The organism is Flavobacterium magnesitis (assembly GCF_041729735.1).
Lineage (GTDB): Bacteria > Bacteroidota > Bacteroidia > Flavobacteriales > Flavobacteriaceae > Flavobacterium > Flavobacterium magnesitis.
The window spans coordinates 1-57,671 of record NZ_JBCFQK010000011.1; the positions used below are offsets into that span (position 1 = coordinate 1).

At 31.0% G+C, this 57,671-nt stretch carries 49 protein-coding genes (1 of these 49 running past the window's edge); 19 read left to right on the plus strand and 30 right to left on the minus strand.

The features are described from left to right. Nucleotides 1-183: 183 nt before the first annotated feature. Nucleotides 184-579, minus strand: coding sequence for a response regulator (locus tag AAGV33_RS08765; protein WP_373391596.1), 396 nt, complete (start codon nt 577-579; stop codon nt 184-186). Between the two features lies 1 nt (nt 580). Then, complete coding sequence (locus AAGV33_RS08770) at nt 581-2,293, minus strand: PAS domain-containing protein (protein ID WP_373391597.1); 1,713 nt, start codon at nt 2,291-2,293, stop codon at nt 581-583. 166 nt (nt 2,294-2,459) lie between these two features. On the opposite strand from AAGV33_RS08770, the gene typA reads away from it, so the two are divergent. After that, nucleotides 2,460-4,256: a translational GTPase TypA gene (typA, locus tag AAGV33_RS08775; protein WP_373391598.1), complete on the plus strand. Its 1,797-nt coding sequence runs from the start codon at nt 2,460-2,462 to the stop codon at nt 4,254-4,256. A gap of 116 nt (nt 4,257-4,372) precedes the next feature. On the opposite strand, the gene AAGV33_RS08780 is transcribed toward typA, so the two are convergent. The 4 genes from AAGV33_RS08780 to AAGV33_RS08795 all read right to left on the minus strand — a co-directional run bounded on the left by AAGV33_RS08780 (nt 4,373) and on the right by AAGV33_RS08795 (nt 12,924). Further along, complete coding sequence (locus AAGV33_RS08780; protein ID WP_373391599.1) at nt 4,373-8,779, minus strand: T9SS type B sorting domain-containing protein; 4,407 nt, start codon at nt 8,777-8,779, stop codon at nt 4,373-4,375. Nucleotides 8,780-8,809: 30 nt separating this feature from the next. Next, nucleotides 8,810-10,660, minus strand: coding sequence for a T9SS type B sorting domain-containing protein (locus AAGV33_RS08785; protein ID WP_373391600.1), 1,851 nt, complete (start codon nt 10,658-10,660; stop codon nt 8,810-8,812). A gap of 64 nt (nt 10,661-10,724) precedes the next feature. After that, the gene (locus AAGV33_RS08790) at nt 10,725-11,129 is read right to left on the minus strand and encodes a response regulator (RefSeq protein ID WP_373391601.1); all 405 of its coding nucleotides are present in this window, start codon (nt 11,127-11,129) and stop codon (nt 10,725-10,727) included. Continuing rightward, entirely contained in the window at nt 11,119-12,924 is a 1,806-nt protein-coding gene (locus AAGV33_RS08795; RefSeq protein WP_373391602.1) for a PAS domain S-box protein, read from the minus strand. The genes AAGV33_RS08790 and AAGV33_RS08795 overlap by 11 nt, the downstream gene beginning before the upstream one ends. Nucleotides 12,925-13,273: 349 nt before the next feature. Between AAGV33_RS08795 and AAGV33_RS08800 the strand changes: the two genes are divergently transcribed. Both AAGV33_RS08800 and AAGV33_RS08805 read left to right on the plus strand, forming a co-directional pair. Further along, nucleotides 13,274-14,338: a hypothetical protein gene (locus AAGV33_RS08800; protein WP_373391603.1), complete on the plus strand. Its 1,065-nt coding sequence runs from the start codon at nt 13,274-13,276 to the stop codon at nt 14,336-14,338. Nucleotides 14,339-14,348: 10 nt separating this feature from the next. Further along, entirely contained in the window at nt 14,349-15,221 is an 873-nt protein-coding gene (locus tag AAGV33_RS08805) for a hypothetical protein (protein WP_373391604.1), read from the plus strand. On the opposite strand, the gene AAGV33_RS08810 is transcribed toward AAGV33_RS08805, so the two are convergent. After that, nucleotides 15,218-18,943, minus strand: a complete 3,726-nt coding sequence (locus AAGV33_RS08810; RefSeq protein ID WP_373391605.1) for a metallophosphoesterase — start codon at nt 18,941-18,943, stop codon at nt 15,218-15,220. The genes AAGV33_RS08805 and AAGV33_RS08810 overlap by 4 nt on opposite strands. A 25-nt stretch (nt 18,944-18,968) precedes the next feature. Here AAGV33_RS08810 and AAGV33_RS08815 point away from each other — a divergent pair, with 25 nt between their 5' ends. Further along, nucleotides 18,969-20,159 (plus strand): Pycsar system effector family protein, encoded by a 1,191-nt coding sequence (locus AAGV33_RS08815; RefSeq protein ID WP_373391606.1) that lies wholly within the window; start codon nt 18,969-18,971, stop codon nt 20,157-20,159. On the opposite strand, the gene AAGV33_RS08820 is transcribed toward AAGV33_RS08815, so the two are convergent. The 7 genes from AAGV33_RS08820 to AAGV33_RS08850 all read right to left on the minus strand — a co-directional run bounded on the left by AAGV33_RS08820 (nt 20,156) and on the right by AAGV33_RS08850 (nt 27,509). Continuing rightward, nucleotides 20,156-22,516, minus strand: coding sequence for a GAF domain-containing protein (locus tag AAGV33_RS08820; RefSeq protein ID WP_373391607.1), 2,361 nt, complete (start codon nt 22,514-22,516; stop codon nt 20,156-20,158). The two genes, AAGV33_RS08815 and AAGV33_RS08820, sit on opposite strands and share 4 nt — an antisense overlap. Nucleotides 22,517-22,656: 140 nt before the next feature. After that, entirely contained in the window at nt 22,657-23,715 is a 1,059-nt protein-coding gene (locus AAGV33_RS08825) for a nucleoid-associated protein (RefSeq protein WP_373391608.1), read from the minus strand. 93 nt (nt 23,716-23,808) lie between these two features. Then, entirely contained in the window at nt 23,809-24,348 is a 540-nt protein-coding gene (locus tag AAGV33_RS08830; RefSeq protein ID WP_373391609.1) for an IS1096 element passenger TnpR family protein, read from the minus strand. 103 nt (nt 24,349-24,451) lie between these two features. Further along, nucleotides 24,452-25,054: an HPP family protein gene (locus AAGV33_RS08835; RefSeq protein WP_373391610.1), complete on the minus strand. Its 603-nt coding sequence runs from the start codon at nt 25,052-25,054 to the stop codon at nt 24,452-24,454. A gap of 10 nt (nt 25,055-25,064) precedes the next feature. After that, a complete protein-coding gene (locus AAGV33_RS08840) occupies nt 25,065-26,342 on the minus strand; it encodes a chloride channel protein (protein ID WP_373391611.1) in 1,278 nt (425 codons plus the stop codon). A 199-nt stretch (nt 26,343-26,541) separates the two neighbouring features. Further along, nucleotides 26,542-26,931 (minus strand): SMU1112c/YaeR family gloxylase I-like metalloprotein, encoded by a 390-nt coding sequence (gene gloA2, locus AAGV33_RS08845; protein WP_373391612.1) that lies wholly within the window; start codon nt 26,929-26,931, stop codon nt 26,542-26,544. A gap of 17 nt (nt 26,932-26,948) precedes the next feature. Beyond that, the gene (locus AAGV33_RS08850) at nt 26,949-27,509 is read right to left on the minus strand and encodes a sugar O-acetyltransferase (RefSeq protein WP_373391613.1); all 561 of its coding nucleotides are present in this window, start codon (nt 27,507-27,509) and stop codon (nt 26,949-26,951) included. Nucleotides 27,510-28,669: 1,160 nt separating this feature from the next. Here AAGV33_RS08850 and AAGV33_RS08855 point away from each other — a divergent pair. Together AAGV33_RS08855 and AAGV33_RS08860 are read left to right on the plus strand one after the other, a co-directional pair. Then, the gene (locus AAGV33_RS08855) at nt 28,670-29,146 is read left to right on the plus strand and encodes a redoxin domain-containing protein (RefSeq protein WP_373391614.1); all 477 of its coding nucleotides are present in this window, start codon (nt 28,670-28,672) and stop codon (nt 29,144-29,146) included. Nucleotides 29,147-29,158: 12 nt separating this feature from the next. Further along, a complete protein-coding gene (locus AAGV33_RS08860; RefSeq protein WP_373391615.1) occupies nt 29,159-29,764 on the plus strand; it encodes a thioredoxin family protein in 606 nt (201 codons plus the stop codon). A 53-nt stretch (nt 29,765-29,817) separates the two neighbouring features. Here AAGV33_RS08860 and AAGV33_RS08865 read toward each other — a convergent pair whose 3' ends face one another. The 6 genes from AAGV33_RS08865 to AAGV33_RS08890 form a co-directional block, all read right to left on the minus strand. After that, on the minus strand, nt 29,818-30,588 hold the full coding sequence (locus AAGV33_RS08865) for a CDP-alcohol phosphatidyltransferase family protein (RefSeq protein ID WP_373391616.1): 771 nt from the start codon (nt 30,586-30,588) through the stop codon (nt 29,818-29,820). Between the two features lie 55 nt (nt 30,589-30,643). Continuing rightward, a complete protein-coding gene (locus AAGV33_RS08870) occupies nt 30,644-31,663 on the minus strand; it encodes a COX15/CtaA family protein (RefSeq protein ID WP_373391617.1) in 1,020 nt (339 codons plus the stop codon). An 8-nt stretch (nt 31,664-31,671) separates the two neighbouring features. Next, complete coding sequence (locus tag AAGV33_RS08875; RefSeq protein ID WP_373391618.1) at nt 31,672-31,866, minus strand: hypothetical protein; 195 nt, start codon at nt 31,864-31,866, stop codon at nt 31,672-31,674. 74 nt (nt 31,867-31,940) lie between these two features. After that, nucleotides 31,941-32,246 carry a hypothetical protein gene (locus AAGV33_RS08880; RefSeq protein ID WP_373391619.1) on the minus strand — a complete coding sequence of 102 codons (306 nt, stop codon included), beginning with the start codon at nt 32,244-32,246 and terminating at the stop codon, nt 31,941-31,943. A 42-nt stretch (nt 32,247-32,288) separates the two neighbouring features. Next, entirely contained in the window at nt 32,289-33,704 is a 1,416-nt protein-coding gene (locus tag AAGV33_RS08885; RefSeq protein ID WP_373391620.1) for a CCA tRNA nucleotidyltransferase, read from the minus strand. 69 nt (nt 33,705-33,773) lie between these two features. Next, nucleotides 33,774-34,343 carry an L-threonylcarbamoyladenylate synthase gene (locus AAGV33_RS08890; protein WP_373391621.1) on the minus strand — a complete coding sequence of 190 codons (570 nt, stop codon included), beginning with the start codon at nt 34,341-34,343 and terminating at the stop codon, nt 33,774-33,776. Between the two features lie 321 nt (nt 34,344-34,664). On the opposite strand from AAGV33_RS08890, the gene AAGV33_RS08895 reads away from it, so the two are divergent. Further along, nucleotides 34,665-36,497 (plus strand): ABC transporter ATP-binding protein, encoded by a 1,833-nt coding sequence (locus AAGV33_RS08895; RefSeq protein WP_373391622.1) that lies wholly within the window; start codon nt 34,665-34,667, stop codon nt 36,495-36,497. Nucleotides 36,498-36,520: 23 nt separating this feature from the next. Continuing rightward, nucleotides 36,521-37,771, plus strand: a complete 1,251-nt coding sequence (locus AAGV33_RS08900) for a glycosyltransferase (RefSeq protein ID WP_373391623.1) — start codon at nt 36,521-36,523, stop codon at nt 37,769-37,771. A gap of 20 nt (nt 37,772-37,791) precedes the next feature. Here AAGV33_RS08900 and AAGV33_RS08905 read toward each other — a convergent pair whose 3' ends face one another. After that, complete coding sequence (locus AAGV33_RS08905) at nt 37,792-39,024, minus strand: glycosyltransferase (protein ID WP_373391624.1); 1,233 nt, start codon at nt 39,022-39,024, stop codon at nt 37,792-37,794. Between the two features lie 4 nt (nt 39,025-39,028). Next, nucleotides 39,029-40,216: a glycosyltransferase gene (locus tag AAGV33_RS08910; RefSeq protein ID WP_373391625.1), complete on the minus strand. Its 1,188-nt coding sequence runs from the start codon at nt 40,214-40,216 to the stop codon at nt 39,029-39,031. A 451-nt stretch (nt 40,217-40,667) separates the two neighbouring features. Between AAGV33_RS08910 and AAGV33_RS08915 the strand changes: the two genes are divergently transcribed. Next, complete coding sequence (locus tag AAGV33_RS08915) at nt 40,668-41,453, plus strand: DUF5672 family protein (protein WP_373391626.1); 786 nt, start codon at nt 40,668-40,670, stop codon at nt 41,451-41,453. Between the two features lie 21 nt (nt 41,454-41,474). Beyond that, nucleotides 41,475-42,245, plus strand: coding sequence for a lipopolysaccharide kinase InaA family protein (locus AAGV33_RS08920; RefSeq protein ID WP_373391627.1), 771 nt, complete (start codon nt 41,475-41,477; stop codon nt 42,243-42,245). A gap of 3 nt (nt 42,246-42,248) precedes the next feature. Here the strand turns inward: AAGV33_RS08920 and AAGV33_RS08925 are convergent, their stop codons facing one another. The 3 genes from AAGV33_RS08925 to AAGV33_RS08935 all read right to left on the minus strand — a co-directional run bounded on the left by AAGV33_RS08925 (nt 42,249) and on the right by AAGV33_RS08935 (nt 45,307). After that, nucleotides 42,249-43,286 (minus strand): UDP-N-acetylglucosamine 2-epimerase, encoded by a 1,038-nt coding sequence (locus AAGV33_RS08925; protein WP_373391628.1) that lies wholly within the window; start codon nt 43,284-43,286, stop codon nt 42,249-42,251. 3 nt (nt 43,287-43,289) lie between these two features. Beyond that, nucleotides 43,290-44,354, minus strand: coding sequence for a glycosyltransferase family 9 protein (locus tag AAGV33_RS08930; protein ID WP_373391629.1), 1,065 nt, complete (start codon nt 44,352-44,354; stop codon nt 43,290-43,292). A gap of 137 nt (nt 44,355-44,491) precedes the next feature. After that, nucleotides 44,492-45,307 (minus strand): 2,3,4,5-tetrahydropyridine-2,6-dicarboxylate N-succinyltransferase, encoded by an 816-nt coding sequence (locus AAGV33_RS08935; RefSeq protein ID WP_373391630.1) that lies wholly within the window; start codon nt 45,305-45,307, stop codon nt 44,492-44,494. Nucleotides 45,308-45,451: 144 nt separating this feature from the next. On the opposite strand from AAGV33_RS08935, the gene AAGV33_RS08940 reads away from it, so the two are divergent. From AAGV33_RS08940 to AAGV33_RS08960, 5 genes are all read left to right on the plus strand, one after another. Beyond that, nucleotides 45,452-46,186: a class I SAM-dependent methyltransferase gene (locus AAGV33_RS08940; RefSeq protein WP_373391631.1), complete on the plus strand. Its 735-nt coding sequence runs from the start codon at nt 45,452-45,454 to the stop codon at nt 46,184-46,186. Between the two features lie 73 nt (nt 46,187-46,259). Further along, the gene (locus AAGV33_RS08945; RefSeq protein WP_373391632.1) at nt 46,260-46,493 is read left to right on the plus strand and encodes a hypothetical protein; all 234 of its coding nucleotides are present in this window, start codon (nt 46,260-46,262) and stop codon (nt 46,491-46,493) included. Continuing rightward, nucleotides 46,483-46,764, plus strand: coding sequence for a type II toxin-antitoxin system RelE/ParE family toxin (locus AAGV33_RS08950; protein ID WP_373391633.1), 282 nt, complete (start codon nt 46,483-46,485; stop codon nt 46,762-46,764). Before AAGV33_RS08945 ends, AAGV33_RS08950 begins: the two co-directional genes overlap by 11 nt. Then, on the plus strand, nt 46,765-47,181 hold the full coding sequence (gene ruvX, locus AAGV33_RS08955) for a Holliday junction resolvase RuvX (RefSeq protein ID WP_373391634.1): 417 nt from the start codon (nt 46,765-46,767) through the stop codon (nt 47,179-47,181). A gap of 113 nt (nt 47,182-47,294) precedes the next feature. Continuing rightward, nucleotides 47,295-48,788, plus strand: coding sequence for a malate:quinone oxidoreductase (locus AAGV33_RS08960; RefSeq protein ID WP_373391635.1), 1,494 nt, complete (start codon nt 47,295-47,297; stop codon nt 48,786-48,788). A 31-nt stretch (nt 48,789-48,819) separates the two neighbouring features. Here AAGV33_RS08960 and AAGV33_RS08965 read toward each other — a convergent pair whose 3' ends face one another. Next, nucleotides 48,820-51,051 carry an FUSC family protein gene (locus tag AAGV33_RS08965; RefSeq protein WP_373391636.1) on the minus strand — a complete coding sequence of 744 codons (2,232 nt, stop codon included), beginning with the start codon at nt 51,049-51,051 and terminating at the stop codon, nt 48,820-48,822. A gap of 197 nt (nt 51,052-51,248) precedes the next feature. Between AAGV33_RS08965 and def the strand changes: the two genes are divergently transcribed. From def to AAGV33_RS08985, 4 genes are all read left to right on the plus strand, one after another. Continuing rightward, nucleotides 51,249-51,836 (plus strand): peptide deformylase, encoded by a 588-nt coding sequence (gene def, locus AAGV33_RS08970; RefSeq protein ID WP_373391637.1) that lies wholly within the window; start codon nt 51,249-51,251, stop codon nt 51,834-51,836. A gap of 87 nt (nt 51,837-51,923) precedes the next feature. After that, the gene (locus tag AAGV33_RS08975) at nt 51,924-52,397 is read left to right on the plus strand and encodes a DUF5606 family protein (RefSeq protein ID WP_373391638.1); all 474 of its coding nucleotides are present in this window, start codon (nt 51,924-51,926) and stop codon (nt 52,395-52,397) included. A gap of 84 nt (nt 52,398-52,481) precedes the next feature. Beyond that, nucleotides 52,482-53,255, plus strand: a complete 774-nt coding sequence (gene mazG, locus AAGV33_RS08980) for a nucleoside triphosphate pyrophosphohydrolase (protein WP_373391639.1) — start codon at nt 52,482-52,484, stop codon at nt 53,253-53,255. Between the two features lie 573 nt (nt 53,256-53,828). Then, entirely contained in the window at nt 53,829-55,016 is a 1,188-nt protein-coding gene (locus tag AAGV33_RS08985) for a transglutaminase-like domain-containing protein (protein ID WP_373391640.1), read from the plus strand. Between the two features lie 130 nt (nt 55,017-55,146). Here the strand turns inward: AAGV33_RS08985 and AAGV33_RS08990 are convergent, their stop codons facing one another. The 4 genes from AAGV33_RS08990 to AAGV33_RS09005 all read right to left on the minus strand — a co-directional run. Then, on the minus strand, nt 55,147-55,464 hold the full coding sequence (locus tag AAGV33_RS08990; protein ID WP_373391641.1) for a hypothetical protein: 318 nt from the start codon (nt 55,462-55,464) through the stop codon (nt 55,147-55,149). Nucleotides 55,465-55,735: 271 nt separating this feature from the next. Continuing rightward, nucleotides 55,736-56,053: a hypothetical protein gene (locus tag AAGV33_RS08995; RefSeq protein WP_373391642.1), complete on the minus strand. Its 318-nt coding sequence runs from the start codon at nt 56,051-56,053 to the stop codon at nt 55,736-55,738. 113 nt (nt 56,054-56,166) lie between these two features. Continuing rightward, on the minus strand, nt 56,167-56,799 hold the full coding sequence (locus AAGV33_RS09000; RefSeq protein WP_373391643.1) for a response regulator: 633 nt from the start codon (nt 56,797-56,799) through the stop codon (nt 56,167-56,169). Beyond that, a protein-coding gene (locus AAGV33_RS09005) for a sensor histidine kinase (RefSeq protein ID WP_373391644.1) crosses the window boundary here: on the minus strand, nt 56,796-57,671 show its 3' portion. The gene runs 780 nt beyond the window's last position; only the last 876 of its 1,656 coding nucleotides appear in the window; its start codon lies off the right edge, out of view; the stop codon is at nt 56,796-56,798. The genes AAGV33_RS09000 and AAGV33_RS09005 overlap by 4 nt, the downstream gene beginning before the upstream one ends.

Here is a 57,671-nt window from a genome sequence, read left to right on the forward strand (position 1 = left end):
TCGTCTTGGGATTAAGGGGGAGCATGTACAAAATTAGTTAAGGATCAATCCGAAAACCTGTGGAGCTAGAAAAATTACGCAAAATATTGGTTAGCCTAAAAAGAAAAAATTCTACATTTCTTACCCCTCAGTATTCGATTTATAAATGATTAAGTATCCTGAATTTAATAGTTGTGGTAATGGTTAAATTTTAGATTCTAAGTAGTTTAACATGTTTGTTGTAATTGGTTTTGATAAAAAATCAATTACCATTGGGTATTTTTTTGATTTTTGTAAGTCTTCAGGGTCTATTGTTGAGGAGAGGACGACAATTTTAGTTGTGTTGATTTCTGAATATTTACTAGAATTAAAGTTGTCAAGAAATTCCCAGCCATCCATTACTGGCATATTTAAATCCAGAAAAATTAAATTCGGGAGTTTGTTTTCCTCTTTGTTTATAATTGAATTGAAGTATTGTAATGCTTCTTCTCCGTTTTTAGCTGTGATTATAGTTTTTGAAAAAGAGGCCTTTGTGATTACCTTTTTACATAACATAAGTGTTATTGGATCATCATCGACACATAGAATTAAATCTAACATGTTATTTGTTTTTAAATGTTAATGTAATTGTGGTTCCTTTGTTTACTTGGCTTTCAATACTAATGTTTCCTTTCATAGCTTCAACTTGCGATTTTACTAAATATAAACCTAGTCCTTTGCTGTCAGGATAATCATGAAATCTTTGGTAAAGACCAAAAACTTTATCTTTATTTTTGTCGAGATCGATGCCTATACCGTTATCTTTAAAACTAAGTTTTACTGTATTTCCAATTTGATGAGCTGTTATTGTTATTCTTAGTATACGATCATTAGATTTGTATTTTAAAGAATTAGTGAGTAAATTCAATAAAATGCTTTCCATGTAAGCTTTATTAGTGTTTAGCAGACTTACATTTTCAAGATCTAATCTTAAAATGGGTTGATGTGTTTCTATTTGATTCGTTAACTGACTAAATACGTTTTCAAAAATTTCTTTTAATGATATATCTTCTTTTTGTATTGAATTATTATCTTTTATGATCATGATTTTTGTTAAGTCTTCTATGGTTTCGTTTAATAAATGTGTTGATTTACTAAAACCATTTATTATTTCGCTTAACTCAGAATCTTCGATTGTAATGTCTTCAATCAGGTTTAATAGTCCAATTAAATTAGACATTGGAGCTCTTAAATTATGGGAGGTAATATAGGAGAATTGTTTTAAGTCTTTGTTGTTTTGTGTTAGTTCTTTAATAAGCTGTTCTTTTTCTTTTTCTTGATTTTTTTCTTCTGTTACGTCTCTTTGTATAGATACCCAGTTAGAAACTTCATTTTCAGAATTATAAATAGGAATCATCGTAAAGCGCAACCAAAACTCTGTTTTATCTTTTTTGTAGCATTTAATTTCGATTAAACCTTCTTCTTTGTTTTTTATAATTTCAAAGATTCTTTTTAAAATACTTATTTCAGTATTTCGACCTCTTAATACTCCAAGTGAATTATTTATTATTTCTTCAGGTTTATATCCTGTCATGTTAGTAAAAGCAGGATTTACATAAATGATTTTTGGTAACAGATTTTTGTTGAAATTTGCTTCTGTAATAACTACCGATTCTTTGGTTTGTAAGATTACCGTTTCTAGTAGTTTTAATCGTAATTCTTCCTCTTTTTGTTTTGTAATGTCTTGAAGTGCACCAATCATTCTTATGGCTTTTCCATTTTCATCTTTTAGTAGAAAACCTCTGTCGAGAACATATTTATAAGTATTGTCGGCACATTTAAAGCGGTATTCATCTTGCCATTTTTCGGTTTTTTGTTCAAGAAAAGAGTATAGTTTTATTGACATTTTGATGCTGTCTTCAGGATGGATATTACCAAACCACCAACTAGAATTATCTCCAACTTGATCTTCTTCATATCCAAAAACTGCTTTGATTCCTTTGCTCCAATTGAGCTTGTCTTCTTGAATTTTCCAGTCCCAAATGGTGTCGCTGGTTGCTTTGGCTACTATATCATATTTTTGATTGGACTCTTTAATTTCACTATTTGTATTTTCTAACCTTTCAAAAATAGTTTTATTTTTAGTTTTATTTTTTAATAAAACGTATCTAAAAGTTATTGCACTTAAAAGGATAAAAATAAAATCTTTTAATAAATGGAAAAGGAGATAGTTTTCAGGTTTTAAATACAGCGAGGTAATTTTGTAAAGAAAAGTCGCCAAAACACAGGCAATAAGTAGGTATATTATTGTTATTTGGTTGGTTTTGCTTTTCATTAATCAAATATAATTAATAATTTTTAATAGCAAAATATCTATTTAAACTTATTTTTTTATGAATAATAACTAGTATGTATGTTAAACGTTTATTAATTGTAAAGTATTTGAGAAATATTTTTTATATCAAAATAAAGTGTACCTTTGCAGCCATTAAAAATCTCAGATGGAATCTATTAGAAACATTGCAATTATTGCCCACGTCGATCACGGTAAAACCACTTTGGTTGATAAAATTATGTATCACTGTCAATTATTTCGTGACAACGAAAACACAGGTGATTTAATTCTTGATAACAACGATTTAGAACGTGAAAGAGGTATTACTATTACTTCTAAAAACGTATCAGTTCAATATAAAGGAACAAAAATCAATATTATCGATACTCCTGGTCACGCCGATTTTGGAGGTGAAGTAGAACGTGTATTGAACATGGCCGATGGTGTATGTTTGCTAGTGGATGCTTTTGAAGGACCAATGCCTCAAACTCGTTTCGTTTTGCAAAAAGCGATTGACTTAGGTTTGAAGCCTTGTGTTGTTATCAACAAAGTAGACAAAGAAAACTGTACTCCAGAAGAAGTTCACGAAAAAGTATTTGACTTAATGTTCGAACTTGGAGCTACAGAAGAGCAATTGGATTTCCCAACTGTTTATGGTTCTGCTAAAAACAACTGGATGTCTGATGATTTCAGAAATCAAACTGAAAACATCGAACCTTTATTAGACATGGTAATCAAAAATGTACCAGCTCCTAAAGTTTCTGAAGGAACTCCACAAATGTTGATTACATCTTTAGATTTTTCTTCTTTTACAGGTCGTATCGCTATTGGTCGTTTGGAAAGAGGTGTATTGAATGAAGGTATGCCAATCTCATTAGTTAAAAGAGACGGTAAAGTTATAAAATCACGTATTAAAGAATTACATACTTTTGAAGGTTTAGGTCGTAAAAAAGTACAACAAGTAATTGCTGGAGATATTTGTGCAATCATTGGAGTAGAAGGTTTTGAAATTGGTGATACTATTGCTGATCATGAAAATCCAGAAGCTTTACAAACTATTGCTATTGATGAGCCAACAATGAGTATGTTGTTTACTATTAACGATTCGCCTTTCTTTGGTAAAGAAGGTAAATTTGTTACTTCTCGTCATATTAGAGACCGTTTGACAAAAGAATTAGAGAAAAACTTAGCGATGAAGTTAGGTGAAACTGATTCTGCTGATAAATTCATGGTTTTTGGTCGTGGAGTATTGCACTTATCTGTTCTTATTGAAACAATGAGAAGAGAAGGTTACGAATTACAAATTGGTCAACCACAAGTTATTATCAAAGAAATTGATGGTAAAAAATGTGAGCCAATTGAGGAATTAACAATCGACTTACCTGAAAATCTTTCTGGTAGAGCGGTAGAGTTTGTTTCTATCCGTAAAGGAGAAATGTTATCTATGGAAGGTAAAGGAGAGCGTATGATTGTTAAATTTAATATTCCATCTCGTGGAATTATTGGTTTAAGAAATCAATTGCTTACTGCTACTGCTGGTGAAGCTATTATGTCTCACCGTTACATTGGATACGAGCCTTATAAAGGAGAAATTCCTGGACGTAATAACGGTTCATTAATTTCTATGGAAAATGGTAAAGCAATTCCTTATTCTATCGATAAATTACAAGATCGTGGTAAATTCTTCGTTAATCCTAACGACGAAATTTACGAAGGTCAGGTAATTGGAGAAAACTCTCGCAGCGATGATATGTGTATCAACGTAACGAAAGCTAAAAAACAATCTAACGTTCGTTCATCAGGAAATGATGAGAAAGCAAGGATTATCCCTCCAATCATTTTCTCATTAGAGGAAGCGTTAGAGTACATTCAAAAAGATGAATATGTAGAGGTAACTCCAAAATCGATTCGTTTGAGAAAAATTTATTTGACAGAAACTGATAGAAAAAGATTTAAAATCTAAATTTATCAAATTCCAATATTTTAAGTCCCAAATTCCTATTGGAATTTGGGACTTTTTTTGTTCTAAATTTTTAGCAGAATTGGAATTTTGGTTTTCGAGTTTGGAATTTCTAAAAGTTATCTTTTCAAACTGAAATGGCCTTTAATTTCCTTACCATTTTCAAGCTTGGCAGTGTACCAATAATCATCTGAGGGTAGAGGATGACCATTAAAAGTTCCATCCCATCCCTTACCTTGAGGATTGATGTCTTTTAAAAATTTCCCATAACGATCGAAAATACGGATAACCGTTTTTGAATTAAAATTAGTGTTGATTCCTTTAATGTTCCAGTAATCATTAAAACCATCATTATTAGGTGTAAAATATTTTGGAGCACCTAAAATAGCAATAGACTCATTGGCTATACCACAACCATTTTTATCTCTTACATATATTTCATGGATGCCTGCGGGAACATTTTCAAGTAAATTAGCATCTTGATAAGAACCATTAGGATCATCTAAGCTGTATTCATAATTTCCTATGCCTTCTACTACAATTAGAATAGTATTCTTATTACTTAACTCGTTTACCTCAATATTAGTAATTTGAGCAATGTCTGAAGAAGTAACCGTAATTGTTCTTGTTCTGCTACAACCATACTGAGAAGTTACCATTACACTATACATACCAGCTATATTTACTTCTAAAGTGGCATTTGTTTGATCAATTATAACTTGATTGTCTTTAGACCAAACATAAGTATAATCAGTTGTTGGAATTGCATCAAGTATTCCAGAATCTAGAGTAACATAAAAATCAGCTAAGTTTTCGCAAACATAAACATCAGCAAGATGATTCGAATTAATGTCGATATTAGGTTTTGGATTTACTCTTAGTGTGATGTGTTCACCAATTCCAAAGCAACTATTATCTGAATCATTGTCTACTCTAACCCATATTTTTTGTTCATTAGGAGAAAGTGTATTACGATATGAAGTTGTATTAATTATTTCATTTGTTTCTGATAAAGCATCCGTTTGTGTTTCATAATATTTTACGGAGTAGTTGTTTGTTGGTAAAGGAAGAAGTGCTAAAATAGTATTTTGGGCATTACTGAAATCAAATGCTGAAATACCATCATAATCATTATTTGCAGCATCGATGAAATCATCACAATTTTCGAATAAAATATTGAAATTGGCAGGAATTTGGGTTGTTGCAACTACTAAATTAATTTGTGCTACTGAAAAACAAGCATTTTCATTTTCTACTCGAATCCAAATAGTTGTTCCATTATTAGCTACATAAGCTAATGGATTTGCAATTTTTTGAGTTGAATCATTTGTGTTTGCAGCTGCTAAAGTGGTAAAATAACTAAATGTTTCAATTGTATAATTATTTGAAATTTCATTGTTTTTTACCGTTAAATTGAAAGTGGTTCTGGCATCTAAATCATCATCACATTGCTTGATAGTGGTAGAATTGACAACTGGTAAATTTAAAACTGACAAAGTAGTTTCATTCGAAATTAAACCACAGGAATTTCCAACTCTATTAATAAATACGCGGTATTTATATCCATTCATCATTTGGTTAACCGAGTTGATATTTAAAGTATTGGAAGAAGTTCCAGTATAAATACTATTATTGGTAAGATTGCTCCAAGTTGTTCCGTTAGTAGAAAGTTGCCATTGGTAACTGTCTCCATTTGCTACAATTGAAATAGAGGTGTTTTGTAAGTCGCATGTTGGAGGAATAACAGGTTGAGTTGTAATTAGGATTGGTGCGGCTGTAATGTAATTAGAATTTGGAGCTGTGTAAGCAGTTCCACTGGTAACTAATCCATTTGTATCTACTGTAGGTGGTGCAATTGCTCCAAGCATCCCATCACCATTTGAATCTAAAAAACCAGCTTCAATAACATCATTACATAAATCGTTATCGCTATCTAAATCACGATAATTTGGTATTCCGTTAGCATCTGTGTCAGTTGTAGTTTCTGTTGAATCTAAAATTCCGTCATTATCACTATCTAAATCGAGATAATCAGGAACTCCATCGCTGTCAGTATCTATTGGAGCAAGTCTTGATTCGAAAATATCAAATATACCATTGCGATTACCATCGGCAGTTGAACTTAATGCAAAATTATTGTCTTGGCTTTCTATTGCATCGGGAATGCCGTCATTGTCGCTATCGAGATCTAATTGGTCTGGAATTCCGTCACTATCGGAGTCTTTTGGTACACAAATGGCAAAAAATTGAAGTGTACTTTTATTAGCCTCGGTTTCAGAAATATTTTTGTGCGTAAAGCTGATGGAATTGACTAAATGAGTTAAAAATTTAAAATTTCCAGTTCCAGCTTCTAGTGGTACAATTCCGTTTATTTGAAATCGAATTTCGAAAGAAGAATATTCGGTTACTCCACTTTCATAAATTCCATCATAATTAGTGTCAATTAATAATTGATTGTTTGGATTGAGAACTGTAATGGTTTTATCCACATCGGTGGAAACAATATATTCAGCATTTGCATTTAATAAATCGGTTGGATTTGCAGTAGGAGCATATTCTATTCCAACGCTTATAGGTTGAGTAAAAGTCAAATTATATTTTGCGAAATTTCCTTTTCCTGCAGGAATATCAGATATAAAACTACCATCGGAACTTCCAGAAAAAAGAGTTGGACTGGTAATTGTTGAAGTCGTTAAATTTCCTGTAAACGAATTAGAGTAATTTCCAATAATTATATTCCCTGAATTTAAATTGGAAATATTAATGTTTTGGTCGCCATAAGATTCGGTACAATTTGTAATTCCGTCATTATCGTTGTCAAGGTCAATATTATCATTTACGGTATCGTTGTCAATATCAGTAGGACAATTGCTAACTGGAATAATATCTGAGAATATTGTTGTACCACAGCCAGAGATACTTCCTTTTACCTGATAAAATCCAGGTTGAGAAGGAGTGTATGAACTTGAATTGGAATCAATAATAGGGTTGTCGTTAAAATACCACTCAAAAGTATCGTAGTTCAAAATGGTATTAACTTGTAAAACTACATTTGGAATACAAGCGGATGTCCCCACATTAATTTTAGCAGAAGTAATTTCGGGTTTAGAGTCAAATCCCGAATAATAACCGCCATAAGTAGCAGATTCATTGGTGCCAAAATAAGATACATATACTTGTCGGGTTGATTTTACACTAAGATTACCACTAATACCATTGACGGTGTAGCGTACGTAAGTTGGGTTTCCTGTAACACTTACAGCACTAGCATTAATGGGATTATGATTTACTAATACAGTTGCTCCAATTTCGGTTATAATGTTTAATCTTCCTGAATAAATGGTTGTTCCTATGGATTGAATTTGAGGAATATTATCAACGGTATTTGGTGTTGCACAGTTTAAAGGAGGAACAAAAAACATATTTTGATTGGCTGTCGGATTGTTTCTTGGATTTTCCCTGTTGTAAGGAGGAGGGTTTTGTGCTAAACCACCAATACATTGGTATGCAAATACATTTTCAGTTGTTTGTACATACAAATTATTATTGATGAATTGAAACCCATCAATGGCTGCATATTCTCCAGGTTGAAGGATGTAGCTTGGTGTTGTATTTCCGTTTAAATAAATTGCTGTGTTAGGTGTATGAACAATTAACAATACAAGTTCAATTTCATCTGGACCTTCGCCTTTTACAAAAATGTATTCTTTACCAGTTTTTTCAAAAGGAACAATTTGATCAAAACCAAGATCTCTTCCTTCTGGTCTTAATTCATTTTGATTTTCAGAGAGAGAACTACTATTGCTTCCGCCAAAAGATCCAGAATTGACTGCGATAGCTTTGTCTGATTGAACTAATGCACCAATTAATTTAGCGCTATTTTTTTGGATATTTTCAATGTTTTCCAAAGCGATTACATAACTTTCATTTTTGTTTAAACTGATTACAATGGGTGCATTTATGACAGAATTATCGGCTAATACTGTTCCAACTGGGAGTTCGATAGTAATTTTTGTATTGTTTTCGGTTGCAAGTATAGAGGCAAAATTGAGTAATGTTTGGTCGTATAAAGGATTGAGCATAGCTCCAAGTCTAAAGGTTGTTCCAAGAGCACTATTTCCTTTAGAAACAATACCTCCTGCATGATTGTAGCCATTGTTTTGATTGGGTGAAGCGTTGAGTCTTACACTCACATAAATTAAATCATCAGCTTCAATAATGTATCCTTTATTAGTTAATTTCCCAAGAACTGTTTTTGGAGTCAATAATTGGGTGTCGTCTCCTCTTCCGATAGAATAGATATAAGGAGTATTATTGCTAACTGTAGCATTAATAATTTGTCCACCAATTTCTATGATTTTTATAGCTACATTTTTAGTACTTGGTGTAGAGATATACAAATAATGATCCTCAGCAGTTATATTTTCTGTTTGACTAGTTAATGGCGGGATATAATGGGTTTTACTAAACTGTGCCCAACAGTTTACAGCCATTAATATAATGCTTACTAAAAGTAACTTTCTCATTTGATAAATGTATTAATTATAAACGATTATCTATCTTTTTAATGAAAAATGACCTTTGATGTGTTTGCCATCTTCAAAAATTAGATTGAACCAATAATCATCAGCAGGCAATAAATGACCGTTTAAAGTTCCGTTCCAATTCAAATTTGAAGAGTTGAACTGTTTTAAAAGTTTACCGTAACGATCAAAAATATGTATAGTAGCTGGGGGCAGTAAATTTAAGTTTTTAATGGTCCAAAAATCATTATAGCCATCTCCGTTGGGGGTAAAGTATTTTGGATAATCTAAGATACTAAAAGAAAAAGGATTAGAGATCCCGCAACCATTTTTATCATTTGCATAGGCTATATAGTTTCCTGCTGGAATATTTAAAAATTCAGGGCTATCTTGATAATAATTTCCATCAATAGAGAATACGTAATCACTAGAACCACTGAATTCAATAGTTACGGTATTCTTATTTCCAGCAAAATTAGTTGTTTTAACTCCCGTTATTGTTGCTACTCTGTTGGGAATAATATCGTTAGAAAGTTCTAGAGTCAATTCGGCATAATTAAAACAGTTGTATGAATTTGTAACTTTAGCAAATAAAGTTTGAGGATTTGATGAGTTAATATAATTACTGCTATTTAGTATAGGATTGTTATCCGTTATTGCATCAGTTAAATTTTCGTAATAAGTAACATCGCTCAAACCAGAATTGTTATTTTTTATTTCAGAATCAGCTTGAGTTAAATCAAATAATGATTTTTCATCTTCGTCAATATCACATTGAATTAAGCTGCTATTTTTTAAAACAATTTCAGGTGTGTATTCAATTTTTATATCATTGGTTACCACACAAGCAGAAGGATTGAGAGTGACTTCAACTTTATAGTTTCCGGGGCTTTTTACGGTGTAAAAAGGATTGTTTTCTAAGTTTAATAAAATACCATCTTTGTACCATTTATAGGTGTAATTTGTTGATAATTTAGTGTCTAATATGTAATCTTCTCCAAAACAAACGGCATTGTTGGTTGTTAATAATTTATCGTTTCCTAAGTCTATAACCGAATTAAAACTGGCTGCTTCAATAAAAATAGCCGAATCATAATACGGATTTTGGTCGTCGCCAATGACTAATTTGATGTGGTAAGTAGTTCCAGCAATAACATCGGTTGTGGCGTTTAAAACTTTAGTTTGCCCTGCATAATTAATGGGACTTGCATTGTTAGGATTATTGTTAAATTGTCCAAAATAGGATTCGTTAACTGCGGGACAACTTTTAACGTTGTTATTTGTGTCAATAAAACTAATAGCTGGACGAATGTTCATTGATGAAACAGCTGTTGAAGTATTAGGAATTACAGCTAAATTTTGATAAGCTGCCGAGCTTCCTTTTTCTTTGATTAAAAAAGCAAAACCATCAGAATAGTCACAAGGAAAATTGTCTTGATATTCATTTGAAGCAAAAAGATAATTAAAACTAATAGTATTAGTTAGTGGAGTAAAATCAAATTCGAGAACTGAAGCATTAATAGAATTGATGTTTAAGGCTTGGTCTAAATCTGAATCTCCCAACCATTCATTTTCGCCACCACCTCGATTTCTTACAAACGGTCCTTCAGATTGCGTGCTGCTCCAGGTACTTAAAACTACGCCTGATTGAAACGGAAAGTTAGGGGAAGTATTTGTAAAAGATCCGTAACTATTTTTTCCCGGACTGAAGCCGTCTCCAGAAACATTTTCATTAGTTATTGCTACACAAGGGCTGTTATTGCTAATTAAGTTTACTAACTCTAAAGCGGTCTTAGTATCATCTACATTAATGGATTGTGCTCGCAATGGCGAACTCATAAAATAAAACAAAAAACAGTAAAAAATAGTTCCAAAAACTTTCATAGTCTAACAAAGTTACTATAATTCTCTGTTTTATAATGGTTTTGATTTCTAGTTTAAAGATGTTTTAGCAAACTTCTTGTTCAATTAATAAAGAAGCATGTTTTAGCTTTTCGGAACTTAGCGGTTTTACAATGTAATCTTTAATTATAGGATAGTTTTTTGCCATTTCTAAGTCAGAAGGATCAATAGAAGAGGAAACGATGAAAATCACTATTTTTTTTGCAAAGTCAACCTGAGTAAATTCGTCTAAAAACTGCCAACCGTCAAGTACTGGCATATTCAAATCTAACAAGATAACATCGGGAAGTTTTGATGGATTTGCAGCATTATTTTTAAGTTCGTCCAACGCATTTTGAGGATTGTAGAATGAGATGATTTCATCGCAAAAATTGTTTTTTGAGATAAGCATACTCATAAGTTTTATAGATAATTTATCATCATCAATAACGTAAGTAATTTTATTTTTCATTAAAATATAGTTTAAAAGTACTGCCTAATCCTTCTTCGCTTTCTACTTCAATTTTTCCTTTCATGGCTTCAATTTGGTTTTTGGCTATAAATAAACCGATGCCTTTTGCATCTTCATTACCATGGAACGTTTTGTACATGCCAAACAATTTGTGTTTGTTTTTTTCGATGTTGATTCCTAAACCATTGTCTTTAAATGAAATAATATGAAAATCTTCCTGAGTTTCATGGTTTATTTCTAATTTAGGATTTCGGTTAGGTGACTGGTATTTTAGCACATTAGTCAAGATGTTGTACAGAATATTTTCGAGATAAGCTGGTATTACATTTAGACTTAAATCAGTAGGGATACTTTCGGTAATTGTAATTTTATTCTTAAAAGGAGAAGTGATTTTTTCTATTTGAGACTTTAAATTAATTGTAGTCTTTTTGATATTGATACTCTTTTGGATGGTAATTACTTCATTGAGATTTTCAATAGTTTCGGATAATTTTTCCGTTCCTTCTTTAAACATATCAATAAAAGCTAATTTTTCAGCGGTGTTGTTTGTATTCTCGATTACATCTAAAACCATTAATAAATTACTGGTGTGCGAACGAATGTTATGAGACACAATATGGGCAAAATTTAAAAGTTTATCATTTTGCTGGCTAGTGACTTCTAATATGTGTTTGAGTTCAATTTCTTTCTCCATTGTCGAAGTTACGTCTCTTTCGATACCAATAAATTTATTGCAATTTCCTTCGTTGTCAAATACTGGAGTAATACTTAACTCAAGCCAATGTTTTTCTTTTTGCTTGTTGTAATGTTGAAAAACAACTTTAATTTCTTCCCTGTCTTTTATGGCCTGAGTGATCTTTTTTAAGGTTTCACAATTCGCTTCAGGTTCAGAAGAAAGATAATTGGGTTGGTTTCCAATAATTTCTTCTAATGTTAAACCAGTAAGTTTTATATAAGCTTGATTTGCCCAGATGGTTTCTCCTTCGCAATTGGTAATGATGATGCAGTCGGTAGTTTCAGAAGCAACTAGTGATAGTAAAGCTAAGTTTTCTTCTATTTGTTTCTTTTTAGTCATATTTCTAAAAAAACAAACTAAGTAGCTTTGATTGTCAATTTCAAACTTTTTGCCTGAAGCAACTTGTACAGGAACTATGTTTTCGTCTTTGGTTTTTATAGCAGTTTCCTTGACAAAATAAGTGTTTAATTTTATTTTGTTTTTTAAATAAAACTGAATCTCTGTTCTTTTATCTACTGGAAATAAAATGGAATTGTGCGAACCAATTAACTCAGTGTCTTTAAATCCAGTAAGTTCATAAGTACGATTATTACAATCCGTAATATATCCAGTTTTAGTGTCAATAATGATAATGGCATCATTCGCACTTGAAAAAACGGAAGAAAATTTCTCGGCTGCAGATTCCATAGCCATGGTTCGTTCTTCTTCTAAACTCACATCTTTAAAAGTGCCGTAAATTCGGATCGGGATATTATCAACCCAATCAACTTGGCAAATGCATTCTATAAATTTAATTTTATTTTTTGCCGTAGTTACTTGAAATTTACCATGAATAGGGACTTTGTTTTCCGCTGCTATTTGGATTAATTTTTTTAAATGAATTAGATTTTTCCTGTTTATAAAAGCAGATATGTTTTTATAATCAGGAATAAAAGATTCTGATACTTCAAATATTTGTTTGGTTTTAGTGTCCCAAAAAATAGTATTTTTTTTTACATTGATGTCCCAAATTCCAATTTCAAAAGTTTCTTTAATACAAAATTCCTCTTTAATTTTCATAAATAGTCATAGTAAAGCATTACATTGAATTTTGATTTTTGGGGGTTATGTTTCTATTAAAAATATAAGATCGTTTAATTTTTTTAGTATCTATCAATACTTTAACTAAATCGTCTAAAAAATAAAAATACTTAAGAATATACCAGTACACAAATAAAATCGACGAATAACATCTTTTTTTTAAAGTATTTTACTCCTTAACTAATACTGATGCTCTTAGTGGTTGGTAATCAGTAATTAAGTCGATTTTAATTTATAGAGGTATTTTTGTGTTAATAGCTTTAAACGCTCTGATTTCAAAGCTTAGCTTTAAAATAATTAGTGTAAATTTGCATAAATAAACTTATGAATGAGCGATATTTCTCCATTGTTTAAAAAGCCCAGCTATCCTATAAATCCAACTCTTTTTGATTATTTAGAACGTTTTGATAGAATTTCTAAAGTAGCCATTTCTTACCATGATTTGCTCCGATTTTCAGGTTCTATAAATGTTTATGATAAATTTGATAAAGATACTTTGTGGGTACGAGTTTTTTATAATGAATATGAAAGAGCAGAAATTGATTTGAATTTAAAGAAAGTCTATTCTTTATTGCATTCAGATGGAAATTCAGAAATTATCAAGTTTTTGAATGTCGATGCTATTGACTACTGTACTTTTGGAAATTCGAAACCTTTTCGAATAAAAATGCGAAATATTTTAAACGACAATTATGTGCATTTTTACGTTAAAAAAGCCGATGCTTCTCGAATTTATGGACTGGAATTAGAACACATTTTATCGCCAGATAAAATCAATTTTTTAGTGTACCAAGACACCTTGATTGAAGAACATATTATTGGAATTCCAGGTGATGTTTTTATGGAAACCTTACTCGAAAATTGTTCTGAAATGGAAAAATCTCAAATAGCCAAAGAATTCGTGAAATTCAATGAGCGTTGTATGATTCGGCTTTTAGGCGATATGCGAGCGTATAATTACGTGATTGTTCCTATTCATGATTTTGATCAGGTAGTTTATAAAATTCGGGCAATCGATTTTGATCAGCAATGTTATGAAGGCAATTTTAAGATTTATCGGCCACAATTTTTCAAGGAAAATTTTCCGATGATAAAATTGATAAAGGAAAAATTGCAAGACAGTTCGATTGAACAATACAAAAATGAAGAGCGAGCTGCCTTAGCCAAAAGAATTCTTTCAGCCGAAACCCGAATCCAAAAAATACTTCGCATTATGTCTAATGATGCTATTGCTCCTGAAGAACATCTCAAACAATTAAAGTTAGAATTGTATCGTTATACTAACGATTTGAATTTTAAAAATGCAACTTCAATGGGTTTTGTTTTAAGCGCAGCTTTTAAATTTGTTACCCGAAATTTTAAACATCCTGATTTGTTTAAACCCGGTTCTTAAAACTATTTTTATGATGAAAAAGATTTTGCCAATCGTTTTATTATCTTCTTTATTGAGTTTTTGTCAAGGAGATTCGTCTGTTATAACCGAATTGTATGCTTTACCAAAACAACTAAAAGAAGTATCTGGAATTGTTTATAGCAACAGCACTCAGTTAGCCTGGGTATTAGAAGATAGTGGAAATGCTAATAAAATTTATGGATTAAATAAAAATGGGAAAATTGAAAAAACCATAACAATTGCCCAAACCGAAAATATAGATTGGGAAGATATAACGAAGGATACCAACGAAAATCTATACATTGGCGATTTTGGAAATAATGACAATACCAGAAAAGATTTGGCAATTTATAAAATTGACAAAGATTCTTTGAACAATTCATCGGTGATTCCTTCGTATAAAATTAGTTTTGCCTATCCTGAGCAAACCGAATTTCCACCTAAGAAAACACAACTTTTTTATGATGTGGAAGCTTTTGTAGAGTACAAAAACAACTTTTATCTTTTTACTAAAAATAGAAGCAAAGGCTTTGACGGAACGACTTTTTTGTACAAAGTTCCTAATCAGGCTGGATTTCATCAAGCGCAATTGTTTGGTCAGTTTAAAGCCAAAGGTGGTTATCAAAATGCAGCCATTACCGGTGCAAGCATCAGTCCTGATAGGCAAAAAGTAATTTTGCTAAGTCACAGCCAAGTATGGATTTTTGAAAATTTTAATTCGGATAATTTTTTCTCTGGAAAAGTAAAAAGAGTTAGTTTAGATCATTTTTCTCAAAAAGAAGCCATTGGTTTTAAAGGCAATTCCACCCTTTTAATTGTCGATGAAAAGACAAAAAAAATAGGAGGAAAGGTTTATCTATTGGATTTAAACAACATAGATTAAAAGCCAAATCCGAGTCCAAAAGCAATTCGCGCATCATCGTCACCTTGAAAATAAGTCAATCGAGCCGTAACAATATTAAGTCCGTTAAGCCATAAACCGCCACCTACAGCCTGGTGCCATTTATTAGAGGTTTCACCGTCTAACCAAACTCTTCCGTAATCATATCCACCAAAAAATCCGTAAGACATTGGAATAATACTGCTTTTGATTTTTCCAATATAAAAACGAACATCACTACTTTGAAAGAAAGATTGATTACCTAAAAAACGCTGGTTTCTAAAACCTCTCAAATCATAATCTCCACCTAAAGTAGCGCCTTGATAAAATTCGAAATTATTATTTAAAATTGCTTTTGCTTTTAATAATGTAGCCAAAACAATTTTTCCTTGACGGTCTATTTTATGATTAAAATTGATTTTAGATTCTAATGTAGGGAAATTTTGTTTGCTGTTGTTGAGATTCATTTTCCAATTAGCAGCAACCATAAATCCCATTCCCATGGAAGGAAGAGAAATATTATCGTAATTCTCAAAACTATATTGTGCTCCAACTCCAGCAAATTGTTGGTGTTCAAAAATACCAGGATTTACAATAGAAGGAATAGAAATAAAACGATCAGAGTCGTTTTCTACTTCATAATTTTCATAACTAACTTGAAAATTAAGTTTGCTTCCTAATCTTCCAATTCTTTCTATTTGTGGTGCAAATTTCAGCATGCTAATGCGTACACGGTTGTAGTCCATTCCGTTTATTTCATCCGTATTTACGCTGTTGTTTCCATAACCAAAATAATTAATAGCAAAATTGGGACTGGTAAATTGTGTATCAAAACCAAAATTCCATTTTTCTGTTATTTTAGGAAGATCTAAATGATAATTTAATTCGAAACCATCAGTAGCAAAATAATAGTTAGCTTTTAAAGTATGCTTTAAAGTATATGGATTTTGTTTGAAATGATTTACTGTATAGTTTGCACTAATTCCTAATTTCACACCATCATCTGGATTAAATCCAATGGAAGGTAAGCCTGAAAAAGCATTGTATTTTGGTTTTTGATAATTGTAATAATTCGTTTCATAATCATCAGTCAAGAAAGTTTTTGTTCTGGAATCGGTTTCAAAAGTGTTCTTTTTTGACTTGAAATCAATAATTTTAATGTTTTTTCCGTTACTAATAGTATAATTGTCGTTATTTTGACCTCCAATCAATTTTATTTTTATTGCTGATTTTTGAGCACCTTGCAAATCAAAAATATCATCATCGTCTAAGCTGTAAATCCAAATATTTTTTGTGGAATACTTATCGAATGTTTTGCTGTAAACCAGTTCTTCTCCTTCTTTTTTAATTCGATAAACAGTAATTTCAACTTTGTTTTTAGAGATAGGTTTTATGCGGAATAAGTCTCTTTTATTGGTGCCAACCACAATGGCTGTTTTTTCTAAAACGCGGCTGTATTGACTGGCATAAGCTGTCAATTGTGTTTTACGGTATTTTAATTTTTGCTTTATCGAAGCTATAGTTTCATCTTGAACTTCGGTAGGTAAATTATTAAAAGCCGCATCAATGCTTTCGTCGCTTAAGTTTTCTTCGATAAATTTAGCTTGTGCAATCCATTCCTTTTCTCCAGATTTTTTTAGAAAAGCCAAGTCCAAAGGATACGGCTCTCGGTTGAACCATTTTACATTTTTAATATCATTTTTGAAGCTTTGCATGTGGCGAAGCGCTGGAATATTCATCAATAACGATAATAATGTTCCATCATATTTTGAAAATGCCTGATCGCGATCACGAGGAATTGGTTTGTAGATTACTTTATCGCCTATTTTGTATTCAGCCCAGCGCCATTGGTCATAATGCCTGTCCCAATCGCCAATAAGCATGTCAAATAATCTGGCTTTGATGTATTCGTTTTCGTCAACAGCATATTTTTCGTCTTTTTGTAAATTTTCAAGCAGATCATCGGTTCCAATAATGGCTTCAGATTTACCAAAACTGGCCAATTCTTTTTGACTGTCAGACGGTCTTTCTTCAACAAGATATAATTCATCGCCAAAATTCACATTGAATTCTCCCAATGCTTTTTGTTTTGGAATATAAAAAAGCTTTGGATTGCTATGAAAAACGCCAATTTGATCAGCTAAATTCCCAACCGCTAAAGGAGCATAAGGATGAGAAGTGGTGTAGAAATCATATAGAAAATTCTCAGCATACGTATTTTCAAATTCGTTTTCTACATATTGATCTTTAAAAGCCACACTTTGTAAAAATCGGCTCACGCTTTTCTTTAAAGCACGCATCACATATTCTTTGCCTTGAGCATCATCCAGACGTAGGGATTTAGATTGATGTCCACCACCAGCTCTTAGTGGTGTAACACCGCCATGAAGTTTATCTAAGGTAACACTTGGTACTTCGATGGAAGTACTGTAATATTTTCTATAATGTTTGCCAAAAAGGAAATTATAAAATCCGCTTTTTGAAGTCATTTCAGTGCTGTAAATGGATGCTTTTGTATTAGAAGGAAAAGAATCAGCATAATTATTTGCATCTACCTTTTTAGGTTCTAAAAGTGTTTTTTGAAACAATACTGTAGTTTGATTATTTTCAATTCCGTAGAATTCAACAACCGATTTTCCATTTGTGTAAGTGGTTAAGGTAGCAAAACCATTTTTTCCATAAGAAAAATCATTAGGATATATTGCTCTTGCTGCTTCTGATTTTGATCCCGCACCGCTAATAATTTGTTTGATTTTTTCATTTTCGATGTATTGCAAATTGTGGTCGTGTCCCGAAACTACAATTACATTGTCTTGATGTTGTAAAAGTGTTTTAATTCGTTTTACAAGAAATTGGTATTGCTTATTCTGAATGTCTTGTGGACTAATTCCAGATGTTTTTCTTAAGAAATTGATGAAAGAACCCAGAACTGGTAACGGAATTTTTTGCTCTAATGGGAATAATTGTTTTTCTAACGAAAATTGTCCTCCGTGTGTCCCGTTACTCATTAAAGGATGATGAAGTGCTAAAATTATCGTTTTGTCTTTGTTTTTGTTTAAAATGCTTTCTAATTCTTCAAAAAAAGCTTCACGTGTTTTTATAGAACAATCGTCATTCATGGTTGGGGTTTTGTTCCAATCTTCTAAAAACCACTGACTATCTATGGTAATTAAACACACTTGATCGTTTATTTTCTTGTCGTCAATAGGGCAGCTGTCAGCAGGAAGAAATGCTTTTTTTTCATCAAGATATTTATTAACAATTTTCTCTTGTTGTTTTAGCCCTTTAATACCCGAATACCAATCGTGATTTCCAGGAATAAAAATAGTTTTTCCTTTAAAATTTTTAGAAATAGCTAATTGGGTTGTGATTTTTTCTAAGGCAGTGTTGTAGTTTTTATCTTCTTTTTTATCCGGCATTCCTTTTGGATAAATGTTGTCTCCAAGGAATAATAACGTAGCATTTTTATCAGATTGTTGTAGTTGTTCTTGTAACGAATTCAGGATTTTTTTAGCATTTTTTTTATCAGCATTTCCAGCATCGCCAATTAAAAAAAAGCGATGTGCAATTTTTGTTGTATCCTTGTCGTTAGTTAGTGTGATTTTTTTTGACTCTCGTCCAAATTGGGAATGAGATGTTGCGCAAGAAGTAATGATGAAAAAAGCAACAACTGCGCAAAAAAATATTTTAATTTTGATGAATCGCATAACCGGAAACAATTTCATAATTTAGTAGTATAAAAATTTACTTATGAACTTTACAGATCAAGTACAAGATTTTGTTTATAATTTACTCAAAGATAAACTTTCTAGTTCATTTATTTACCATAATTTTAACCATACTTCGGATGTTGTTAAGGCTGTGCAAATCCTTTCGGAAGAAGAAAAAAATAATCCGTTAGAGCATGAAATACTAGTGGTTGCGGCGTGGTTTCATGATACGGGTTATATTCATGGTTTTGAAAATCATGAAGAAAGAAGTGTAAAAATTGCAACAGAATTTTTGAACCAATATGAAAAATCATCCGAGTATATTGATCTGGTAAATGCTTTGATTAGGGCAACAGAATTTCATTATGTACCGCAAACTATTCTTGAAAAAATTATAAAAGATGCCGATTTTTATCATTTTACAGTAGCTAATTATTGTGAACGATGCGAGCTTTTAAGGGGAGAATGGGAATGTGTCAAGCAAAAACAAACTTCTGATTTAGAATGGGCAAAAGAAAATCTAAGCGTATTGACGCAATACCATCAATATTATACGGATTATGCAATTGCCAATTGGCAGCAGCTCAAAGAGAAAAATATTAGTATCATTCAAGAGAAAATCAAACGAATGGAAGAGGATAAAGAAATTAAGAAAGAGAAAAAAAATAAGGCTGATAAGCCATTCAAAATACCTAAACCAGATCGTGGTATTGATACTTTGTTTAGAGTTACGTTAAGCAATCACACCCGTTTGAGTGGAATTGCTGATAGTAAAGCTAATATTTTACTATCAGTAAATGCAATTATTATTTCGATTGCTTTGTCTTCGATAGTGCCTAAATTAGATAGTCCGAGTAATGCACATTTGGTTATTCCAACTTTTATTATGTTGATGTTTAGTGTTGTTTCTATAGTTTTTGCCATTCTTTCCACTCGACCAAAAGTTACAACTGGTGTTTTTACAAGAAAAGACATCGAGGATAGAAAAGTAAATTTATTATTCTTTGGTAATTTTTACAAAATGCCTTTAGACGAATACGAATGGGCGATGAATGAAATGATGAAAGACAATACTTATCTATACAATTCGATGATTAAGGATTTGTACTTTTTAGGAATTGTTTTAGAGAAAAAATATAAATTGTTACGTATTACCTATAATATTTTTATGGTTGGAATTATTATTTCATTCATAGCTTTTATCTTGGCTTTTCAATCCACCAGAGTTTAGTGCAAAGTAGCTAATAATTCCTGATACGTATATTTTGTATCTACATTTCCTTCGGTATTTAATACTTTTATTCGAATGGCTTTTAGACCATAAACACCTTGTAGTTCTTCTACTTCAAATTGTTCAATGGTAGGTTCCAGTATTTTTTTGAACTGTAAAAACTGAATGTATTTCAAGTATTCTACTTCTTCATATTGATGCGAATAAACAATAGTGATTTTTTCTTTTTGAGTAATTCTTTCGTTTGTTCCTTTAATGTGTGCTTTATCGATACGTTTTTTGACTACTTCATAACGGGCATTGTAAGTACCATCAACGTCAAAGCGTTTTTCATCCATTCTAAATCGGATGGAAATAGGAGAACTGAAAACTAGAATTAGCGAACTTACTTCTAATCTATAAGGCAAGATTTGTTTCAAACGATGATGTTCTAATTCCATTTTGCATAAGGTTTGTAACTGCCATAATCTTAGGTTGTTTAAGTACATTAAATCAAAAGATTGTGTGGGAGTAATAGAAGCACCAATGTATAAATTGTGTTCCACACCATCGGTTTTAAAACGTTCATAATAATGCGGAAATATGCTTTGTGCTTCATTTTGTTCGTTATCTAAAACCGTTGCCATTTTTTTGTTTATAACAGCCATTGCATCGTCAAAATTTTTACGAGCATGGTAAAAAAGCTGTGTTTTAGAATCTAATTTTTCAAAATAAGCATCAATCAACAATTTATCTTCACTGTCAATTATAGCATTGCGTAACAAAGGATGAATTTCTCTTTCAATGTAATTTTGTATTTGTTGTTCGGTATCTGCTTTTAACTCTTTTTCAAGTTCTTTAAGGAAAGAATACAATTCAAAATTTCGTTGTTCTACTAAAGGTAACTTATGTATTGATTTCGAATTTTCGAAAATAGTTAAAATACTTTGTAATTGATTTTTTAAGTCTTCTTTTACCGTATTATTTCGATGTTCCGAAGAACCATTAATATCAATTTGACCGTAAAGCGGATAGACTTCTTTGAATACAATTTCTTTAAAAACAGCTTCGTTTCCAGAAGCTTTTGCTTGCAGATTTTTCTGAGCTTCAGCTTTAAATTTCCAATATACGCTAGAATGTATGGCAGTATATTCACGCTGAATTATAGCCTCGATTTGATTTAGTAAATCAGTATCGTGGCGTTCAAGTGTATCAACAATATTAGGCAGAATTAATTTTAAATTATTAGCATTAATACTGTTTAATTGCCTTGGCGTAGCCGAAACCATTTCGATAATTCCAAGTAATTTATTGTCTTTTACTACAGGACTAAAAATACAGCTTTTTATATTTTGGCTTAATAATAATTGTCCAAATTTTTCATTTCCAGGAATTGTTGCAAAGGTTTCTACATTAGAAATAGAAATAGATTCTTTTGCTTCTAAAAGAGCATTTAAAGAACATCCATGAAAAGCATTACAACATTCTACTTCGTTATTTTGAATGATAAAACTTCCAATGCTGCTTTCGTCAAAAGGCAATTTGACGAACTTTTTTTCTTCGTCATTATAAATACTAATTCCAATTCTCAAATCAGGGATTTTAAAAAAAGATTTAAAAATGTTTTCGGAAATTTTACTGTCTTCCTTTGTCTTTTTATCTCTTCTTAAAAGGGTGCTTTTTAAGTTAGAAATAGCACTTTCTTTAGTTGCATCAAATAAACTAATGATTCCAAATCCTTTTAAAACCCAACTTTCTAGCGGGAATTTCTCTTTCCATAAGGCTACGTTTTCAAAGTTGTCCATTAGTTCATCAATATCTTCCGGACTTAAACTTATGGCATTTTCCGAAGGATAAATTTCTATAAAATCGGCATTGTAAAGAATACGATAATGATTTATAATTCCATCAGCATCTGGAATATCATAAAATAAAGGTTTGTTGTAATCAAATTTTTGCTTGTAATAAGCATTCAAAATTAAAATACAACTAAGCACATAAAATTGGTCTTCGTTAAAATCACGAATGGTTAAATCGAGATCGCCAGCATTTTTTACAATTTTTTTAAATCTTTTAGTACGATTGAAAGTAACATTTTGAAACGGAATGGTAACTGCTTTGATTTCATTATTAGTAAGTGCCGTAGGAAATAAATCAGAAAGTAGGTTTCTGATAATTTTTTTATTGTCTTCAATAATAGAAAAATCTTTAATTCCTGTGCTGAATTCAGGAACTGACTCGATTTCTTTTAATAATGATTTGGCATAATTAGAGCGGTAATCAACATCTGATAAGGCAATTTCTTCTAGTGACTCAATGAGTTTGTGAAAAGAAATCAAGGTTTTAAACGGACTTTCTTTAAATAAAAGATGATTCATTTGCTGTTTTATTTACTATACAAAAATAGTGAATTATCCTGTTCTATTATTTTATTTTGAAATGTAGTTTTACAAGAAATTTTTATAAAAAAAATCTCCAACTGCTAAGCAATTGGAGATGGATTGAATTCTGAAAAGAATTAAGATTTTTGTTCTTTATTAAAATATACTAAGTAGTAATACATTTGTTTTTCTTCGTCCCAACCTTTTTCTACAAATTTTTCAGCACTTTCAGGATTAATGAAATCCATTTTGATTTGGATGTTGGTATCCAAATTAATTACGTTTTTAATCGATTTTCTGGCATCGCTTACTGCGGCATTTGCAATTGGGAATGAAGTAACGTCTTCAATACTGTATTTTTCTCCCTTATCAACTTTGTAGTTTTTAAACTCAGGAATCAAATCAGGATTGTCTAAAACTTCGTTTAAGAAATTTTGTTCTTCAAACTGATCGTTCTTTGCAAAATAATTTACGGAACGGTTCATGAACATTACTTCTTCTTTTTTGTCTTCGGCAGGAAAAACAACGTCTTTCGCAAAACCCTGGCAAAATTTCAAGTACTTTTTAGTGATGAAATTCTCGTCTTCAAAAGCATCTACTGATAAGAAATGCTCTAACCAATAACGCGCATCATAACGATTGCTGTCTACAGTTAAGATTTTGTATCCTTCTTCTTTTTTATGATTGAAAATCAAACAACCTTTATCTAATTTGCTCAGGTTGATTCCTTGTTGCAAAATCATTTCCAGATTCGATTCTTTCTCTTCAAATTGTAAAAAGTCACTTTGTAACTCACTTTTAAAAATTCCAATAGCGTCAACTACATTGTTGTCGATATTGATGTTTGTTAAATAAGTAACATAAACTTCTCCGTTTTTAATGTGCGGATGATTGGATTGTTCAAATAAGTGCTTCGTGATTTTTTTAGAACCTTCGTGCAAAGTGCCTGGGTTTTCAAAAATTTCGGTTGCATACTTGTACATATCATTGTAATCTAAATCAACTTCGTGTGCAAATTGAAAATAGTTTTCTTCTTTTTCTCTAAAAGGTTTAAAAAAGAATTCTTTTATAAGCGGTACAATTTCATCTTGTAGATTAAAAGGCTGCTCTGATAAAAAGATAGATTCATTTCGGCTTTTATTTCCTACTCTGTGAATAGAAAGTGTCTCGATGTGTGTGTTGAATAAGTTAATCATGTAGTTGTTTTGTTTTTAGATGCGAGAGCCAAGAAAAAAGACATTTTTTTGAGGTCTTTCATCTTGGCTCTTGATTCTTAATATCGGTTTATTCTAGTTCCAATTTTCTTCAAAGCCGTAATCTTCGTAGCTGTCGTCGCCTTCAAACATATCCATGTCATCTTCATCCAGACCATCTTCAAATTCATCATAAAAATCATCAGCATTATCCGCTTCAAAGTTTTTCTCTAAAGCTTCGTCTGGCATTTCACCGTGAGAGAACAAGGTTTCTGGATATATTGCTCCCGCAGTTTGTTCTTCGATTGCTGCAAGTTCCACTAAGAAAGTCCACATATTGATAAAATCATATACATAAATGATTTTTGTATTTTCCTGGTCAAGAATGTCCGAAAGTTTATAATCACTCATGATTTTTTGTTCACCAGGAACATCTCCAGTGTCAAAAAACGAAATTTCATCTTCTTGATTCCAAGTTTCATCGCAAGTGTAAAAAGAAGCAACTTCCATACCATCAAACCCAAAGGAATTGAAGATAGCATTGTGTAAATCTTCTAAAGTATCGTCATCTAGTATAGCGATATCTCTAAAAATATCTTCTTCTGTGTCTAAGATTACTCTAAATTTATAAACCATAATCGTTGTTTTTGTAAAAAAGTCAAAGGTACATTTAATCCTTTTTAATCCCAATGCGATTTGTGAATTTTTATAAACAAACCACGATAGTTTTGATAATGAATTAGTTGTTACGTTTGAACCGTTTTATGATTTTATGGTAGTGTTTGCTGTAAGTACTGTGTGCAGGATATTTACGGCTGGAGGTCATGTTGTTAAAAATTAAAGCAGTAAAAAACAAGATTAATACTCCCGTTAACACAGGAGATAATACATACCAATAGCCTAAATCTTTAATTCTGGGTGTGCCAATAATGGCTATCAGAGCAGTTGCTCCCCCAGGTGGATGCAAGGTTTTTGTTATTTGCATAAAAACTATCGACAATGAAACCGCTAACGGTGCTGCAATGTACATAGTATGAGGTAGTAAATAATTAATGCTTACTCCAATAAAAGCAGAAATTAAATGCCCTCCAATAAGATTTCTGGGTTGGGAGAATGGACTTTCGATGATTCCATAAACTAATACGCTGGAAGCACCAAATGAACCAATAAGATACACAAAATCCTGATGTGAAAATTGACGGCTTTGGAAAAAAGCAATGACCCCAATTCCAATAAATGAACCTAAAAACGACCAAAACTGCTCTTTGTAATCAATTAAAGTCTCTTTGTATAGAATGTAGCGGGTTTTACGAAAACTGCGTTTAATTTTAGAAGTCGGCATGATTTTAAATTTAAATACTTGGAACAAAGGTGTAAACCGTTTTAGGGTAGATCATTTTTGCGGTATATTTAGAGATAAGGCAGGTAGCTAATATTGGAAAAAATAAAGTGTAATTGTTTGTAAGTCCGCAAACCAAAAAGATTGCCGTAAATGGTGCATGGATACTGGCGCTCAAAACCGCAGCCATACCAATTACCATAAAGTTAATAGGGATGATTTGTGTATCGAAAAAAGTATTGAGTACAGAAGCAACTAATATGCCTAAAAATGCACCAATAAACAGGCTAGGTGCAAAAACACCACCATCGCCTCCAGAGGCAAGAGTCACGGATGTTACAATAGGTTTCAATATTAAAATACTTATGAATGTAAAGGCCAAAGTAAGCGTTAAAGGAATTGGGTTTTCACTGTTGATAATAATATTTTTAATGGCATGATAACCTTCTCCGTATAATTGTGGGAATATAAAAAGTGAGACACTCAAAATTACAGAGCCAATAATGATTTTGTGATAATGAGTCGAAATTTTCGAAAATTGGGATTTGAAAAATAAAACACATTTAGTCAAATAAACTGAATTTATTCCAGCTAAAATTCCGAGTAAAATAAAGTAAGGAATCGCTCTTAAATGCCAAGTAGTAATAGAAACGGCAAATAAAGGCTCTTCTTTTAATAAAGTCAAAAGACCAAAAGCAATCGATACCGCTATTAGATTTGTAATGATAAAAGCACGGGTTACTTTTCTCGAAATTACTTCGAGAGCAAATAAAATTCCAGCAATGGGGCTGCTAAATAAAGCCGTAATTCCCGCTGCTACTCCGGCACAAATGAGTTCTGTTTTGTATTGACGAAAGATATTTTCTTTTTGATGTGCTACAGATCCAATAGTGGCTGTTGCAACAACGGTAGAAACTTCGATACCGGTAGAACCTCCAAAAATAACGGTTAGTAATCCGTTGATGGTATGCGATGGGATTTTATAAGAAGGAAGATTTTTTGTTTTAGAATTGGTGCTTTCAAAAACCTCTTTTATACCTTTGTTTTCTTTTCTCTTAAAAAGATATTGACGTAAAAAATAAATTACCGACAAACCAAAAACAGGAAATAAAACATAGAAAAACGGATTTACATTGGCTTGGTGAAAGAATATTTCTTCATAATATTCTGTGATTTTTTTTAGACTAATCCCTAAAAGAGCAGAGAGAAAACCAATTAAAAGAGAGACGATTACTAGTTTTTGGAATTTAATAAGTTGGTAGTTTTTTTTAATTTGTGCGGTAGTTTTCATTACTTGAAATCTTTATTGAATGGCAAAATTATGTGAAAAAAAAACAAAACCTGCGTTTTCGCAACAAAAAACAAGTTTTTTTTAACTATAGAAAAACATTTAATATTTGTTTTTGATTTGTATTAATGATAAGATTTTACAATGAGAGAGTTTATTAATCTGAGTTTTTTCAGGTTTAGAAATGAATTAAATTAAGAAATTAAAGTTCGTAGAATTCGATAGGTAAAAGATCAGGGTCGGCTATGAATGTAAATCGTTTTTCAGTGAATTCGTCTACGCGAATGGGTTCTGCGTCAATGTTTTTCGAATTTAAAAAAGAAACAGTTTGGTCTAAGTTTTCAACGGCAAAAGCCAAATGGCGTAATCCTTGCGCTTCTGGCCTGGAAGGTCTTTCGGGAGGATTAGGGAAAGAGAATAATTCGATACAATAATTTCCGTTCAAAGCTAAATCAAGTTTGTAGGACTTTCTTTCTTTACGATATACTTCGCGAACAATTTCTAGTCCGAGTATTTCAGTGTAAAACCGTTTTGATTTTTCGTAGTCCGAACAAATAATGGCGATATGGTGAATGTGTTTTAGTTGAATCATTTTTTGGAATAGCTAGATTATTCTTGATTTAATTTCCGAATTACTTTGGCAGGATTGCCTACAGCAAGAGAATTGTCAGGGATGTTTTTAGTCACGATCGAACCAGCTCCAATTACACATCCATTTCCAATTGTTACTCCAGGACAAATTACCGAATTACCACCTATCCAACAATCGTCTCCAATGGTTATTGGTAAGGCATTTTCAAGTGTCTTTCTAAGTTCAGCATCGAGTGGGTGAGTGGCGGTATAAAGTTGAACGCCGGGAGCAAAAAACACGTTGGAGCCAATAGTCACTTTAGTGCAATCTAGCACCACACAATTTACATTGAAGTAAACATTTTCTCCGCAAATAATATTGTATCCATAGTCACAATGAAAAGGTGGTTCGATGTATAAATTAGGTCCCGCATTTGGAATTAATTCTTTTAAAATTTCTCTTGCTTTTTTTGTTAATCGGTATTCGGTTACGTTCAATCTATGTAATAAATTTTTAGCTTTTCTTCGCTCTTTTACTAGAGTAGGATCGCCTGCTAAATAGTACTCTCCTTCAATCATTTTTTCTTTTTCTGAACTCATCTTTTTTAAGGTTTTTATAGGGTGTTTTTTGTTGCTTTTTTAAGCTGTAAAATAGAACTGTTTTTGAGCTGAAAAATGGACTTGATTTTTGCTTCGAAAATACCCTTTTTTTTAATTCGTTTTTACTTCTTGTAAATATAGTTTAAAAATACAGAATAGCCTGTTTCAAGTTTAAGCTTTTTAGAAAGTTGTAACGAGAAAAGAGTAGGTAGTTGTGTTTTGTAATCTTGTTATGGCTTAATAAAATGATTGATCAAAAGATGATTTTAATGGGAGGTGATTGGTGATTTTTTTGCCATTTTGAGGGTTCTCTTTTCAATGTTTATCATTTAAAGTTTTTGTTTAAGTAAAAGCATTTTGTTTTAATTTATGTGTCCTGTTTTAGTTTTAGATTGATTTTTCAGGAATGCTAATGACTTATTTTATTCTAAATTATTCAGTTAGTTTTAAAGTTTAATTAATTATATATAAAATACTGGAATTTAATTTTTTAAAATATACTATAGATTATTTCTATAGTCATTGTTTATTAGTTCTTTAGTGATTTTACTTAATTTTAGAAGATAATATTTTAGAATTTATACTCTGTTACTTAAAAAATATAAATTCATTTTTTCAAAGTTATTGTTTTGTAAAAGTATATTTTTTATTTTGTAAAAAAAGTATTTTAGATAATTTTATTATACGTTTTGCTATTAGTAATAAATGATTTTTTAAATACTCTTTTTTGTTGAGTTTTTCTTTTAATTAAGAGTTTTTTTTTAGAGCTAATTTTTTCGGTATAATTTTGAATTGTTTTTTTGAGCTGTACTTTTATCTTTTTTACAGTTGCTTTTTCTGGAATAAAAAAGGAAAAATAATGTTGCTTTTTTTAGGTTTTTAAAGTTCGCTTTTTTGCCTAAAAACAGGTGTTGAAAACGGCTTCAAAATGAGCTTAAAAACGACTCTGAAAACTTATGTTTTTTAGTGTTAAATTATTACCAAATCGATACTCGTTTTTAGTTATAAAAGGTGTCTTTTTTTTATTCAAAAGGAGTTTGAAAACGTATAGTTGAGGTCTTGATTTTGGGAAATTGGCACTAATAATTTTTTGTTAAGGGTGCACCAAAAACAACTTAAAGATTGTAAATTCGTTCGATTAAAATTTTTAAAAAATAGATATGAAATATTATATTTTGTTTGCCGTGATGTTTCTTTTTTCGGTTCAAATTCAAGCTCAAAAAATTGCCGTTTATGATAATTATGCTGCTTTAGAGAAAGCAGTTTTAAGCGATACTAGTATAACTTATGTAGTCAACTTTTGGGCTACCTGGTGTGCTCCTTGTGTGAAGGAATTACCCCATTTCGAACAACTCAATTCAGAAAATAAAAACGTGAAAGTGGTGCTTGTAAGTTTGGATTTTAAGAATCAATACGAAGCAAAATTGTTGACTTTTTTGAAAAAGAAAGCCATCAAATCAGAAGTAGTTTTACTAACAGATAAGGATTATAATACTTGGCTTCCGGCTGTAGATAAAGATTGGTCGGGCTCAATTCCGGCAACTTTAATCATTAAAAACGGGAAAAAAGTTTTTGTAGAAAAGATGTTTGCCAGCTATGAAGAATTAAATGAATATGTAAATTCAAATATTAACTAACAATTTTATACCATGAAAATTTTACCAGCTCTTTTATTATTTGTTTCTGTCTTTTTAGGGACAGCTTTTACTTCAAATGTGCCAACGCCTTACAAAATTGGCGATACAGCCACTGATTTTAAATTAAAATCGGTTGATGGGAAAATGTATGGAATGTCCGATTATAAGAGCGCAAAAGGCTTTATAGTCGTTTTTACTTGTAATCATTGTCCTTTTGCTGTAAAGTATGAAGACAGAATCAATGATTTGGCTAAAAAATACAAATCAAAAGGATATATTTTATTAGCGATTAATCCAAATGATCCAGCGGTTCAAGCCGAAGATAGCTTCGAATTAATGAAAGTTAGAGCGAAAGAAAAAGGATTTGCTTTTCCGTACTTATTTGACGAAGGGCAAAGGATTTATCCGCAATATGGCGCTACAAAAACACCTCATGTTTTTTTATTGGATAAAAATCGTGTGGTAAAGTACATTGGAGCTATAGATGATAATGTGGATAGCGCTGCTGATGTAAAAGAAAAATACCTTGAAAATGCTATTGCGGCTTTAGAAAGTGGTAAAACTCCTTCGCCAGAAACTACAAAAGCAATTGGCTGTTCAATTAAAACTAAAAAATAACATTACAAAATCATTCGTAAAAAAGAGTAAAGACCGTTCGTTTTTACTCTTTTTTATTTGATATAAACTCTTCGAATTCCTATTAAAACAAAAATCAAAAGGGAATAACCAATAAAAAAGGGAACAATCATTTCGATCCAGCCTAGAGGCAATAAAACGGCAATTAATAATAATTGAAAACCCAATCCGTACAAAGAAACAAAGGTCATAAACCAGTTTGGAAATGTTTTTACCTTATAAGCTTCGGGATCTAAAGTGTGAATGATTTTGTCGAAAATTCCATAAACAACAGTGTAAATTTGGAACAAAAAATCAACTGATTTTTGACTTTCTCCAGGAAGTGCTTTTGGCGATTTGTATTCGAAAATCTTACTGGTAGCATCGCCTCCAACAGACTTTGTTCTGAGAATGACATAATAATAGTTGTATAAAGTTCCTTGCAATTGAATACAACAAAACGACAATAGCGTTAACCAAAGCGATGTAGTAGAAACGTAGCAAATGGTTATGAAAAACAAAAAGTTGAGGATAATATCAAAAATACTATCCAGATATCTTCCAGTGTAAGACGGCGTGTTTTTTATTCGAGCCAATTCTCCATCAGCGGCATCAATGATTGACTTTAAAAGGATAAAAAATCCAGCCCAAACATAGTGATTGGTCAGAATACAATAAATGCCCAGAATACCAGAAAAACCAAAAAGTAGCGTAACGTGAATTGGAGTAAATCGGGTATTTTTTAATGAATTGGCAAGTAATTTACCAAAAGGTCTTCCATAATCGGATAAATCCAGAAATTTATCTTCGGCAGCAAGTTTAGACATTCAAAATGTATCAAAAACAACATATTGCGACAATATAGTCAGATGCAAAGATAGTTTATAAAATTGTTTTCTTGCGTTTTGATTCTAAAATCATATAAAATTGAACTCCAAATAGTAGTGTTGCCAGCACAATATGGATGGTTTGTGTTCCAAAAGGAAAATGAAAATAATACATTGCAATTCCAGAAATGATTTCGATGGAAAGTAAAATCATTACCCAATTCATTTTTGAGAAACCTAAATTGAGTTTTCTATTTCGGGAAAACAAATACAAATTGGCTAACAAAACTATAATTGAAAATGTTCGGTGAATGTAAAATGATATACTCGGATTTTGAAGCCATAAAATTTCAGGTGCGCCAGTTTTCGAAATAGTGTCTATATCTTCCCTCACACTTGTTCCTAAAACGACTTGGATTAACGTTAAAATTAAAGAAATGATTAAAAACCAGTGAAATTTAGTATCAAAAATTAGTGATTTTCGGTTGTTTTGAACAGCATAGATAGTGATTAATTGAAAAGCAACAATCAATAAAGCAGCCAACATGTGCGTAGTAATTTTAACAGGATTCAAAACGGAATCGACTACTGTTTTTCCTAACCATGCCTGAAACCCCATTAAAATACAAACCAAGAAAGTAAGTAAAATTAGTTTTTTATTGTCTTTCCAAAAACCAAAAGAAAGGATAAACGTAACGATACAAGCTATTCCAGCCAAAGCGCCGCACAATCGATTAATGTATTCTACCCAAGTGTGTAACGGATTGAAAACTGCGTAATCGTGTTTGGTGTATTTTTCCCAATTTGATGTATCAAAAGTAGATTTTGATGTAAAACTGCTTTTAGCAACCAATAATGATTCGTCTTTTATGATTACTTGTCCTTTGTTGTATTCTTTACCAGCAGTAAAAAGTAATTCTTTTTCCTCTGTTGGCGGAATATAATATCCAAAACATTTTGGCCAATCAGGGCAACCCATTCCGGAACCAGTTAATCGGACAAATGCGCCCGCAAAAATGACAAGATATACAAGAATTAAAGCTATTTTGGCTGATTTTAAAAAGTGTTTTTTCAAGGCGGATATTATTTTATTGGAAAATTTTCAGGGTTTTGTCTGGTGTCCCAGATGTCTAAAACTTTTATATTTAATTCGGTTATTTCAAAAATTAAATAGTAATCTTTAACTAGTATTGCTCGGATGTTTTCTTTTTTTGTAGCGATGGATGCTTCGGGGAAATTTTCTGCATTACTCAATGTTGCAATGAAGAGTTTATTCAATTTTTGGCTATAAAGGGTTGATTTATTTCGATTATTCCAATAACGAAAAATACTTTTTTTGGCAAGTACTGCGTTTATTGTCCAATCAATCTTTCGTCTTCTTCTTTGAACCATTTTTGCATTTCTTTTTCGTCCTCTTCTTCAGTTAAATATTCTCCATTTTCAACTTGTTTTAAAGCAATATCTATTCTTTTTTGTTGCCATTTGTTAAAAACATAAATTTTTTCAGAAGTCTCTTTTTCGTATGTAGAAGTTGGTTCGTTAGCAGCAGCATATGGCTCATAAGAGTCAATAATTTCTTTAATTCTATTCAAAAGAATCAAATCATTAGTAGCTATAATTTTTGCTATTAGTTCTAGTTTTAATTCGGCTAAATTCATATCCCGTAAATTTTTATAAAATTAATGAATAGTAAGTAGAATTTAAACTTTTTTCAATCCTAATTTCTCGGCTCTTTTCAATACAAAATTGTAGGCAGCTTCGTATTCATTTGGGATTTCGCCCTCTAGAATTGCTTCTTTAACCGCTTCTTTAAGAACACCAATTTCTCTGGAAGGTTTTAGGTTGAAAATTTCCATAATTTCTTCTCCAGAAATAGGAGGTTGGAAATTACGAACACTATCACGTTCCTCAACTTCAACTATTTTTTTGCGTACAATAACAAAATTATTGTGGTATTTTTTGAATTTATTTGGGTTTTTAGTCGTGATATCGGCTTCACAAAGCGTCATTAAATCTTCGACGTCTTCACCAGCGTCAAAAACCAATCTGCGTACTGCCGAATCAGTCACAATATCTTGAGATAAAACGATAGGTCGAGAACTCATCATGACCATTTTTTGCACGAATTTCATTTTTTGGTTCAATGGCATGTGCAAGCGTTCAAATAGTTTTTTGACCATTTTCCCACCTAAAAACTCATGTCCGTGAAAAGTCCAGCCTTGTTTTTTATTGAATTTTTTAGTTGGTGCTTTTCCAATATCGTGCAATAATGCAGCCCATCGCAACCAAACATCATCTGTATTAGGACAAATGTTGTCAACTACTTCTAAGGTGTGATAAAAATTGTTTTTATGAGTGTGTCCTTCAATTTCTTCTACCTGATTTAAAGCCGTTAATTCGGGTAAAATGATGTCTAAAAGACCAGTTCTATAAAGTAATAAGAATCCAATAGACGGTTTTGCAGTCGAAAGGATCTTGTTTAATTCGTCTACAATGCGTTCGCCAGAAATGATTTTGATTCTTTCAGCGTTTTTTGTGATGGATTGAAATGAATTTGCTTCAATTTCGAAATTCAGTTGCGTAGCAAAACGAATGGCTCTTAACATTCGCAATGGATCATCAGAAAAGGTAATGTCTGGATCTAAAGGTGTTTTTAGAATCTTATTTTCGATGTCAATCAAACCTCCAAAAGGATCTAGTAATTCACCAAAATTGCTTTTACTTAAAGATAATGCTAATGCGTTTATGGTAAAATCGCGACGGTTCTGGTCGTCTTCTAATGTTCCATTCTCCACAATAGGATTTCTGCTGTGGTGCGTGTAAGATTCTTTTCGTGCTCCTACAAATTCGATTTCTGTATCTTCAAAACGCAACATAGCGGTTCCATAGGTTTTAAAAACCTGAACTTTAGGTTTCTTTGGAAGTAATTCAGAGACTTTTAAAGCCAATTCAATTCCGCTGCCTACAGCAACAATATCGATGTCTTTTTTAAAGTCTCTTTTTAAAATTAAATCCCTAACAAAACCTCCAATAACGTAGCTTTCAACGTTGAGCGCTTTGGATGCTTGAGAAATAACTTCAAAAATGGTATTATGTAAGGCTGATTTGTAGTTCATGAAAATTTTCAATTGAAAAATTCCAAATTCCAAAGCGTTTTTGGGATTTGGGATTTGTTTTTTTGGAATTTATTTCCTTATCACTTTTACCTGAGAATCATTAGTCAATTTTATAATTGTTGACGGATTCTGGCAAATTTTTTCGCGATGCAAATTTACAACATAGTCCACGCCTTTTATAATTTCGGGACTAATTTCTTTGAAACTTCTTGGAGTGGGTTGACCTGAAATATTAGCAGAAGTTGATACTAAAGGTTTTTTCATTCGTTCCAATAATTTAAAACAAAAAGGTTCTTTGATTAATCGAATTCCTAAGGTTTTGTCTGAAGCAACTAGATTGGGAGCCACATTTCTGGGATTATCCAGAATTAGTGTCGTTGGTTTTTCAGATAAATCCATGATTTGCCAGGCTACTTCAGGGATTTCTTTAAAAACGTTGTACATCATTTTTTCGCCATTCATCAAAACAATCATGCTTTTTGTTTCTTCGCGCTGTTTTAAAGCGTAAATTTTGGCTATTGCTTCAGGATTAGTGGCATCACAGCCGATTCCCCAAACCGTGTCGGTAGGATAGAGGATGATTCCGCCTTCTTTGATTATTTCGTAAGCTTTGTGGACTTCTTCGTTAAGATTTTCCATTTTTTATTTAAAATTCAAGTGACAAATTTATGCTTACAAAGGAACGAAAAAAAAATCTAGAAATCTCATTTTTTGAAAGCTTGTGATTAGTTAAAAAGATTGATTTGGTTAATAAAATCAAAATTTTGATATTGAAAATTATCTTTTAAATTGACAAATTTGAAATTCTATAATTATTGTTTTTTTTAGTATTTAATTATGCCTTTTGTAAGTTTATTCATGAATGCTTTTTCTGGTTTTAAAACTATTTTAATTTTATCTTTGCACAAAAATTATTGACCTCAAAAATAATTAGGTTAGTCTTTAATCTAAAATCATTCAATGAAAAATTTCAAACGCTTTTTAAAGTATTTAGTACCACATAGAAGAAATTTAATAATCAGTATCGTTTTCAATGTTTTATATGCCTTTTTTTCGGCTATTTCGATGCTATCGCTTTTTCCCTTAATGAAAGTATTGTTTTCTGATGGTGAAAAAGTACATGTAAAACCCGTTTATGAAGGTTTTAAAAGTTTAGATAAAAGCTACTTAGAAAATTCATTAAACTATTTTATTACTCATAATACTGAAACCAATGGCGCTTTAAGCACTTTAATATGGATGGTTGTATTTGTTTTGACTACTTTTTTGTTGAAAAATCTTTTCAATTTTATTTCGATAGTTTACATGACGTATTTGAATAATGGAATTTTAAAAGATTTGAGAAATGATGTGTATCAAAAAGTAATCAGTTTGCCTGTTTCTTTTTTTTCTAATGAAAGAAAAGGAGATTTGATTTCGAGAATGACCTCTGATATTAATACGATAAAAAGTGCTTTTTTGAGTATTTTAATGATGGTGAGTGAGCCATTGACTATTGTCTTTACATTAGCATCTATGCTTTTTATCAGTTGGAAATTGACCATTTTTGTATTTCTTTTTCTACCTGTTTCTGGGTTTTTAATATCCAGAATGAGTAAATCGATCAAAAGCCAATCGGGTGATATTTTTTCATTAGAAGGACATTTATTATCTGATATTGAAGAAACTCTTGGAGGAATAAAAGTGATTAAAAACTTTACTTCGGAGCAATTTTTTATACGTCGTTATTTTAATTCCACAGAATACATAAATAATTTGAACAATAAAATTGGAGTTCGAATGAGTTTGGCAGGTCCAATGAGTGAATTTTTAGGGATTTTTGTAATCTCTATTTTGTTAGTTTATGGAGGATCTTTGGTGTTAATTGATGGTTCGATGAGTGGAAGTGCTTTTATTGCTTATATGGGATTAGCCTATCAAATTTTGACACCAGCTAAGGCAATTACAAAGGCAAATCAAGCTTTAATGGGAGGAAATGCCGCTTATGAGAGAGTTGCTTTTATTTTAGACGCAACCAATCCGCTAAAAGACAATCTTGATGCTATAGCGATTACCGAATTTAAAAATGAAATTAAGTTTACTAATGTTTCGTTTAAGTACGATTCGGAATATGTTTTAAGAGATTTTAATCTAACGGTACCAAAAGGTAAAAGAGTGGCATTAGTAGGAGAATCGGGAAGTGGGAAATCGACTTTGGCAAATTTAGTTACTCGATTGTATGACGTTACTGAAGGAAGTATCACTTTTGATGGTGTCAATATCAAGGAGGTTACAACAGATTCGCTAAGGAAACAAATGGGAATTGTAGCTCAGGATTCTATTTTATTTAATGATACTATTGCTAATAATATTTCGTTAAGTATTGATAATCCTAATATGGAAGCGATTATAAGTGCTGCTAAAGTGGCGAATGCTCATAATTTTATTTCAGAATTTCCAGAGCAATACAACAGTCCTGTAGGTGATGGAGGCGGAATGTTATCTGGAGGACAACGTCAGCGTGTGGCGATTGCAAGAGCGGTAATGAAAAATCCTCCAATAATGATTTTGGATGAAGCTACATCGGCATTGGATACCGAATCGGAAAAATTGGTACAAGTTGGATTAGAAAACATGATGGAAAACAGAACCTCGATTGTTATTGCACACCGTTTGTCAACCATTCAAAATGCCGATTTAATTGTAGTGATGAGCAAAGGTAGAATTGTAGAACAAGGTACTCACGAAGAGTTATTGAAAAGGAAAGGGAATTATGCTAATTTGGTTAGTTTGCAGTCTTTGGAGGTGAATTAGAGTTTAATATTTGAAAAAAAAGAATGAATAAGTTAGATTTAGGTGTTAATGTTGTAGGTTATATTGATGGCGAATTTGGTTTAGGTGAAGCAGTACGATTGAACCTGAAAGCAATGGAATCAGTAGGTTTGCCTTATGCTAAGATTGATTATTTGAAATTAAAAAAAGGAACTATTAATGAAGATAGCTTTAAATATAGTATCAATCTAATTCAATTATCCCTAAACGATATTTCTGATTTTTTTTCAGGAATTCAAACTACTTCCTTTTTAAATAGATATAATATTTTGTTTCTTGTTTGGGAATCAGAATATGTTCCTGAGGAAATACAAAAAACACTTCACTTATTTCATGAAATATGGACTCCATCAACGTATTGCAGGGATATTTTCAGGCAACATTTCTTGGGGCCAATTATGACGGTTCCGCATCCTGTTGAAGTTGATTTAACTCCTTTGGTAAAAAAAGGCTTTCTAGATATATACGATAATCAAAAATACAGTTTCTTGTTTATCTTTAATTTTGGAAGCTCCATAAAAAGGAAAAATACCTTGTTTTTAATTCAGTCTTTTATTAAAGCTTTTCCAGTTGAGACTGACGTTGAGTTAATTATCAAATGTTCTAATGCAAAAAACAATCCTAAAGATTATGCTTTAGTACTAAATGAAATTAGAGGTAAATCTAATATCAAGATTGTTGACATTGATTTAGAAAAAAACGATTTAAATCATTTTATAAATCAATGTGATTGTTATGTTTCGTTGCATCATTCAGAAGGCTTTGGATTAACTCTTGCAGAAGCAATGTGTTTAGGGAAACCGACAATTGCTACAAATTATTCAGGAAATTTAGAATTTATGAATGAGGGAAATAGTTTTCTTGTAGATTATGTTATCAATTCTATAGAAAATCCTGATGTTAATTTTTGTGACAATACCATTTGGGCTGATCCTTTGTTAGATGATAGTGTTGAAAAAATGAGATTAGTTTATACGAATAAAAATTTAGCAAACGAAAAAGCTAAAAAGGCTCAAATAGATACTCAAATTAAATTATCATATAAAAGCATTGGTTCTAAAATGCTTAATAGATCAGAATCTATTAAACGAAATTTTAAAAATGCAAATGAAAGCATGATACTTTTAATCACTTATAAAAGTAGAGTGAAAGAATTAGAAGCAGAGTTAAGAAAAATCAAAAAAAGTAAGCTGATTAGCTATGTTTTAAGTTGCAAGAAAGCAATACGAACAATAAAATCAAAATATAAAAAATAGTTAAGATAAAAGCTGAAATATTACTTATTCGTTTTGGATGTTAAAATAGCTTTTAATTTTATAATTATATTTTTTTCATATTTCTTAATATTGTTTTTTAGCCTTATGTTTTCAGTGATTAAGTCATTGTTTTTAGCTAAATTAATATTGCCTTCTTTCATAAATGAACTTATTTTGGATAATCTAGAAAGCATTAAATCACCAATAGTTTTTTTGCTAAATGAGTTTTGTATGGTTCGTTTTGCATTTAGCTTTATGTCTTCGAGATTATTGTAATTATCATATACAAAATTTAAAACTTTTTTTGAATTCTCGATATCAGGTTCAGCATATTGATAACCTTGTTTTATAAAACCAGAATCTTTATCTTTTGTGATTAATTGATAATTGACCAAAAAACTATTTTGGTTATTCATGAATTCTAAATTTCCAGAATAGCCAGTTCCTATTACGATTTTGTTTCTCAACATAGCCTCGGCAAGAGTCAATCCAAAACCTTCAGCTCGATGTAACGAAACATAAGAATGACAAGAGTCTATGAGTTGTATGAGTTCTTTTTTAGTATAGTTCTCATTAATAATAATAATCGAGTTGTGATTTTTTGTCTGTTCTGTAAGTTTCCTATGCAGTCGTTTATTTTTTTCTAAATGGACTGTTTTTAATATTAAAACAACATTAGGATTATTAGAAAAAGTATCTAAAAAACATTGTATGAGACCATCTGTGTTTTTCCTTTCGGGTGTGCTAAGTGAATCAAATATGGATAAGAAAACAAACTTATCTTGTAATTTTATTTTAGGTTTACTTTCTTCAATCTCAATTGTTTCAATTAAATGAGGGATTTTTATAACTGGTTTGAAAGAATATGTAGCAAATACATTTTGGCAAAAACTACTAGGAACCCATATTTCATCAAAAAGAGCAAGTAATTCGATAAACTCATCTGGAAGTTTATGGAATTCCCAAGCCCAATAAGCAATATTATAAATGCTTGCTGATCTAGGAATTTTATTGTTTAACAGATAACAAGGGATATCATTGATATTTATATGATAGATGTTGATAATTTTATCATCAATATCAATAACTAAATTATTGTTTTCTTTAATAAATTGACTTTTACTCTGGCTATAATTAATTTGATTAACTGTAAAATAACTGTCTTTTAGTGCAGTAAAATTTGCTCTTGCAGCTTCAGCAATTCCTGAAGTTTTTGAAAAAGTAGCATGGTAATTAACAATGGTATTTTCCATGTTTTTATATTTCTTTTAATACAGATTTTAATTTTTCTTTGGAAAATGGATAAAGACTTTCGGTTGAATTGTCTGATAATTTAGACCAAATTTCTTTATTATTATAAAGTTTTATGATCTGGTTTGAAAATTCATCTGCAGTTTCAGAGATATACGCATTTTTTTTGTTTACTAAAAACATTCCTTCAGCTCCTATTGGGGTAGTAATTACTGGTAAGAAATACTCAAAAGATTGACCTATTTTTCCTTTTACTCCTCCGCCATAGCGTAAAGGGGCAACCATCAGCTTAGAAGAAATAAAATAAGATTCAATGTTTTCTACAAATCCTAATAAATTGAAATTAGGATGGGAGATGGAATGGATCTTGTTTTTTACATTTCCTATTACATTAACTTTGATGTTAGGTAATTTCAACCAAACTTTTGGCATAATTTCATTATATAAGTAATGAATGGCATCAATGTTTGGTTCGTGTGAGGAACCAATAAATAAAATATCATTCCTTTTTTCAAATGGAGCAATTTTATTCCCATCTATTTTACAATAATGGATGTTTGAAATTAACAGAATTTGACTTTCTTTTAAGTACTGAGACATGATTTCCTTTTCCACTTCTGATATTGCGATTACAACATCTGTTTTTTTTGCCAATTCCGTTTCAATTTTAAAATATCTATAATATTTTTTTCTTAACGAAATTCTAAAAGGTTCTAGTTCGATACCTCTTTTATATCTTAAGAAATGAATATCAATCATATCATATATGGACTTTGACTCTGGAAAATATTTTGAAAGCTTAGAAAAGTATCTATTAAGATTTTTAGGACCATTGTACCAAATGTAGTCTATGTGATGAATTGAATTTAAAAAAGCAATATAATTTTTGTGTAAATGGCTTTCTAAATAAACAATAATTCCTAGGTCATTAAAAAAGGTAACATATTTGTCAGCTTCAAAAATATTTTCTACACAAATGATGCAGTTGTAGCCCATTTCTTTGTAAGAAATAATTATTTCCTTAAGACGGTTGGAACCTGAATCCTGGTCGTATTTCGGCAATGTGTTGCTTATAAACACAATTGTTTTTTGATCTAAATTGAATTGGTCAAGATTTGGTATAAAAGTAATCCCCTGTCTTTTTAATTCTCTTTTTTTTCTAAAATGTATTTTTATAGACTTTATTATTTTCATGGTTTTTTAAATTAATCATTGATTATTAATCAGTAATGAAAATAATTTTAGATGTTATTCTTTATTATTTTAAATAAAGATGTATTAATTCTAAAAAGGTTGCTTGTGAATTTTAATAAAATAAAAAATAAGAATCCCACAAATCTTTAATGTTGTTTTTAGTGATAAAATTTCTATTTGAAATACGTTATTTTCTTAAGCTATAGCATGAATATATTAATCAAATGTTAGCATAATAATATATAAACATATTTTTTTGCAAATATATTGTTTTTCTTACACCATAAATAATTAAAATGATTTTATTTGTTCGTTATAATATTTAATTTAGAATAATCAAGTTTTTATTATTTATAAGATTATTTTTGTGATGTTAATTTCATTTTTAAGAAAAGTTCAAACAAGAATTTTGTTAAAGACTAAATAATTTTGAAATTTAAATTTAAAATATATGTCTGAACATTTAGTAAAAGTTGTTATTCCTGTCTACAGAGAATTTTTTGGCGAACTTGAAGAGAAATCATTTTTACAATGTTGTAAGGTTTTAAAAGAATATGAAATAGTAATTGTACATCCTGAAGGATTAAACCATTCCTATTTGTCTCGAGCAAACCAAAAAATAACTACAGAAAGCTTTCCTAAATACTATTTTGAATCTATTAAAGGTTATAATGAATTGCTCTTGTCTTCATTGTTTTACGAAAAGTTCTTAGACAGTGAGTACATTTTAATTTATCAATTAGATGCTTTTGTCTTTAAAGATGAACTAAGAGAATGGTGTAATAAAGGATATGATTATATTGGATCACCATGGATTGCTACACCAGTAAATTCATTAGGTATGAAAATTTTTGATAAAATTGCCAGAGTATTTTGGTCAAAAAAGAAAAAAGAGAGACAACAAATATTCTATAAAGTCGGTAATGGAGGTTTTTCTCTTAGAAAAGTTGCTTCCCATCTAACTATTACAAAAGAATATCACCAATTCATTTCTGATTTTTTAAATCAAAAAGAAAAGAAAATATATGCAATTGAAGATGTTTTTTGGTCATTGAAAGCTCCAGAGTTTGATGTTAATTTCAAAATTCCAGATTACAAAGAAGCCATTTTTTTTGGAATGGACAGGAAACCTAATCTTGCTATGAAATTAACCAATAATCTACTTCCTTTTGGTTGTCATGGGATTAATAAACCCAAAGTGATTGAGTTTTGGAGACCAATAATTGACCAATTTTAAAATCGAATTTCTATATTATTTATGACTACAAAATTTGAATCAAATAGAGCTATAATAAATCCAACTGAAGTTATTTCTATCGTGAAAAACTTTAATTCTCAAGGAACTCTTCTTGGAAATGGAAAGCGTAATATAATCAAGCTTTTCGATTTAAATGAAGAAACAATCAATATTAAATCATTTAAGATTCCTCATTTAATCAATAAGATAGCCTATAAATATTTCAGGAAATCAAAAGCCAGGCGTTCTTTTGAATTTGCCTCTAAATTAATCGAAATGCAAATTGGAACTCCAAAGCCTATTGCTTTTTTTGAGAATTATGATGCTATTGGTTTAAAAGACAGTTATTACGCTTGCGAACATTTAGAAAATGTGTTCGAGTTTAGAGATATTGTTGAAAATAAAGATTTCCAAAATAGAGAATTAATCATCCGGGAGTTCACACAATTTACGTTTGGTTTGCACGAGAAAGGAATAGAATTTTTAGATCACTCACCAGGAAACACCTTAATTAAAAAATCCACCGATGGCAAGTGTCAATTTTTTCTGGTAGATTTAAACAGAATGAATTTCCATGAATCAATGGACTTTAATTCAAGGATGAAAAATTTTAACCGACTTACGCCTCAAAAGGAGATGATTGCCATAATGAGTAACGAATATTCAAAATGGTACACTGAAAAATCTGAAACTGAAATTTTTAATAAAATGTGGCAGGAAACCCATGAATTTCAAGAAAAATTTGCTCGAAAAAAGAGATTGAAAAAGAAAATAAAATTTTGGAAAAAATAAAGTTTACCAAAATTTATAATACTTTAATGATTTTCTAATCTTGTACTTTCGGATTAAATTCCACGGTTTTGATTTTATATGCGATTTATCTTTATTAAAGAAATTAATAGAAGCATTAATTATACGTTCGCTAGATTTCCCGTCAAAATAAGGGTGTGTCAATTCGATATATTTCCGAATGGCTTTCATAACGTTGTTAGGCTTTGTCAAAGCTAAATCAATTGCATTTTCAATTTCAGTAACTTCTGTAACATTAATTAGGTGTTCAAATGGTACTTTGGTTTTAAAAGTAACTACTGGTTTTTCTTGCAGCAAAAATTCAACAATAGCAGATGTTGTATCAGAAAACATTAAATCAGCTCTTTTAAAAAGAGGTATCAAATCAGTAGTGTCAAAATAATTGAAATTTACACTTTCTAAATTTTTGAATTTAGTTTTTATTTCTTCTTCTAGTTTAGGATGTAAAACACATAGAAAATGATATTTTCCGGTATTGGATAATCTTTTTATTTCATTAAATACCAATTCGTTTTTTGCTAAGCTTAATCTTGATGTAAATGTTGAAGAAATTAAAATTACAGGCTTTTCAGTTATCATTTTTTGAACAATTGGAAACAACGGATCAACTTTCGACCATCCTGTTTCAATAACTTCAAAATAGCCGTGTTTTTTTGCCAGCTGTTCAAAAATTTCAGTAGTTGATGGACCTTGAGTAGTGTATAAATCAAAAAAACCTCGAATTTTAAAATGAGAATTCATTTCTTGACGTTTATTAGACAAAAAGCCATGAAAAATTTGAACTTTAATTCCAGGAAAAAAATGAGCAACATTGTCAGTTGCGGTTAAAACAATATCAGGACTGTATTTGATGACTTCTTCTACAGTATTAAGAACTTTTTCATTTTTAGAAAAGTACTGCTTGGTGTTTTCTATATCAGAAAACCAAAATACTTTATACCCACGTCGTTCGATTTCTTCTTGAAGCGGTTTTCCAATTGGGATACTATAAGAATAGGAAATGTAGATGAGGAATTTGTACATGGTTTAATGTAGATGTATATTTAAAAAATTAGTTAAACTCTCAAAGATAAGAGATGGTTTTAAAAGATTGTAATAATGGGCATAATTTTTTTTACGCTCTTTTCGACTTTTATTAGTTAATAATTTAGGATAAAAATCCTTTAAATGTATTGCTTTGTTTATTATGCCATCGTCGAATGTACTCCAACTTTCTTTATCTATCCAGGGAGAAAAAATAGTGTATGTTGGTTTGTTTAGTGCTTTTGCCATATTAATTGCTCCTCCGTCATTTCCTATAACTAAATCACATTGATTCAAGAGAGCAATGAAGGTTCTTAAATCATCACCTAATAAATCAAAATAAATTTTTTCTTTTGTGGAAATACTACAAGCATCAAAAATTTTTCTGGCATCGTTAATTTGTTTTGGGAAATAATTAAAAATAATATTTACATCATTATTTGTTGCAATATAATCAATTATTTGAGTCATGTAATTTAATGGATAAGTCTTAGCATTTTCACTTCCTAAAAGACTAATCATTATCGTTTTTCTTTGTCTGTTTATTTGATGTTTGTTAAAAAGTGTAGATGCTTTTTGATTCTCTTCAGCTGTGACAAATAGTTTTGGATAGGGATCAATAGATATCTCTAAATTTAATGGATTTAATAATGAGAATCTTCTTTCAATAGCTAATCCCATTTGTGTTTCAGGGCTTGTAGCAAAGTATACTTTGTCTGTATATAAAAAGGAAAGAAAATTTTTTTTATATGAAATGGTTCTTTTAGCACCACTCAGAAATACAATAAGAGCACTTTCTAAATTTAAATATGCATCAATTACTAAATCATATTTTGTAGCTCTAATTTTGAGTGCTAGATTTAAAAATTTTGTTTTGTTTTTTTTGTGTTCTTCTTCAAATAAAATGATATTATCAATACTGGTATTTCCCTTTAAAACAGGAATGGTTTCCTTGTAAACTAAATAATCTATTTGAGCTTCAGGGTAAGCTTTGCATAAATTGTTGCAAATAATACTACTGGCAAGTACATCACCAATCATTTTTTGTTGAATTACAAGTATCTTCATTTCTTAGAAAAAGCAATTGATTAAGATTATTACAAATTGAAGCAAAAAAAATCAATTTTAGAGATTAGTTTTAAAATAAAAATTCCAAACTCCAATTAATATTGGAATTTGGAATTTAAAATATTGAGATTTAGAATTTATACCGCTACATCATATTCTCTTAACGCATTGTTCAATGAAGTTTTCAAATCTGTAGATGGTTTACGTGTACCAATGATTAAAGCACAAGGCACTTGGTATTCTCCTCCGGGGAATTTTTTAGTATAACTTCCAGGAATTACTACTGAACGAGCAGGAACAAAACCTTTCATTTCTACCGGAGTATCTCCAGTAACGTCAATAATTTTAGTAGAAGCAGTCAAACATACATTTGCACCCAGAACGGCTTCTTTACCTACGTGAACACCTTCAACAACAATACATCTAGAACCTACAAAAGCACCGTCTTCAATGATAACCGGAGCAGCTTGTAATGGCTCTAAAACACCACCAATACCAACACCACCACTCAAGTGAACGTCTTTACCAATTTGAGCACAACTACCTACAGTTGCCCAGGTATCAACCATTGTACCAGCATCAACATAAGCGCCAATGTTTACATAACTTGGCATCATGATTACACCACTAGAAATAAAAGAACCGTAACGAGCAGAAGCACCAGGAACTACACGAACTCCTTTTTCGGCATAGTCTCTTTTCAATTCCATTTTGTCATGGTATTCAAAAATTCCAGCTTCCCAAGTTTCCATTTTTTGAATAGGGAAGTACATCACTACTGCTTTCTTAACCCATTCGTTTACTTGCCATCCGTCCCCTTTTGGTTCAGCAACACGTAATTTTCCTGAATCTAACAATTCGATTACTTCTCTAATCGCGTTAGTAGTTGTTTCTTCTTGCAACAAAGCTCTATTTTCCCAAGCTTGTTCTATAATTGTTTGTAATGCGCTCATTTTTGAATATTTTTTGGCAAAGATATGTTTTTTAAGTAAAATCAAAAAAGTTAATTGGAGGGAAGATGTTATAAAAAGGTTTGGATGTTTTTTTGCCTTTTTAAAAGTTGTAAATTTGAACAAATAAAAGAAAGAAGAATTCTAATGAAAGATAATTTTTCAAAACAAGCTTCGGCTTATTCTAAATTCAGACCCCAATATTCAGATGAAATAATTGCTTACATTATTTCATTTGTCGAAAATAAATCAAAAGCACTTGATGTAGCTACCGGAAACGGTCAGGTGGCATATAAATTGTCAGCAGCTTTTGAAGAGGTTTACGGAATTGATATCAGTCAGAATCAATTGGATAATGCTTATGTAGCTGATAATATTATTTACAAAGCAGCTTCGGCAGAAAATACTTTTTTTGAAGATCAGGAATTCGATTTGATAACAGTTGCTCAGGCAGTGCATTGGTTTAATTTTGATTTGTTTTATAAGGAAGTATACCGAATTTTAAAACCCAATGGTGTTATAGCTGTTTTAGGTTATGGACTTTTTTCTACTAATTCGAATACGGATATTATTTTACATGATTTCTATTATAATATTGTTGGACCTTATTGGGATGCGGAACGAAAATATTTAGATGAAAATTATCAAACCATTCCATTTGCTTTTGAAGAACAAGCGGTAGAAAAATTCGAAAATCAATTAGAATGGAGTTTTGAGGAATTGATTGGTTATTTGGAAACTTGGTCTTCAGTTCAACATTATATCAAAAAAAACAATAAAAATCCATTGGATTTAATCCGAGATACGCTAAAAACATCCTGGGAAGAAAATGATAAAAAAGTGACTTTTCCCATGTTGTTGCGAATAGGGAAGCTGAAATGATTTGTTGTTAGCAAGAATTAATTCGATAAAAATAATTTGAAAAGCTTATATTTGTATTGTAAATGAAACTGTTATGGAAGCGATTAGATTAGAGTTTAAATCAGAGATTAAAGAAAAAATTTTAGAATTATTAAGTTCGTTCTCTTCAGATGAATTAAAAATAGTTCAAGAAGATCCTGATTTCGATGCAAATAAGAAAAAATTAGATGCTGCTTTGGCTAAGATAAAAAATGGAACAGCCAAATTTTATACTATTGAAGAGGTTGACGCAATTTTGGAAGAAACAATTTCTAAGTATGAAAATTAAGCTTCAGGAAGAATTTTTGTTTGAACTTAATAATCAGATTAATTATATCTCAAAAGATAAACCAGCTGCAGCTAGAAAGTTTAAATCTGATTTATTGAGAAATATTAAGAAAGATTTAAAAAATCCATTTCATTTTAAAAAATCCAGATATTACAATGATGAAAGCATTAGAGATTATGTTTTTAAAGGATATACCGTTGTATGTTATATTGATTTAGATCAAAAAATAGTTTCCGTTTTCGGTTTCATAAAACATAAAAACGCTTTATAAATGCCCAGAATTCTCTCCATAGACTACGGTCAAAAACGTACAGGAATTGCTGTTACTGACGAAATGCAAATTATAGCTTCGGGATTAACAACCATTCCCAGTGCTACGGCTATCGATTTTTTGAAAGATTATTTTTCGAAAGAAAAAGTAGAATTGGTACTTATTGGCGAACCCAAACAAATGAACGGACAGCCTTCTGAAAGTGCTTCCATCATTAAAGGATTTGTAACGCATTTTACCAATCATTTTCCTGATATGAAAGTGGTTAGGGTTGATGAACGTTTTACTTCTAAAATGGCTTTCCAAACCATGATTGATAGTGGTTTAAAGAAAAAACAACGTCAAAATAAAGCCTTGATTGACGAAATTTCGGCTACTATCATGCTACAGGATTATTTGTCCCGAAAAATGTTTTAATAATTCTTTGTTAAACGGACTAAACTTAGTGATAAATGTAACTTTTTCGGTCGGAATTAGTCTTTTAATTACAATAATATTAAAGTATCTTTGCGGCTTATAAAAAAAATATTATGTCTGATACAACAATACGTTCAAGTAGTGATGTAGTTCTTATTGGAGCTGGAATTATGAGTGCCACTTTAGGCTTAATTTTAAAGGAATTACAACCTGATATTACCATTGATATTTACGAAAGATTAGATAGAGCAGCAGCCGAAAGTTCTGATGCATGGAATAATGCTGGTACAGGACATTCTGCATTTTGCGAATTGAATTATACACCAGAAGGAAGCGATGGAAGCATTGATCCTAAAAAAGCAATCAGTATTGCGGAATCTTTTGAGGTTTCTCGTCAATTTTGGGCTTATTTGGTGCAAGAAGAAAAAGTATCAGCACCAGAAAATTTTATTAAAAGAATTCCACATATCAGTTTTGTATGGGGAGATAAGAATGTTGAGTATTTAACAAAACGTTACAAAGCTTTACAAGCTAATCCGCTTTTTAAAGAAATGTTGTTTAGTACTGATTTTTCAGAATTGAAAAAATGGATGCCTCTAGTGATGGAAGGCAGAAAGGAATCAGAAAAAGTAGCAGGAACTTCTATGGCGATAGGAACTGATGTGAATTTTGGGGAATTGACTCGAAATATGTTTGGTTATTTAGCCAAAATGGAAGGGGTTAATATGTACTTTCATCATGAAGTTCAAAAGTTAAGACAACGTCAAGATAAATCCTGGAGAATAAAAATCACGAATCTAACTAATGGATCAATCAGAAAAGCCTATACTAAATTTGTATTTATTGGTGCAGGTGGAGGTTCGTTACCATTATTAGAAAAAGCCAATATACTTGAAGGAAAAGGATTTGGAGGTTTCCCTGTAAGCGGACAATGGTTAAGATGTACTAATCCAGAAGTAATTGCGCAACATGAATCTAAAGTATATGGGAAAGCGAGTGTAGGAGCACCACCTATGTCTGTTCCTCATATTGATTCCAGAATGATTAATGGTGAAAAACAGTTGTTGTTTGGACCTTTTGCAGGATTCTCTACTCGTTTCCTGAAAAACGGTAAATATTCTGATTTGCCAAAATCCATTCAATTAGACAATATTGTACCGATGGTTATGGCGGGAATCAAAAATATTCCTTTAACTAAATATCTTATTGAGCAAGTTCGTCAATCTCCAGCGGATAGAATGAAAGCTTTAAGAGAATATGTTCCTGGTGCAAGATCTAAGGATTGGGTTATAGAACGTGCCGGACAAAGAGTTCAGGTAATTAAAAAAGATGAAAAAGAAGGTGGTAAGTTAGAATTTGGTACCGAGGTAATTACTTCTTCAGATGGAACATTATCTGTTTTATTAGGAGCTTCTCCTGGAGCTTCAACAGCAGTTTCTATTATGATTGATGTAATAGGAAGATGTTATAAAGACCAAATGAAAACTCCAGAATGGCAGGAAAAGTTTAAAAAGATGATTCCTTCTTACGGACAAAAATTAAACGAAAACCCAGAATTGTTGGATGAAGTTAGAGCAAATACAGCAACAATTCTAAAATTAAAATAGTTACTTCAATACAAATACAAGAATCCCGACCTTATAGTTGGGATTCTTTTTTTATGCCCATTAATAACTCTGTTGTTTTTATAATATTTTCAGATAAATTAGTTAGCCAGATTAATTGTTCGATTACTAATTGCGCTTCTTGCATCTTGATTTGATAGGCTTCTTCGTCAATCAATTTTATTTGTTTTAGCTCTTTTGCTCGAATATTTTTCAATTCGGTAAGTCTTTGGTTTAAGTCTTCGTTTGAAGCAACCGAATTGGAATCAGGATTTGGATTACTCAAAATAGTTATAGAAAACTCTAAATTTTCAATTACCTTATCTACTACAACATTAAATGCTTTCGATGCCTCAGTTGTTTTATGTGATTGAATGTACGTTCCTAAAGAAGCCGTAGAGGATAATAACGAATGATTCAGCACAGTGAGTTTGTAAACCTGTGGAAGCCTGTTTTGTTTTGATTTTGGTTCTTGTAACATTCGCTGAAAAGAAGCCATTAAATTCCCAATTTCAATAAAAGCTTGTTTTCTGGCTAATCGATATTCAGTAGGCACTTCTCCTTTTTTATTATATAATAAAGAAATCTCCTTTAAATAATTACGATTGGCTTCAATGGCATTTTTGATATATGCCGGGAGATTTAAAAACTCCCAAGAAGGCCATAAAAAATAATTAGCAAGCAAACATAAAGTGGCACCAACAATGGTGTCTAAAATTCGATATTCAATTACATTTCCGTTATCTGGCGCTAGAATGCCGTAAATTAAGATAACATAAATAGTAATAAAAGTAGCTCCAATTTTATAATTACTTGGATTAAAAGAAAACCCTAAAAGCATTGAAACAATAGCAATTGTACTAATCAAATAAGAATCATGAACCACAGAAAGGATTCCAAAAGCAATAATTCCTCCCACTAAAGTTCCAAAAATACGATGATACGTACGCTCATTTGTAACTCCAAATCCTTGTTTCATGATTACCACTATGGTAAGAATAATCCAGTAAACATTTTCCAGAGGAAGTACTTTTCCTATCATGTAACCTAACAAAATAGTGATGGTTATTCTAAGTGAATGCCTGAAAACAGTAGAAGAAAAACTAAAATTTTCTACAAAAGTACTTAACGGATAATATTGAGGTTTGATGAATTTTTCAATGTCTTTGTCGCGCCCTTTTAAGTCTCCTGAATTAATATTAACAGTGTAAGCGCGTTCTAAGGTGATAATTTTTTCCGCTTGTTTTTCGGCATAATGCAGCATTGTAATGAGCATTAAAACCTCTTCTGAAGAAGAATCGGTTTTTAATTCTTTTTTGTAATCTTTAATCGTATTTTCAAATTGTTGTAAATCTTCAATTAAATTGTGTTGTGATTCGTAGGGCTTGCCGTCTTGGATGCTTTTGGATAATAATTTTAGGCTTTTGGCTAAGTTATAAGCTAATTTTTGATAGTTTTCTAAGGCTTTAGGATAGCTATCAAATTTTTGATGCAACTTATTGTGGTCAAAAGAAGTGGATATAGCAAGTTCCAGTATTTCTACTAAAGAAATAAAACTCAGCAACATTTTTCGGTTTTGAGAAGAAGAACCTGATTTTGTTCTGCTTGTAATGAGTATTTCTCGAATGTTTTCGTGCAGGATATTCAGCTCTACCTGAAAATGCAATTGTTTTTTGGTAATGGCTTTTCTATTCGAATTCAATTCCCAAAGATCACCGCGTAGTTTTAAGTATTTTGCGGTAAGTCGGATGCATTCTGCCATTTGTAATTCGACATAACGATTGGGTTTTATGTAGAAAAAAACAATAGAAATAAGCGTATAAAATAAACCTCCAATTAATAAAAGTCCCGAATATTCTAGCATTTCCCAACCCGAATTTAAATGTGCAAAAGCCAGAGAAAGAGATAATAAAGCCGAAAAAGAAACCATAGTGGCACGTTGTCCGTACACTAAAATCATGGAAACACAAAAGATCAGTGAAACCAGTACAGGATAGAATAAAAACGGATAGGGATAGCAAAGATTAATGATAAAATTGACTCCAGCAATAATTAATGAAGTCACCAGCAATCCGTTAATTTTATGTTTTAAATTACTAGGAATATCACTTGGAAAAGTAAAAAAAGCACCCAGAGCAATAGTGAAACCTATTTTAAAATGATCAAAATAGGAAAACAATAATACGGGAGAAACCGCTGCAATGGTTACTTTTAGCGCATTACTGAAATCAGTACTCGAAATAAATTTCTGAATTTTCGAAATCATAAATTTGGGATTATTTACAAAGGTATGAATTGTGCCATTTATCAATGGGTTAAATGAAATTGTTTTTCCTATTTTAATTTAAAAACACTATTTATTCTTTTCGCTTTAAGCTTTGTCTAAATTTTTACTATTTTTGGCAATCCTAAATTATAGGAGTCTAAACCGTTATTTGAAGGGAATAATTTAATACAACAACAATGATTTTACCAATTGTAGGATATGGTGATCCCGTTTTGAGAGCAGTAGGAGCCGAAGTAACAGCCGAATATCCTAACTTGAAAGAAACAATTGCCAACATGTACGAAACAATGTATAATGCATATGGAGTAGGATTGGCAGCACCACAAGTAGGAATAGCGATACGTTTATTTGTAATCGATGCAACACCTTTTAGTGATGACGAAGATTTAGCAGCCGAACAACAAAAACAGTTAAAAGGATTCAAACGTACCTTTATTAATGCTAAAATTATTAAGGAAGAAGGAGACGATTGGAGTTTTAACGAAGGATGTTTAAGTATTCCTGATGTTCGCGAAGATGTGTATCGCAAAGAAAGAGTAACTCTAGAATATTGCGAAGAAGATTTTGTGATGAAAACAGAAGTTTTCGACGGATTAATTGCCCGAGTAATTCAGCATGAATACGATCATATTGAAGGTGTTTTGTTTACGGATAAAATTTCGTCTTTAAAAAAGCGATTAATCAAAGGAAAACTGAAAAATATCATGGAAGGGAAAACCTTTCAAGATTACAGAATGCGATTTTTTGCTAAAAAAGGAAGATAAATAGTTGCAGAATAATCTATTTTGGTATTGTTTTTGAACAATAGTAACCAATAATAAAAATGAATTCTTAATAATAATAATAAAAGCATGAATTTAGAAAAAATATTAGCGATTTCTGGAAAACCAGGATTATATGTTTTAAAAGTACAAACACGTACTGGTTTTGTAGCAGAATCATTGGCAGATGGAAAAAAAATCACAGTAAGTTTAAAAAGTAATGTGAGTTTATTATCTGAGATTTCAGTTTACACTTATGATGGCGAAAAACCATTAAAAGAAGTAATGAGTAATATTGCTGAAAAAGAAAATAATGGTCCAGCTATTTCGCACAAAGAAGACAATACAGCCTTAGCAGCTTATTTTAAAGAAGTTTTACCAACTTATGATGAAGAAAGAGTATATGCTTCAGATATTAAGAAAATTTTAAATTGGTACAATACCTTGCAAGCAAAAGGATTGATTGAAGCTGAAACAGCAGTAGAAGAAGAAGTTGAAGCAGTTGCTGCCGAAGTCGAAGCTCCGGCTGAAAAACCAAAAAAAGCTAAAAAAGTAACAGAATAAATTCATTCTGAATTTTTATAAAAATCCTGTGTTCTAAACTAATTAGGACACAGGATTTCTTATTTTTACACAAAACAAAACACCATGAACGCAAGACAAATACAACTACAGGCTTTTGAAAGATTATTAGATATCATGGACGATTTGCGTGAAAAATGTCCTTGGGATAAAAAGCAAACTTTGCAAACCCTGAGACATCTTACCATTGAAGAAACTTACGAATTAGGTGATGCCATTTTAGACAATGATTTGAATGAAGTAAAAAAAGAGTTGGGTGATTTGTTATTGCATATTGTTTTTTATTCCAAAATAGGTAGTGAAACCAATGATTTTGATATTGCCGATGTGTGCAACGAAATTTGCGAAAAACTCATTCACCGTCATCCGCATATTTACAGCGATACGTTGGTGAAAGATGAAGAAGAAGTCAAACAAAACTGGGAAAAATTAAAACTCAAGGAAGGTAAGAAATCAGTTTTGGAAGGCGTTCCTAGAAGTTTACCAGCCTTAGTAAAAGCCAGTAGAATTCAGGATAAGGTAAAAGGAGTAGGCTTTGACTGGGAAGAATCACATCAGGTTTGGGACAAAGTGCAGGAAGAATTACAAGAACTGCAAGAGGAGGTAAAATTAGGAAATCAAGATGCCATGGAAGCCGAATTTGGCGATGTATTATTTTCGATGATAAATTATGCCCGTTTCCTGAATATTAATCCAGAAGATGCATTAGAACGAACGAACAAAAAGTTCATCAAAAGATTTCAATATTTAGAAGGCAAAGCAGGAGAATTAGGTAAATCCTTAATGGATATGTCCTTATCAGAAATGGATATTTTCTGGGAAGAAGCGAAACGACTTTAGAAGACAGATTTCAGATTTTAGAAAGCAGAATTTAGATTTGAGAATTTAATGCTATTAAAAAAATAACTGTAAGACTAGCATTTTTAGTAAGAATGAGTACAAGAGCACTAGCTAACTAGCGAAGCAATCTCATTATGGTAACCTATAAACTACGACTATACAACACCGATTAAAATTTTATGTAAAGTTTTTTCAGACAAAATCATTGATGGTTTTTTCAAATTTGTTTTCGGATCTAGGTGAAAGCGTAATTTTATAAAAATGAGATAATTTATGGATTAAACAGTAAAGAATAATGATTTTTTTCTTTAAAAAAATTAAGATGTTAAAAATTAATAATTCACTAAGACAGCTGTTTATTCATGATTTTATTCTTTATTAAATAGGGTATTTCTATATGTTAAATATAGAATCTTTTTAATATTCAGTTGAATTATTATATTGTTTTTTACTAGTTTTAGTTCTCAAAATTCAATTTTTTAAGCTTGTCATAGCCCGTAAATCCTATAATCGCATATAAATTGAATTTTAGAATTATTAAAGTTTTTATATGTAACCCCCATTTTTAAATCCATGAAGAAATTTAGTTGTTTTATTTTCGTTTTTATAATTATTCCTTTTTTTGCGTTCAGCCAAATTAAAAACAGAGTTTTTCTACCAGAATATGATACCTTATTGCATAAAGCATTAGAGAAATCTGGTGATAGAAAGGACTCCTTGCAATATTTTTTAAATGCGGTGCCTATGCGTCATTATGAAGCGGCTTCTTTTCTAATAGCATATATGCCTGAACGAGACTTGAAATCATTATCAATACCGTTTATTAAGGATCAAATTGATGGTGCTTACAAAGCGAGAAAAGAATTTTCATGGAGTGCTAAATTACCAGATTCCATTTTTTTTAATGAAGTATTACCCTATTATTGCTTTGATGAAAATAGAGATAACTGGAGAAATGATTTTTATTTAAAATTTTCACCATTGGTTAAGGATAGTAAAAACGTTCGGGAAGCAATTAAGGCTGTTAGCACTAACATCAGGAATCTTTTATCGGTTGATTATAATGTGAATCGCAGTATTGTAAATATTAGTCCGTTTCAATCTATAAAGGAAAAAATGGCTACTTGTACAGGGCTTTCGTTTTTATTGGTAGATGCATTGAGATCGGTTGGGATTCCAGCTCGAATGGCGGGCACTCCTATGTGGACAAATATGAAAGGAAATCATAGTTGGGTAGAAGTATGGGTGGATGGTCAGTGGTATTTTACAGAATATTATCCTGAGGATTTAAATAAAGCCTGGTTTTTAGCCGATGCAGGAAGAGCTGATGTATCCAATCCAAGACACTGGATTTATGCTTCTTCTTATAAACCAAAAGAAACTTATTTTAGATTAGAATGGGATACCCTTTCTAAAGCTATTCATGCCGAAAATGTTACTCAACGATACATCGATTTGTATGAAAAAGAGAAAGTTTTAGAAAATTTAAAACCAGATGAAGTATGGATTAGCTTACAACTTTACAAATCAGATAAAAATTTGCAACGAGTGTCAGAGAAAATAAGCATAGAACAAGAAGGGAAAGAATTAGATTTTGGCTATTCGCCTTCGCCTATAGACGATTTAAATAAATTTTTAAAGTTCAAAGTAACAAAAAATAATTCCTATAAATTGGTTTATTTAGATAGTAAAGGAAAAGAAAAACATACTGATATTACGGTAAAAGGTGAGGAAGAATTATTTAAATTGTATAAAGATTAAAACTTTCGAATACCTGAAATAAAATAAAGGCTGTCTGAAAATTACTTTTCGGACAGCCTCTTTAGTTTACGTTGAATCAGATTTTAGTCAGTAACAAATTTCTGGACTATCTAATTCAATTAGTAATACATTAGCCTTTTTTACTCCATGGACCATGGTTTTTGTATGCTGGCCCAGTTAATTTTTGTCTATCAGAACCAATTTTCACTTCAACTAAATCTTGTTCTACAGTGTTTTTTCCTGGTTTTTGATTTTTATATGCAGGCCCTTGAAGCGATTTTTTATTGTTGTCTGAGTATATTTTAGTAGGCTCAGTTTTGTGCATCCAGTGTTTGTAATTTTTATAAGCTGGACCTTTTAAATCACTTTGTTTTACATTGTTTTCTTGTTGTGCAAATGCCCCAAAAGAAATTAATAAAACTCCTAAAATTAATGCTATATTTTTCATGACTATTACTTTTAATGTTCCTTACAAAGATACATTCAGTAATAGGCTTTCGGGATTATGTGAATCTACCCAATTTGCATCCGTATTTATACGGATATTGTATAATTCTTGAATAGTTTGATCTTCCAGATAATTATCAGGGAGAGAAAACAAAATAAAGGCTGTCCGAAAAGTAATTTTCGAACAGCCTCTTTAGTTTTCTAATGGCTGTTGAATCAGATTTTAGTCAGTAACAAAATTTCTGGTCTATCTAAATTCAATTAGTAATACATTAGCCTTTTTTACTCCATGGACCATGGTTTTTGTATGCTGGTCCAGTTAATTTTTGTCTATCAGAACCAATTTTCACTTCAACTAAATCTTGTTCTACAGTGTTTTTTCCTGGTTTTTGATTTTTATATGCAGGTCCCTGAAGTGATTTTTTATTGTTGTCTGAGTATATTTTAGTAGGCTCAGTTTTGTGCATCCAGTGTTTGTAATTTTTATAAGCTGGACCTTTTAAATCACTTTGTTTTACATTGTTTTCTTGTTGTGCAAATGCCCCAAAAGAAATTAATAAAATTCCTAAAATTAATGCTATATTTTTCATGACTATTACTTTTAATGTTCCTTACAAAGATACATTCAGTAATAGGCTTTCGGGATTATGTGAATCTACCCAATTTGCATCCGTATTTATACGGATATTGTTGTTTTTGGGTATTATATTAAATTCATTTTTGTTGCTTTTTTAATGAGTTCGGCGGTATTTTTTACTTCTAACTTTTTTAAAATATTGGCGCGATGGGTTTCTATTGTGCGTGAACTCACAAATAATTTAGTAGCAATTTCTTTAGTTGTTAACCCTTTAGAAATTAATCCCAAAACTTCGGTTTCCTTATTGGACAAAATATTTTCACTGATGCTGTGTGTGGACATAAAGTTGATCATTTTTTCAGAAATTTCAGCACTAAAATATTTTTTCCCTTTATTAACGCTTCGTATTGCAAGGATTAATTCAGCTTCATCTGTATTTTTTAATAGGTATCCGTGAGCACCCATTTTAGCGCATTTTGCAATGTAATTACCATCATTGTGCATAGAAATTACAATAGGTTTTATATTAGAAGTTAAGGTTTTCAATTCTTTTAAAACCTGAAAACCATCCATATTGGGCATAGTAATATCCAGCAATACAATATCAGCCTCAAATTGGCTATTGATAAGCTCCATGAACTCAAAACCATCAGCAACACTCTTAACTATTTTTATATCATCATGCTTTCTTAGTAGCTCAGCAAGTCCTTTTCTAAAAAGCTCATGATCATCAGCTATTATTAATTTGATTTCATTCATAATTCTATGGGTAATTCAATTTCAAAGGTTGTATTTCCGGGATTTGCATTGATTGTAATGGTACCGTTGCAAATTTCTACACGTTCTTTGATGTTAATAATTCCTAAACCTAATTTAACAGTGTTGATATCAAACCCAATACCATCATCAAAATAAAAAAGAGAAACAAATTCATCAAATTCTGAAAGGGTTATTCGGATATTTTTTGCATTCGAATGTTTTAATGAATTATTAATTAGCTCTTGGCTTATTCTAAAAAGATTAATAGCTTGATGGTTTGTTATATTAGAACTTTCCTGTTGGGTTAAATCTTCATATTCAATAGTTATAGTTGTCGATTTTTTCAGACTTTCAATAAAGTTGGTTAACGTATCTCCAATTCCAAAATCATCTATTGAAGCAGGCATTAAGGCATTTGACATCAATCTGATTTCAGAAATAGTATCATCAACTATTTTTTTCATTTCTGTTTTCTTTACTTCATTTTCCACTCTGTTTTCAATATAGTGCTTCAAAGAGGTTAAATAAGGACCTACACCATCATGGAGCTCGCGCGAAAGTCGACGCCTTTCATTTTCCATACCGTTTACCAACATCCGTTTTGATTGTATTCTGGTATTTTCTTCGTTATTTCTAAACTCTATAAGCTTATCTCTCATCGCTAAAAGGCTTTTTCCCAGCAGATCATTAGAACTTTTAGGCTTAAAATTGGTATTTAAATTCATTTTTCCAATATCATCGGAAAATTTTACGGCACCTTGCAAAGAAGCTTTCAAATTCGCCAGAGCATCAAACATTTCCTTTATTTCCTTAGAATTTTTTATAAATTCACTGGTTTGGTTATAGTCTCCTCCTGCCATAATTCGGAGACT

Excerpts from the sequence above, each read along its gene's own strand:
- mazG (WP_373391639.1), top strand. The coding sequence starts at position 52,482 with ATGAACGCAAGACAAATACAACTACAGGCTTTTGAAAGATTATTAGAT.
- AAGV33_RS08810 (WP_373391605.1), bottom strand. The coding sequence starts at position 18,943 with ATGAAATTGTTTCCGGTTATGCGATTCATCAAAATTAAAATATTTTTT.
- AAGV33_RS08820 (WP_373391607.1), bottom strand. The coding sequence starts at position 22,516 with ATGAATCATCTTTTATTTAAAGAAAGTCCGTTTAAAACCTTGATTTCT.
- gloA2 (WP_373391612.1), bottom strand. The coding sequence starts at position 26,931 with ATGATTCAACTAAAACACATTCACCATATCGCCATTATTTGTTCGGAC.
- AAGV33_RS08800 (WP_373391603.1), top strand. The coding sequence starts at position 13,274 with ATGAGCGATATTTCTCCATTGTTTAAAAAGCCCAGCTATCCTATAAAT.
- AAGV33_RS08860 (WP_373391615.1), top strand. The coding sequence starts at position 29,159 with ATGAAAATTTTACCAGCTCTTTTATTATTTGTTTCTGTCTTTTTAGGG.
- AAGV33_RS08995 (WP_373391642.1), bottom strand. The coding sequence starts at position 56,053 with ATGAAAAATATAGCATTAATTTTAGGAATTTTATTAATTTCTTTTGGG.
- typA (WP_373391598.1), top strand. The coding sequence starts at position 2,460 with ATGGAATCTATTAGAAACATTGCAATTATTGCCCACGTCGATCACGGT.
- AAGV33_RS08850 (WP_373391613.1), bottom strand. The coding sequence starts at position 27,509 with ATGAGTTCAGAAAAAGAAAAAATGATTGAAGGAGAGTACTATTTAGCA.
- AAGV33_RS08990 (WP_373391641.1), bottom strand. The coding sequence starts at position 55,464 with ATGAAAAATATAGCATTAATTTTAGGAGTTTTATTAATTTCTTTTGGG.
- AAGV33_RS08985 (WP_373391640.1), top strand. The coding sequence starts at position 53,829 with ATGAAGAAATTTAGTTGTTTTATTTTCGTTTTTATAATTATTCCTTTT.
- AAGV33_RS08770 (WP_373391597.1), bottom strand. The coding sequence starts at position 2,293 with ATGAAAAGCAAAACCAACCAAATAACAATAATATACCTACTTATTGCC.
- AAGV33_RS08865 (WP_373391616.1), bottom strand. The coding sequence starts at position 30,588 with ATGTCTAAACTTGCTGCCGAAGATAAATTTCTGGATTTATCCGATTAT.
- AAGV33_RS08960 (WP_373391635.1), top strand. The coding sequence starts at position 47,295 with ATGTCTGATACAACAATACGTTCAAGTAGTGATGTAGTTCTTATTGGA.
- AAGV33_RS08950 (WP_373391633.1), top strand. The coding sequence starts at position 46,483 with ATGAAAATTAAGCTTCAGGAAGAATTTTTGTTTGAACTTAATAATCAG.
- AAGV33_RS08805 (WP_373391604.1), top strand. The coding sequence starts at position 14,349 with ATGATGAAAAAGATTTTGCCAATCGTTTTATTATCTTCTTTATTGAGT.
- ruvX (WP_373391634.1), top strand. The coding sequence starts at position 46,765 with ATGCCCAGAATTCTCTCCATAGACTACGGTCAAAAACGTACAGGAATT.
- AAGV33_RS08910 (WP_373391625.1), bottom strand. The coding sequence starts at position 40,216 with ATGAAAATAATAAAGTCTATAAAAATACATTTTAGAAAAAAAAGAGAA.
- AAGV33_RS08900 (WP_373391623.1), top strand. The coding sequence starts at position 36,521 with ATGAATAAGTTAGATTTAGGTGTTAATGTTGTAGGTTATATTGATGGC.
- AAGV33_RS08840 (WP_373391611.1), bottom strand. The coding sequence starts at position 26,342 with ATGAAAACTACCGCACAAATTAAAAAAAACTACCAACTTATTAAATTC.
- AAGV33_RS08915 (WP_373391626.1), top strand. The coding sequence starts at position 40,668 with ATGTCTGAACATTTAGTAAAAGTTGTTATTCCTGTCTACAGAGAATTT.
- AAGV33_RS08920 (WP_373391627.1), top strand. The coding sequence starts at position 41,475 with ATGACTACAAAATTTGAATCAAATAGAGCTATAATAAATCCAACTGAA.
- AAGV33_RS08945 (WP_373391632.1), top strand. The coding sequence starts at position 46,260 with ATGGAAGCGATTAGATTAGAGTTTAAATCAGAGATTAAAGAAAAAATT.
- AAGV33_RS08930 (WP_373391629.1), bottom strand. The coding sequence starts at position 44,354 with ATGAAGATACTTGTAATTCAACAAAAAATGATTGGTGATGTACTTGCC.
- AAGV33_RS08835 (WP_373391610.1), bottom strand. The coding sequence starts at position 25,054 with ATGCCGACTTCTAAAATTAAACGCAGTTTTCGTAAAACCCGCTACATT.
- AAGV33_RS08830 (WP_373391609.1), bottom strand. The coding sequence starts at position 24,348 with ATGGTTTATAAATTTAGAGTAATCTTAGACACAGAAGAAGATATTTTT.
- AAGV33_RS08785 (WP_373391600.1), bottom strand. The coding sequence starts at position 10,660 with ATGAAAGTTTTTGGAACTATTTTTTACTGTTTTTTGTTTTATTTTATG.
- AAGV33_RS08765 (WP_373391596.1), bottom strand. The coding sequence starts at position 579 with ATGTTAGATTTAATTCTATGTGTCGATGATGATCCAATAACACTTATG.
- AAGV33_RS08780 (WP_373391599.1), bottom strand. The coding sequence starts at position 8,779 with ATGAGAAAGTTACTTTTAGTAAGCATTATATTAATGGCTGTAAACTGT.
- AAGV33_RS08815 (WP_373391606.1), top strand. The coding sequence starts at position 18,969 with ATGAACTTTACAGATCAAGTACAAGATTTTGTTTATAATTTACTCAAA.
- def (WP_373391637.1), top strand. The coding sequence starts at position 51,249 with ATGATTTTACCAATTGTAGGATATGGTGATCCCGTTTTGAGAGCAGTA.
- AAGV33_RS08965 (WP_373391636.1), bottom strand. The coding sequence starts at position 51,051 with ATGATTTCGAAAATTCAGAAATTTATTTCGAGTACTGATTTCAGTAAT.
- AAGV33_RS08905 (WP_373391624.1), bottom strand. The coding sequence starts at position 39,024 with ATGGAAAATACCATTGTTAATTACCATGCTACTTTTTCAAAAACTTCA.
- AAGV33_RS08825 (WP_373391608.1), bottom strand. The coding sequence starts at position 23,715 with ATGATTAACTTATTCAACACACACATCGAGACACTTTCTATTCACAGA.
- AAGV33_RS08790 (WP_373391601.1), bottom strand. The coding sequence starts at position 11,129 with ATGAAAAATAAAATTACTTACGTTATTGATGATGATAAATTATCTATA.
- AAGV33_RS08895 (WP_373391622.1), top strand. The coding sequence starts at position 34,665 with ATGAAAAATTTCAAACGCTTTTTAAAGTATTTAGTACCACATAGAAGA.
- AAGV33_RS09000 (WP_373391643.1), bottom strand. The coding sequence starts at position 56,799 with ATGAATGAAATCAAATTAATAATAGCTGATGATCATGAGCTTTTTAGA.
- AAGV33_RS08940 (WP_373391631.1), top strand. The coding sequence starts at position 45,452 with ATGAAAGATAATTTTTCAAAACAAGCTTCGGCTTATTCTAAATTCAGA.
- AAGV33_RS08795 (WP_373391602.1), bottom strand. The coding sequence starts at position 12,924 with ATGAAAATTAAAGAGGAATTTTGTATTAAAGAAACTTTTGAAATTGGA.
- AAGV33_RS08935 (WP_373391630.1), bottom strand. The coding sequence starts at position 45,307 with ATGAGCGCATTACAAACAATTATAGAACAAGCTTGGGAAAATAGAGCT.
- AAGV33_RS08975 (WP_373391638.1), top strand. The coding sequence starts at position 51,924 with ATGAATTTAGAAAAAATATTAGCGATTTCTGGAAAACCAGGATTATAT.
- AAGV33_RS08890 (WP_373391621.1), bottom strand. The coding sequence starts at position 34,343 with ATGGAAAATCTTAACGAAGAAGTCCACAAAGCTTACGAAATAATCAAA.
- AAGV33_RS08880 (WP_373391619.1), bottom strand. The coding sequence starts at position 32,246 with ATGAATTTAGCCGAATTAAAACTAGAACTAATAGCAAAAATTATAGCT.
- AAGV33_RS08855 (WP_373391614.1), top strand. The coding sequence starts at position 28,670 with ATGAAATATTATATTTTGTTTGCCGTGATGTTTCTTTTTTCGGTTCAA.
- AAGV33_RS08885 (WP_373391620.1), bottom strand. The coding sequence starts at position 33,704 with ATGAACTACAAATCAGCCTTACATAATACCATTTTTGAAGTTATTTCT.
- AAGV33_RS08925 (WP_373391628.1), bottom strand. The coding sequence starts at position 43,286 with ATGTACAAATTCCTCATCTACATTTCCTATTCTTATAGTATCCCAATT.